This window comes from Amycolatopsis nivea (genome assembly GCF_004522235.1).
GTDB classification, from domain to species: Bacteria; Actinomycetota; Actinomycetes; order Mycobacteriales; family Pseudonocardiaceae; genus Amycolatopsis; species Amycolatopsis nivea.
Map to the genome: position 1 here is coordinate 1 of NZ_SDLT01000026.1, position 57,671 is coordinate 57,671.

A 57,671-nucleotide genomic window follows, 5' to 3' on the forward strand; every position below is an offset into this window, starting at 1 on the left:
GTCACCGCGGCGGCTTGACAACTTCATTGAGAAGCTCCTTCGTCGGTCAGCGCGGCCGGAGTGCCGCACTGACCTCACCACGAACGGCGCCCGCCCGGATGGACAGCGCCCGGAAGACATTTTTCCGGACAATCCGCTCAGGAGGCGGCAGGCGCGGTGCGGAAGTTCTGATCGGCGAAGGCGAGCATGTACGGGAGCGTCGCGCGGGCGGTGTGCCAGGTGTGGTTGAACCCGCGCTCGGCGTGCACCACGACCTCCTGGCCCCGCCGTTCCAGCGACCCGGCGATGCGGTGCGCGGTCGCGACGTCGGTCGGCGCACCGGTGCCGACGGTCAGCATCACGGCGACCTTCTGCGGGAACGGCATCGTCGGGATGTAGCGGCGCGGGGTGTTCGCCGCGATCGCCGCCTGGTTGCCGCCGAGGACGCCGACCGAGTCGTTCAGGTCGTCGTACGGCAGCGAGATCAGCAGCGTGCCGAACTCGTCGAGGTGGTGCAGCCCGATGTTGAGCGCGCCGAAGCCGCCGCCGGACATGCCGCCGAGCGCGCGGTGGCCGCGGTCGGCGAAGGTGCGGTAGTGCTGGTCGACCGACGGGACGATGCTGCTGGCGAGGTACGTCTCCAGCTGCGGTCCGCCCGGGACGTTGAGGCATTCCCAGTCGGTGCTCGGCCGGTTGGCGGTGAGGTCGACGCTCACGATGATCATCGGCTGGATCACGTTGGCGTCTTCGAGGCTTTTCAGCGTCTGCGGCGCAGAGCCTGAGGTGAGCCAGTCGCGCGGCCCGCCGTAGGGGTAGCCGTGGATCAGGTAGACGACCGGGTAGCGCTTGGCCGCGTTCGCCGGATCGTGGTAGCCGGCCGGCAGGATGACGTAGTTCTCGCCGTTCTGCACGCCGTGCGCCGGGTCGGGGACGTTGAGGACCTCGGTGCTGCCGTTGGCGTTCGCCGGAGCCGCCGGGCGGCCGGCGGCGGGGGAGCTGCCGCTGCTCCCGCCGGTGGAGCTGTCCGGCGTGCTGGGGTCCGAATCCTCGGCCGGATCGTCGCTGGTGCTGCGCAGCAGGGTGCCCGCGACGTTCATCGCTCCGGAACCGCGCTGCAGCAGCCTGCCGAGGTCGCTGGGCGTGCGGACGTAGCCGACGTAGCTGTTCACCGCGGTGACCGCGGCGATCAGGAACAGCGCGATCGACCCGCTGACGCCCCAGCGGCGCACGCGGCGGCGGTGCGCGAGCGCGACGGTGACGGCGAGGACCGCCGCGGCGGCCCCGGCGAACGCCAGCCACAGCAAGGGGGATTCGAGCGGCCCGAGGTCGCGCGCCTGCGACGTGACCGACGGGGGCAGGACCGGGTCGACAGCCTGCGGGAGCAGCTGGGTCATCCGCGGCCTGCCGGAGACGGGCAGCTGCGACCGCGGGAGGAAAAACGCACTGAGAAGACCCCTGCCGTGAACTGGTGCGGACAGGGCAGTCCGCACCTCGAAGATCACGCTATTGAGGGCTCGCTGTGGATTCGTTGAGAAAAGGTAAAGAAACGATCAAGACCCGCCCCCAGTGCGGCGAGCCGACGGCAAAAGCGCAGGTCAGCGCGGGGCCGGCCGGGCACTGCGGCGAAGAACACGGTGCCCGGCCGAACGCCGGCGAAGGGACCTTAGGGCATCGCGCGGTCAGGCGTCGCTGTCCGGATTCCGGTAGACGGTCAGCGCGCTCGGCCGCGACCGGAACCGGAACTCCCGCCCGAGCGGCCCGACCTCCCCGTCGGTGGCGACCCGGCGGTTCCCGTCGAGCAGCCGCACGTGCAGCTCCGGCAGGTCCCGCTGCCGGTAGACGTGGCTCGCGTGCAGGCTGTTGGTGAGGCTCGCGGCCACGAACCGGATCCGCGACCAGCGCACGTCCGCCCGCACGTACCGGACGTCGAGCAGGCCGGTGTCGAGCGCCGGGCGCCGCGACGGCGCGAACCCCTTCGGCGCGTACGTGCCGTTGCCGACGAAGATCAGCCACACCTGCGTCGGCTTCCCGTTCAGCTGCACCCGCAGCGGTTTCGCCCGCCGCATCGCCCGTACCAGCGCGATCGCCGCGGACGGCCACTTCGGGAACCGGGTCTGCAGCTTTTCCCGCAGCCGCACCATTTCCGGATACCCGCCGAGGCTCGCGGTGTTGACGAACCAGCGGTGCCCGGCCTCGCCGGAGCCGTCGATCTCGACCTCGGCCAGGTCGATGCCGACCGCGTGCCCGCCCTCGGTCGCCTCGTCCGCGTCCGGCATCGACCGGACCCCGACGTCGCGGGCGAAGTGGTTGAGCGTCCCGGCCGGGATGAGCGCCAGCGGCAGCCCGCGTTCGGCGGCGACCGACGCCACGGCCGCGACCGTGCCGTCCCCGCCCGCCACGCCGAGCGCGCGGACCGAACCGTGCGCTTCGATCTCGTCGGCGAGCTGCTCGCGCAGATCCCGCGACGGGTCCGGGTAAATCAGCGACGCCTTCGGCCACGCGTAGCGGACGTCCTCCGTCGGGTCCTGGCCGTTGACGCCCGAATGCGGGTTGACCAGCGCCAGCATGTCCTCGCCGTCGCGCATCTCCGGCGCTTCCGCCGCGTGCGCGGTGCGGGCGCGGACATCCGGGTGCAGCGGCCACCAGTGCCGGGTCAGCACGGCGATCCCGGTCCCGATCGCGAGCCCCGCGGCGACGTCGCTCGGCCAGTGCACGCCGGTGTGCACCCGCGAGTAGGCGACCGCGCCGGCGAGCGGCACGATCGCCAGCCCGGCCCGCGGCGACTCCATCGCGACCGCGGTCGCGAACGCGGCGGCGGAAGCCGAATGCCCGGACGGGAACGACGACGACGTCGGCCGTTTCCGCAGCTGACGGTGCGCCGGAACCTCTTCCTCGGCCGGACGGCGGCGCGGGAACAACGGCTTCGCGACCAGGTTCGCCGCCGCGCTCGCCCCCGCGATGGCGGCGATCCCGCGCAGCGCGCCGCGGCGCGCCGGGCCCTTCCGGACCGCCAGCACGGCCGCCACGCCCCACCAGAGCCGCGATTTGTCCGCACTTCGGGACAACGCGGTCACGATGTCGTCCGCCCGGGTGCGGGGGAGCGCCGCACTGCGCCTCATCAGGGCCCGATCCCTCCGCCCTACCTGCCGGAACGCCCGGCCGACCTGCTGGAACACTCTCGTCCACCTCCGCTGGCCGCGCCGGATCGCCCACCGGTCCCGGCGACCGGTTTCCGCCGCAATGTCACCACTTGCAACGTACCGACCGCGTGTCGCCGCCCGAACGGCGCACCTTCCGCGGGGGTCCAGCGCCTACTCTGGTGGGATGCAGCGGCGGATCTTTGGCATCGAGACCGAGTTCGGGGTCACGTGCACCTTTCACGGCCAGCGCAGGCTCTCGCCCGACGAGGTCGCGCGCTACCTCTTCCGGCGGGTCGTCTCGTGGGGACGCTCGTCCAACGTGTTCCTGTCCAACGGCTCCAGGCTCTACCTCGACGTGGGCTCGCACCCGGAGTACGCGACAGCGGAGTGCGACGACCTGACCCAGCTCGTCACGCACGACAAGGCAGGCGAGCGGATCCTCGAGGACCTCCTCGTGGACGCCGAGCGCAGGCTGGCCGACGAGGGCATCGGCGGCGACATCTTCCTGTTCAAGAACAACACCGACTCCGCGGGCAACTCCTACGGCTGCCACGAGAACTACCTGGTGACCCGTGCCGGGGAGTTCTCCCGGATCGCCGACGTGCTGCTGCCCTTCCTCGTCACCCGCCAGCTCATCTGCGGCGCGGGCAAGGTGCTGCAGACCCCGCGCGGCGCGGTGTACTGCCTCTCCCAGCGCGCCGAGCACATCTGGGAGGGCGTCTCCAGCGCCACCACCCGGTCCCGGCCGATCATCAACACCCGCGACGAACCGCACGCCGACGCCGAGCGCTACCGGCGCCTGCACGTCATCGTCGGCGACTCCAACATGGCCGAGCCGACGACGATGCTGAAGGTCGGGTCGGCGCACCTCGTGCTCGAGATGATCGAGGCCGGGGTCCAGTTCCGCGACTTCACCCTCGACAACCCGATCCGCGCGATCCGGGAGATCAGCCACGACCTCACCGGACGCCGCCAGGTCCGCCTCGCCGGCGGGCGCGAGGCGTCCGCGCTGGACATCCAGCGGGAGTACCACGCCCGCGCCGTCCAGCACCTGAAGGAGAACGGGTCCACGCCCGCCAACGAACGCGTGGTGGAGCTGTGGGGCCGCGCGCTCGAGGCGGTCGAGGAGCAGGACTTCAGCAAGATCGACACCGAGATCGACTGGGCGATCAAGCACCGCCTGGTCGAGCGCTACCGGGCCAAGCACGACCTGGACCTGTCCAGCCCGCGCGTGGCCCAGCTCGACCTCGCCTACCACGACATCCGCCGCGGCCGGGGCATCTTCGACCTGCTGCAGCGCAAGGGACTCGTCCGGCGCGTCACCGACGACGGCGAGATCGAGGCGGCCAAGGACACCCCGCCGCAGACCACCCGGGCGAAACTCCGCGGCGACTTCATCGCGGCGGCCCAGGCGGCCGGACGGGACTTCACCGTCGACTGGGTGCACCTGAAGCTGAACGACCAGGCGCAGCGGACCGTGCTGTGCAAGGACCCGTTCCGGTCGGTCGACGAGCGCGTGGAACGGCTGATCGGCTCGCTGTAATTTCCGCGCCGGAACACCGGCTCAATGGTCGCGAGGGGCCCTGACGGAATCAGATTCCGTCAGGGCCCCTCACGAACCTCCCTCGGCGTTCCCGCGTCGGGGTTGCGCGAGCGGTCCGGGCGCGGGAAAACGTTGCTGCGCGCGCATAAACCGACGAAAGTTGTCACCCGAGTGCGGCAGGATCTCCGCATGCGTGCGTTCCGGAGAGTCCTCGTCCTCATAGCGGTGCTGTCGGTGTCCCTGGGCGGAGTCGCCGCGGCCTCTTCGCTGCCGTCGTGGCGGCTGCTGCCCACCGGCACCGCCGCGCAATTCCGCGGGCTGTCCGCGGTGAGCGAGCGGGTGGCGTGGGTCAGCGGGACCCAGGGCACCGTGCTGCGGACGGTCGACGGCGGGCACAGCTGGCGGCCGGTCGGCCCGCCGGACACCGGGAAGCTCGAGTTCCGCGACATCGAGGCCTTCGACGCCGACCACGCCGTCGTGCTGTCGATCGGGTCCGGTGCGGATTCCCGGATCTACCGCACCGACGACGCCGGGAAGCACTGGCGGCAGACGTTCAGCAATCCCGATTCCGCCGCCTTCTACGACTGCCTCGCCTTCTTCGACCCGTGGCGCGGCCTCGCGATGAGCGACCCGGTCGACGGGAAGTTCCGCGTCCAGGCCACCTTCGACGGCGGCCGCAGCTGGAAGCAGATCCCCGACGACGCGTTCCCGCCCGCCGAACCCGGCGAAGCCGGATTCGCCGCCAGCGGCCAGTGCATCACCACGTCCGGACCGTTCGACGCCTGGCTCGCCACCGGCGGGGGTGCGCACGCCCGCGTCCTGCACTCCGGAGACGGCGGGCGGCACTGGACCGCGGCTGAAACCCCGTTGCCCAGCAGCGCGTCGGCCGGAGTGTTCGCGGTGGCGTTCCGTACGCCGTGGCAAGGCGTCGCGATCGGCGGCGACTACGCGAACCCGACCGCGCCCGGTCCGGCGGTCGCGCTCAGCCATGATCGAGGAAGCAACTGGCGCACGCCGCCGGAGCATCCCGCCGGTTACCGTTCCGGGCTCGCCTGGCGCGGCGGCACGGTGCTGGCCGTCGGGCCGGGCGGGAGCGATCTGAGCCGCGACGGGGGACGGCACTGGACCTCCTTCGACAGCGGCAGTTTCGACACCGTCGACTGCACGTGGTCCGGCGCGTGCTGGGCCAGCGGAGCCAAGGGCCGCGTCGCGAAGCTGGTTCCGTAAGAGGGAACCCGTTCCGGGCAGGGAAGCCGCCCGGAACGGCGGTGCGTGACGGGACGCGCACGGCGGGTCCGTTCGGTCGCACGCGGGCTGACCAGGCGCGACGCGCGAGGGCTGGACCTGACGATCGCGCGCGGCCGGGAGAGCTAGAGTCGTCTGGTGTCCACCGCACGCGCCGAACGGCTGGTCAACCTCGTGCTGGCCCTGCTCTCCACCCGGCAGTACCTGACCGCGGAGCGGATCCGCGGGATCGTGCCCGGGTACGCCGACGCGGCCAGCGACGACGCCTTCTTCCGCACCTTCGAGCGGGACAAGACCGAACTGCGCGAACTCGGCATCCCGCTCGAAACCGGCCGCAACTCCGTCTTCGACCCGGTCGAGGGCTACCGCATCGCGCGCCGCGACTACGAACTCGGCGAGATCGACCTCGCGCCGGACGAGGCCGCGGCGGTCGGGCTCGCCGTCCGGCTCTGGGATTCGCCCGAGCTCACCGGACAGGCCCAGGGCGCGCTGGTGAAACTGCGCGCGGCCGGCGTCGAGGTCGACGACCAGGCCCCGACCGTGATCGAACCGCGGGTGCGCGCGGAACCGGCGTTCGCGCCGATGCTCGCCGCCGTCCAGGCCGGGCAGGCGGTCCGGTTCGAGTACCGGCGCAGCGGCTCGCCCGAACGCCGCATCCGCACGCTCGAACCGTGGGGCGTCGTGTCCTGGCGCGCCCGCTGGTACGTCGTCGGGCACGACCGCGACCGCGACGCGCCCCGCTGCTTCCGGCTCTCCCGCGTCACCGGAAAGGTCGCCGCGATCGGGAAACCGGGCGCGGTCGCGCGCCCCGAGGGCGTCAACCTCATGCAGCTCGTGTCGGTGACCGGCGGCAGCGAAGACCCGGCCCCGGTCACGACCGCCCGGCTGTGGGTCGCCGACGGCCGCGCCGCCGGAGTCCGCCGCCGCGGCGACATCGTCGGCCGCGAAACCGTCGCGGGCGAGGAAGGCGACGTCATCGAGATCGGCCTGTACTTCCCGGAATCGGCCGCCGACTGGATCGCCGCGCAAGGCCCGGACGTGCTCGTCCTCGAACCGGACGTGCTCGCCAAATCCGTGCAGCACCGGCTCGAGGCCGTGCTCGCCCGCACCGGGCAGGGGAGCGCCCGATGAGCGCCTCCGGCGAACGCATGCCGAGACTCCTCGCGCTCGTGCCCTACCTGCTGGCCCGCCCCGGCATCCGGATCGACGAGGCCGCGCAGGACTTCGACGTCACCCCGCGCCAGCTGCGCAAAGACCTCGAACTGCTGTGGATGTGCGGCCTGCCCGGCTACGGCCCCGGCGACCTCATCGACCTGTCTTTCGAAGGCGACACCATCGTCGTCACCCACGACGCCGGGATGAGCCGCCCGCTGCGCCTCACCGGCGGCGAGGCCACCGCGCTGCTGGTCGCGCTCCGCGCGCTCGCCGAAACCCCGGGCGTGGCCGACGGCGACGCGGTCCGCCGCGCCATCGCCAAGATCGAGGACGCCGCCGGGCAGGCCCGCCCGGCCGGAGTCGTCGTCGGGGGAGGAGTGCGCGAAGGAGCCCGCGCCGCCCGCACCCGCGAGACCGTCTCCGGCGCCCTGCAGGACGGCCGCGCGCTGCGGATGCGCTACTACACCGCCTCGCGCGACCAGATCACCGAACGCACCGTCGACCCGATGCGGCTCGTCATCGTCCAAGGCGTCGGCTACCTCGAAGCGTGGTGCCGCCGGGTCGAAGGCGTCCGGCTCTTCCGCCTCGATCGGGTGGACGCGCTCACCGTATTGGACGAACCCGCAGCTCCGCCCGCCCACGCGCGGCCCACCGACCTGTCCGACGGGGTCTTCTCCGCCCGTCCCGATCAGCGGGTCGCCCATCTCGTGCTCGACCCCGACGCGCGCTGGGTCGCCGAGTACTACCCGTGCGAGGAACTCGACGAGCTCGACGGCGGGCGGCTGCGCATCGCGATGCGCTACAGCGACGAGCCCTGGATGGTCCGCCTCGTGCTCAGCCTCGGCGGGGAAGCCCAGGTGGAGAGCCCCGCCACACTCGCCGAGGCTGTCGGTCGCCGGGCCGCCGACGCGGTGGCGCGTGCCCGTCACCTCATGTCCATCTCCGACCGATAAGGTGGTTTCAGTGCCGTACCTGCCCGTCTATGTGCTGCTCGCGGCCGGCCTGCTCGTCCTGGCCCTGCTGCTGGTACGGACCGCCGGAGTCTTGCGCCGCTTCCGCCGCACCATGAGCATGGTCAGTGCGGACACCCACGACCGGACCGGACTCCTCCGGGCCCGGTCCGCGGCACTCCGTGTGGCCGTGGCCGAACGCCGCCCGGCGACCGGCAACAAGTAACATCAGCACAGACCCCAGACAAGGAGGGCAGACGACCATGAACGCGCTGCAGCCGTGGCACATCATCGTTCTGGTGCTCGTGGTGGTTCTGCTGTTCGGAGCGAAGCGGCTCCCGGACGCGGCCCGGTCCATCGGCAAGTCCATGAAGATCTTCAAGGCCGAGACCAAGGACCTGACCGGCGAACAGAAGGCCGAAGCCGAGGCCGAGCCCGCCGACACCCGGCACATCGCCCCTCCCGCGCCCGCGCAGACCGCGCAGGACAAGCAGGTCGCCGACCTCCAGCGCCAGCTCGACGAACTGAAGAAGCAGCAGGCGGCATCGGCCGACCAGCCGCAGAAGAACGCGAGCTGACCCTCCGCGCGCACCACCCGGTCCCCGGTCCACGGCGGCGCGCCGGTGCGGCGCGCCCCGGCGGGCTCTGACGAGAACGGAACGACCAGTGGCGGAAGCCGCCAACGGCAACGGCAGCCGGTCCAGCAAGCGGAGCCGGCGCAGCCGTCGGAAAAACCCCGACGGCACGATGACGCTCATCGAGCACATCTACGAGTTCCGCCGCCGCCTCGGCTGGGCGGTCGTTTTCGTCGTCATCGGCGCGATCTTCGGGTTCATCTGGTTCGGCCAGCGGTTCGGGCCGATCCCGTCGCTCGGCGACATCATGACGCACCCGTACTGCGCCATCCCGAAGGAACAGCGGTTCGGCGGCGAAACCGGCTGCCGCCTGCTGCAGACGGTCCCGTTCGAAGTCTTCATGCTCCGCCTGAAAGTCGGCGTCGCCGCGGGCGCGGTCCTGCTGTCCCCGGCCTGGCTGTACCAGCTGTGGGCGTTCATCGCCCCCGGCCTCTACGCCAAGGAACGCAAGTACGCGCTCACCTTCGTCGGCTTCGCCTCCGTGCTCTTCGCCGCCGGCGCGGTACTGGCCTACCTGCTCGTCCCGCACGCCCTCGCGCTGCTCGCCGGGTTCGGCCAGGACCAGTTCGTCACCGCCCTCACCGGCGACAAGTACATCTCGTTCATCCTCTCGCTGCTGGTGATCTTCGGCGTCAGCTTCGAACTGCCGCTGCTCGTCGTGATGCTCAACCGCGTCGGCGTGCTCAAGTACCAGCAGCTCAAGAAGTGGCGCCGCGGCATCGTGTTCGCGCTGTTCGTCTTCGCCGCGTTCGCCACCCCCGGCTCGGACCCGTTCTCGATGCTCGGCCTCGCCGCCGCGCTCACCCTGCTGTTCGAGATCTCGATCCAGATCGCCCGCTTCCACGACCGCAAGCTTGACCGCGTCCGCCAGGACGAGGGCTGGGACCAGCTCGCCGACGACGAGGCCGCGCCGTTCCACTACACGCCGAGCACCGCCGACGGCGAGGAACCGGCCGCGCAGAAACCGGCGTCCGGCCGCTCCGGCTCGACCGACGACATCACCTGACCGTGGGCCTGAACGCAGCACTGGCCGTGCACCCGGCCTCCGGCCGCGGCGCCGCGGCCCGCCTCGCCGAAGCGGTCGCGGCACGGCTCCGGCCCGCCGTCGACCGGCTCGACCTCCTCACCGCCACCAGCGTCGAGGAATCCCGCGCGCTCATGCGGTCCTCGCACGCCGAAGGCCTCGACGTGCTGATCGTCCTCGGCGGCGACGGAGCGGCCCACCAGGGCGTCCAGTTCTGCGCCGACCACGGCGTCGCGCTCGGCCTCGTCCCCTCCGGCACCGGCAACGACTTCGCCCGCGCCCTCGGCGTCCCGGCCGACCCGCGCGCCGCCACCGACGCCCTCGCCAAAGCCCTGCAGGCCGGGCACCGCCGCAGCGTCGACCTCGGCCGCGTCGGCGACACCTGGTTCGCCACCGTGCTGTGCGCCGGATTCGACGCCGCCGTCAACGCCCGCGCGAACGCGATGCGCTGGCCCGCCGGACCCCGCCGCTACGACCTCGCGATCCTCGCCGAACTCGCCGCGTTCAAGCCCAGCCCGATCGTCGTGCACACCGACGAAGGCACCTTCTCCGGGGACACGAGCCTGATCGCCGTCGGCAACACCCCGTTCTACGGCGGCGGCATCCCGATCTGCCCGGACGCCGACCCCGGCGACGGCCTCTTCGACGTCACCGTCATCGGCGCCCCCGGCCGCGCCCGCCTGCTCCGGATGCTGCCGCAGCTGCGCACCGGCGAACACGTGCACAAGCCCAGCGTCGAAACCTTCCGCACCCGCACGCTGCGCATCGAAGCACCCGGCTGGCCGGTCTACGCCGACGGCGAAGACCAAGGCCAGGCGCCGGTCGAAGCGACCTGCGTGCCCTCCGCGCTCACGGTCGTCGCGCCCCCGCGGTGACCGGCGGCACGCCGCGTGCGGAATGTCGGGGGCATGTGGAACCCTGACGGGGTGGCCACTAGCCCTTCACCATCGCCGGCCGAGGCCTACGCTGCCTCCCGTCGCCGCGCCAAGCACCCCCAGCTGACCCGGTTTTCCGCCGAATCGGCCTTCGAATTCGACGATTTCCAGATCCGCGGCTGCGAAGCGCTCGAAGAGGGCCACGGCGTCCTGGTCTGCGCCCCCACCGGGGCGGGCAAGACCGTGGTCGGCGAGTTCGCCGTCCACCTCGCCCTCGCCGAGGGCCGCAAATGCTTCTACACCACCCCGATCAAGGCGCTGTCCAACCAGAAGTACGCCGACCTCGTCGAACGCTACGGCAACGACGCCGTCGGCCTGCTCACCGGCGACACCTCGATCAACGGGAACGCCCAGGTGGTCGTCATGACCACCGAGGTGCTGCGCAACATGCTCTACGCGGGCAGCTCCGCCATCCCCGAACTCGGCTACGTCGTCATGGACGAGGTCCACTACCTCGCCGACCGCTTCCGCGGCGCGGTCTGGGAGGAAGTGATCCTCCACCTGCCCGAGCACGTCCGCGTCGTCGGGCTGTCCGCCACCGTCAGCAACGCCGAGGAATTCGGCGAATGGCTCGTCGAGGTCCGCGGCGACACCACCGTCGTCGTCGACGAGCACCGCCCGGTCCCGCTGTGGCAGCACATGCTCGTCGGCAACCAGCTGCTCGACCTGTTCGCCGGCCAGAACGAGGCCGACCCGGGGGAGCAGCTGCGGATCAACCCCACGCTGCTGCGCAAAACCGACGACATGGGCCGCTTCGCCCCCAACTTCCGCGGCCCGCGCGGAGGCCGCCGCGGAGGACCGCCGCGCGGGCCGAGGTTCCGGCCGCCGTCACGCGTCGACGTGGTCGAACGGCTCGACCACGCCGGGCTGCTGCCCGCGATCGTGTTCATCTTCTCCCGCGCCGGCTGCGACGCGGCGGTCGCCCAGTGCGTCCGCTCCGGCCTGCGGCTCAACGGCCCCGAACAGGTCGAGGAGATCCGCCGGATCGTCGACGAGCGCACCGCTGAGCTGCCCGAGGGCGACCTCGGCGTCCTCGGCTACTGGGAATGGCGCGAGGCGCTGGAGCGCGGCTTCGCGGGCCACCACGCCGGGCTGCTGCCCGCGTTCAAGGAAACCGTCGAGGAACTGTTCGTCCGCGGCCTGGTCAAGGTCGTGTTCGCGACCGAAACCCTCGCGCTCGGCATCAACATGCCCGCCCGCACCGTCGTGCTCGAACGGCTCGTGAAATACAACGGCGAGGCGCACGTCGACCTCACCCCGGGCGAATACACCCAGCTCACCGGCCGCGCCGGCCGTCGCGGCATCGACATCGAAGGCCACGCCGTCGTCGCCTGGCAGCCCGGCGTCGACCCGAAGGCCGTCGCCGGTCTCGCGTCCACCCGCACGTACCCGCTGCGCTCGTCGTTCCGCCCCGGCTACAACATGGCGGTCAACCTCGTCGCCCAGGTCGGCGCGGACGCCGCCCGCGACCTGCTGGAACAGTCGTTCGCGCAGTTCCAGGCCGACCGGTCGGTCGTCGGCACCGCACGGCGGATCGAACGCAACAAGGAAGCCCTCAAGGGCTACACGGCCGCGATCTCCGGCGACTTCGACCAGATGCTCGAGTACGTCGAACTCCGGGCGCAGATCTCCGCGCGCGAGAAGACCCTGTCGCGGCAGAACACCTCCTCCCGCCGCGCCGAGACCGCCCAATCGCTGGAGAAACTGCGCAAGGGCGACGTCATCCCGGTCCCGGCGGGTCGCCGGGCCGGGCTCGCCGTGGTCGTCGACCCCGGCCTCGACCCGATCCGCGAACCCCGGCCGGTCGTCGTCACCGAGGACCGCTGGTCCGGGCCGCTGTCGGTCGCCGACTTCCCGGCCCCGGTCGAAGCGCTCGGCCGGATCAAGCTGCCCAAGCACATCGAACTGCGCTCGCCCAAGACCCGCCGCGACATCGCCTCGTCGCTGCGCAACGCCGGCATCGCGCTGCCCGGCCGCCAGCGCCGCCGCACCGCGGCCGCCGACGACGCCGAACTCGCCTCGCTGCGCCGCGCCCTGCGCGCCCACCCGTGCCACGGCCTCGCCGAACGCGAGGCCAACCTCCGCTGGGTCGAGCGCTACCAGCGGCTGTCGGCCGAAACCGAACAGCTCGAACGGAAGGTCGCGGCCACCACGCACTCGCTGGCCCGCGCGTTCGACCGGATCCTGCGGCTGCTCGGCGAACGCGGCTACGTCCGCCCCGGCGACGGCGAGGACCGCGTCACCGAACACGGCCGCCGCCTCACCCGCCTCTACAGCGAATCCGACCTGCTCGCGGCCGAATGCATCCGGCACGGTGTCTGGAACGGCCTCGGCCCGGCCGAGCTCGCCGCCGTCGTGTCCACCCTCGTGTTCGAAGCCCGCCGCGACACCGCGGGCGAACCCCGCCTGCCCGGCGGCGCGGTCCCCGGCGCGTGGCAGGAAACCAGCAGGCTGTGGGTCGAACTCACCGAGGACGAACGCCGCCACCGCCTCGACCGCACCCGCGAACCCGACGCCGGGTTCGCGTGGCCGGTCTACCGCTGGGCGCGCGGCGAATCCCTGGAGAAGGTCCTCACCGCGGCCGAGACCAACGGACAGGAACTGTCCGCGGGCGACTTCGTCCGCTGGTGCCGCCAGGTCATCGACCTGCTCGACCAGGTCCGCGACGTCCTCGGCAAGGAGGACCCGGTCGGCGCGGCGGCGGCACAGGCGGTCCGGGCATTGCGCCGCGGCGTCGTGGCGGCGGGCGCGGCGTGAGCGCGAGGGCACACCTTGGTAGCGACTGCGCGCGGACACGTGTGCCAGGTCCAGACCTGTGGTTGGATCGCGCACGACACCCGCGGCCCGGCCTGCGGATGCGGACAGACGAAGGCGGAGGCTAACGATGAGCACGCCGTATGGCGGCAACGACCCGCGGCAGCAGCCCCAGTACGGGCAACAGCCCTACGGCCAGGACCCCGGCTACGGGCAGCAGCCGGGCGGCGCGTACCCGCAGAGCGGGCCGCAGCAGCAGCCGTACCCGCCCCAGCAGTACGGCCAGCAGCCCTACGGTCAGGACCCGAACTACGGCCAGCAGCCCGGCGGCTACCCGCAGCAACAGCAGCCGCAGCAGCCCCAGTGGGGACAGCAGCCGCCGCAGTACGGGCAGCAGCCGCCCTCCTACGGCCAGCAGCAGCCCTACGGCGATCCGCAGCAGCAACAGCAGTACGGCGGCCAGCAGCCCGGCCAGTACGACTACGGCCAGCCCGGCGGGGCCGCGCCGGAATCCTCCGGCGGGTCGAAGAAGGGCCTGTTCATCGGGATCGGCGCGCTCGTCGTCGTGGTGGCCGTCGTGGCGATCCTCGGCTTCGTCGCGCCCGGCTTCTTCAAGACCCAGGTCTTCAACAACAACCAGATGCAGACCGACGTCGCGAAGCTGCTCACTGACACCTACAAGATCCAGGGCGTCAGCGGGGTCACCTGCCCGGCCGAGCAGAAGGTGGAGGACGGCGCGAAATTCGAGTGCACCGCCACCATCAACGGCAAACCCCAGCAGGTCCCGATCACGGTCAAGGGCAACGACGGCAACTACGAGGTCTCGCCGCCCGCGGCCAAGTGACGCCCCGCAATTCAGTGGCGGGCAAGCCGCCGCTCCCGCAATGATCGGGGCATGAGCGACCGCACCGTCCGCATCCTCCGTCCCGACGAGCAGCGCGCGGCCTGGGACCTGTTCCGGGCCGCGCTGCACGTCCAGCCCGGCACCGACGAGGAATGGGACCGCGTCTCCGCGGCCTACGAGGCCGAACGCAGCTGGGGCGTCTTCGAACCGGACCTGGTCGGCACCGCCCGGGCCTTCGAATCGGAGATGGTCGTCCCCGGCGGAAAACGGCTCCCGCTGGCCGCGGTCACCGGCGTCGGAGTCCGCGCCGGACGCACCCGCCGCGGCGTGCTCAGCGCGCTGCAGGCCGCGCAACTGGGCGACCTCGCCGAACGAGGCGTTTCGCTCGCGCTGCTGCACGCGTCCGAGGGCGCGATCTACGGCCGCTACGGCTACGGCGTCACGACCCTCGCGAACCAGGTCGTGGTGAAGAAGCACCGGGCGCAATTGCGCCCCGACGTGCCCGCCGGGGGAGAAGTCACCGTGCTCGGCATCGACGAGGCCGCCCCGCGATGGCCGGAACTCTATGCCGCGACCGCAACCGGCCACGTCGGCGCTATGACCCGGCCGGAGATCTACTGGCCGGGGTTCGAAGGGCACCTGCGCCGCCGCGCGAAGCTCGTCCAGACCGCCGTGCACCGCGGCCAGGACGGCACCGACGGCTACGTGATCTACCACGTCGAAGAAGGCGCCGCGCACGACAACGGCAAGCTGCAGGTGGTGGAGTTCAGCTACGCCAACCCGGCCGCGTTCGCCGGGCTGTGGCGGTTCCTGCTTTCGGTCGACCTGGTCGACGAGATCGTGCTCCCGATGCGCCCGCTCGACGAACCGCACGCGCTGCTGTTCACCGACCCCCGAATGGCGAAAACCGAAAGCATCGACGACGAGAGCTGGCTCCGGCTGGTCGACGTGCCCGCCGCGCTCGCCGCCCGCACCTACGGACCGGCCGAACCCGTCGTCATCGAGGTGGCCGACCGGTCGCTGCCCGCCAACGACGGCCGCTACCTCGTCGGACCCGACGGCGCCTCCCGCACCGACGCGGAACCCGCGCTGCGGCTCTCCGCGGACACCCTCGCCATGCTCTACTTCGGAACGTGGCGGGCCTCAGCGCTTGCGGACACCGGCCGGATCGAGGTGCTCGACCCGGCCGCGCCCGAAGCCGCCGACGTTCTCTTCGGCACGCGCGAATCGGTGTGGTGCGGTACGTTCTTCTGACCGTTGACCAGACGTTTCGCGCAGAGGAGCGGGTTTGATGCGCGCCGTGCGGGTGCTGTTGTTGTGCGGCCTGGGAATGCTCGCCGCCGCGGGCTGCGACAGCGGCACACCCCCGCCCCCGGCCCGCACCGTCACCGTCACGCCGGACAGCCCCGCCGAGCCGGGCGTCGCGTCGTCCTCGGCGGCGGCGCCCAGCTCTTCCTCGGCGATGCGCGTGTTCGACTCCCGGGTGATGGCCACGGCCGTCACCCGGCTCCTCACCACCGACTACAAACTCGCGAACGTCGGCGCGGTGTCCTGCCCGGACCGGCAGCCCGTCGCCGACGGCTCGCGCTTCCAGTGCACTGTGGACATCGCGGGCACGACGAAACACGTCCCCATCACGGTGACCGGCGCGGACGGCAAGTACCGCGTCGACCCGCCCCAGTGACTCCGCCGCGTTAAATCCGATAGCCGCGCGGCCGCGGGAATTGGTTGAATCGGGACATGAGCGACTACGTGGTACGCCAGATCACCGACGACGAAAGCCGCGCGACTTTCGACCTCCTGGTGCGGTCCCTGCACGGAAACCCGCCCTCGGACGAGCGCTGGGCCCGGGTCGGCGATTCCTGGAAGGCCGACGGCCGCACCGGGGCGTTCCACGACGGCGAACCCATCGGCATCGCCAGCTCCTTCGCCACCGAGCTCGCCGTCCCCGGCGGCGCCACCGTGCCGATGGCCGCGGTCGACGGCGTCGGCGTCCGCGCCGACTGGACCCGCCGCGGCGTGCTCACCGCGATGATGGACCGGCAACTGCACGACTTCGTCCAGCGCGGCCACGTCGTCGCCGCGCTGCACGCGAGCGAAGCGCTGATCTACGGCCGCTTCGGCTACGGCGTCGCGACCCGCATGGCCACCCTGCAGCTCAAGCAACCGGCCCCGCTGCGCGAAACCGTCGCCGCCCCCGGCCGCGTCCGGCTGCTCTCCGCCGACGACGCGATCGCGACGATTCCCTCGCTGTACCAACGGATCGACACCGGCCGCCCCGGCCGGATCGCCCGCCCGGAACTCTGGTGGCCGATCGCGTTCAACTGGCACCTCCACCCCGACGGCGGCAACCACCGCGTCGCTGTCCACAGTGGACCGGACGGCGACGACGGCTTCGCCGTCTTCCACGTCGTGCCGCAGAACAGCTACCTCGACCCGGAACGCGGCGCCGCGCTCGAAGTCCACGAACTGCACGCGGCGTCGCCGGAAGCACTGGCCGGACTGTGGCGGTTCCTGCTGTCGGTCGACCTGATCGAGGTCGTGCACGCGCGCTGCCGTCCGGTGGACGACCCGGTGGGCCTGCTGCTGGTCGACCCGCGCCGGGCGCACACCGTCGCCGTCGACGACGAACTGTGGCTGCGGTTGATCGACGTCCAGGCGGCGCTCGCGGCCCGCGCGTACGGCTCCGCGGAACCCGTTGTGCTGGAAGTGAACGACCGGATGCTGCCGGACAACCGCGGCCGGTACCGGGTCAGCAGCAACGGGGTCGAGCGCACCGACGCCGACGCCGATCTGCAGCTGGACGTGGACACCCTGGCGATGCTGTACCTCGGTGCCTGGGAAGCCGCGCCGCTCGCGTTGTCCGGCCGGATCACCGGCGCGAGCGCGGAAACCCTCGCCCGGGTGGACGCGCTGTTCCGGACCGGCACACAACCCTGGACCGGCACGCACTTCTGATCCACAGGGAGGGTTCCGGGCGCGCCGGAACCCTCCCTCGCGATCAAGCTCCGGGCAGTGCCGCCAGCAGACGCTCCACCGAACGGCCCAGGTTCCACCGCTCGGCCAGCTCCGCCACCCGCTCCGGATCGGCGGGCGCGGACGGCACCGTGTCCGGCCCGGACTGCACCACCGGTGCGTCCACCGCGACCCGCACCACGGTCGGTGCGACAGCGAGGTAATCCGCGGCGTCGGACAGCCGCAGCCGGGTCTTCAACGGCACCCGCGAATCCCCGGCCGAGGCCGCGGCGACGAGTTCCTCCAGCGAACCGAACTGGGTGATCAGCTTCGCCGCGGTCTTCTCGCCGATCCCCGCCACGCCCGGCAGCCCGTCCGACGGGTCGCCGCGCAACGCGGCCATGTCCGCGTAAGCAGGGCCGGCGTGCTCGGCCGGAACGCCGTACTTCTCGGCGATTTCCCGCTGCCCCAGCACTTCCGCCTTCGCCCAGCCCTTCCCGACGTACACCACCGACGTCGGCGTCGGCTGCTCGCGCACCAGCTGGAACAGGTCCCGGTCGCCGGTGATCACCTCGACCGGCGCGTCCTTCTCCCGCGTCGCGAGCGCGCCGATCACGTCGTCCGCCTCATAGCCGTCCGCCTCGGCGACGGCGAACCCGAACGCCTCCAGCACTTCCAGGATGATCGGCACCTGCGGAGTCAGCGTGTCGGGCACCTCCTCGACGTCCGCCCCGCCGTCCCCGGGCTCCGCGACCCGGTGCGCCTTGTAGCTCGGCAGCAGATCGGTGCGGAACTTCGGCCGCCAGTCCGCGTCGAGACAGGCGACCAGCCGCGACGGACGGCGGTCGGTGAGGATGCGCGCGATCGTGTCGGTGAACCCGCGCACGGCGTTGACCGGCGTCCCGTCGGGCGCGGTCATCGAATCGGGCAGCGCGTAGAACGAGCGGAAGTAGAGGCTCGCGGAATCGAGGAGGGCGAGTGGTCCGGTCACCCGCACAGCCTGCCACGTCCGGCCCGGATCGCCCCGAAAGCGGCGCCGGGCGCGTCCGCTCCCGCGAAGGCCGAAGCCCGTGAAGGACTCCTTGAGGGAATCAGATTCCCCCAAGGAGTCCTTCACGGACGGCCGCCCGCACGGGGCTTCGGCGAGGTGGCCGGGGCGGCACGCCGGTTCGGGAGGACGGGCGGGCCGCGCCGCGACGCCGGTACTAGGCTCGGCGTCATGTCGAGCCGATCCCTCCACACGCCCGCTCCCGACGCCGCCGCGCTCCGCGCCCGTCTCGACCGCGCCGCGAAAGCGGCCGCCGCCGCGAACACCGACGCCCTGCTCGTCGCGCCCGGATCGGACCTGCGGTACCTGCTCGGCCAGGCAGGCGGTTCGTTCGAGCGGCTGACCACTCTCGTCGTGCCCGCCGACGGCACCCCCGCGCTCGTCGTGCCGAAGCTCGAGGCCCCCGGCTACGCCGGCGTACCCACCGACGACCTCGGCGTCGACGTCCTCACCTGGGTCGACGGCGACGACCCCTACCGGCTCGTCGCCGACCGGCTCGGCAAGCCCGGCCGGATCGCGGTCAGCGACTTCACCCCGGCGCTGCACGTGCTCGCCCTGCGCGCCGCGTTCGGCGACGCCGAGCAGACCCTCGCCGGCCCGATCGTGCGCGAACTGCGGATGCGCAAGGACGCCGCCGAGATCGACGCCCTCCGCAAGGCGGGCGCGGCGATCGACCGCGTGCACGCGCGGATGGGCGAATGGCTGCGCGCCGGCCGCACCGAAGCCGAGGTCGGCGCGGACATCACCGCCGCCATCGTCGAAGAGGGCCACACGCACGCCGACTTCGTCATCGTCGGCTCCGGCCCCAACGGCGCCAGCCCGCACCACGACGTGTCCGAACGCGTCATCGAACGCGGCGACGTCGTCGTGATCGACATCGGCGGACCCGTGCCCGAGGGCTACAACTCCGACTCCACCCGCACCTACTCGATCGGCGAACCCCGCGACGCCGACGTCGCCGAGACCTACGCCGTGCTGCAGCGCGCCCAGCAGGCCGCCGTCGACGCGGTCCGCCCCGGCGCCACCGCCGAGAGCATCGACCAGGCCGCGCGCGACGTCATCGACGCCGCCGGATTCGGCGAGTACTTCATCCACCGCACCGGCCACGGCATCGGCCTCGACGTGCACGAAGAGCCCTACATCATCAAGGGCAACGCGCTGCCGCTCGAGGCGGGCATGGCCTTCAGCGTCGAGCCCGGCATCTACCAGCCCGGCCGCTGGGGCGCCCGGATCGAGGACATCGTGCTCGTCACCGACTCGGGCGTCGAGCCGGTGAACACCCGGCCGCACGAACTGGTCGTGCTGGACGCATGAGCGCAGCCCCCCGGCGAATCATCGCCGCCGCCTCCCGACCGGCCCGTGCGCGACTCCTCGCGGAGGTGGCGGCATGAGCGGACCGCTGGAACCGCTCGACCAGGCGATCGTCCAGGAGCTCGCCGCCGACGGGCGGCGCAGCTTCACCGACCTCGCCGAACGGGTCGGGCTGTCGGTCTCGGCGGTGCACCAGCGGGTGCGCCGCCTCGAACAGCGCGGCGTCATCCTCGGCTACACCGCCCGGCTCGACGGCGAGCAGATCGGCCTCCCGCTCACCGCGCTGATCTCGCTCACCCCGAACGACCCGGCCGCGCCCGACGACTACCCGCAGCGGATCCAGCACATCACCGAGATCGAGTCCTGCTACTCGGTGGCCGGCGACGAGTCCTACATCCTGCTGGTGCGCGTCGCTTCGCCGCTCGGCCTCGAAGACCTGCTCCGGCGGATCCGCGAGGCCGCGAAGGTGTCCACGCGGACGACGGTCGTGCTGTCCACCCCGTTCGAGGGCCGGTCGCCGACGTTGTGAGAGCTTCCGGAGCGGTGGGAGTGGTACGGTAAAAGGTATGGCAACACGTAAGGTGACACTCTCGCTCGACACCGGTGCGCTCGAGTACGCCGAGCGGGCCGCGAAAGCACATGGGATCTCGGTCTCGTCCTGGCTGTCCAAGGCGGCCCGGCGCGAGGCGGTCCGGACTGGGTATACCCCGCAGCGGGCTCCGGTCGCCCCTGCCGCTTCGTCGGCGGAAGCGGATGAGGCGGAGCGGGCGGCTGCGGAGAAGGAGATGCGTGCGCAGGGGTGAGGTTTGGACTTACCACCCGCCTACTGATCCTGCTCGGCAGCGGACTGTCGTTCTGCTGTCTTCGGACGGGGTGAACGAGTCGGAGCGGCCTTGGCTGCTCGGGACTGAGTTGCTGGATCGGGATCCGCAGGACATTCTCGGGGTTGCGGTGGATGCTCGGTATTGGGTGTCCACGTTGAATCTCACGCGGTTGTATCGGCCTTGGCTGGCGGAGCGGATCGCGGAGGTTGACGGGGAGGTTCAGGAGCAGATCGATGTGGCTTTGAGGGCTGCGTTGGATTTGTGAGTCTCTTTTGTTTCGGCTCGTCGCCTGGCGGCGACATTGCGCCCACATGGTTGCGTGGGGCACCCCGAAGCTTGATTGTGATGACGGACGGCGGGTGCTTGTCAAGGCGGGAAAGATGCCTTGACAAGCACCCGCCGTCCGCATTTTGGCTTCGTACCGGGGTGCGGGGGAGGGGCTGGGTGCCTCGATGCGTTGGGTGCTTTGGCTGCGGTTTAAGGCGCACGGGTTGGGTGCGTGGTTGCGATGGGGTGTGCGGGCGGCGGTTGGGGTTGGGGTTAGCGCCCCAATGTGGCATTGGGTGCGTGGGACGCAACGAATGCCACATTGGGTGCGTGAGATGCACCCGATGCCGCATTGGGGCGCATCCCCGGCGGGGCGGCGGTGCGGGGCGGGCCGTGAAGGGCTCCTTGAGGGAATCTAGGTCCGTGAAGGGGTCCCTCACGTACGGCGGCGGGCGGGTCGTGAGGGGAACCCTGGGGGAATCAGAGTCAATGAGGGTGGCCCTCACGCAAACGCAGGTGGGGGAGGGTCAGCTCACGGGTTCTGGGATGGCGTGGAGTTTTCCGTCTGGGCCTGCCAGGCAGGAGGCGTTTCCTCGTTGGGTCGTGAGGAAGTCCGTGAGGCAGTCGGCGATGGCGGCGTGGCCGGCGGCGTTGGGGTGGAAGGATTCCTGCAGTGCGTGCGTCGCCCGGTCGACTTGGGTCAGGTCGTTCAGGTGCAAAGTCAGGCGGGTGAACCATTCCGTGGCCGGGTTCGGGCCGCCGGAGCAGGCTTCGTGGTTTTCGCCTGCTCGGGCCAGATCCAGGAAACGGGCGCCGGATTGGGTGGCTGCTTGTTTGATTCCGGCGGACAGGGTGCTGATTCCCGTGGTCGAAATCCACTGCAGGTCGTCGGTGCGGAAGGGGCAGCCGTTGAGGCTTTGCAGGTCTGCTGGGATGTCCGGGCCGACCGGGGTGGCGTAGGACTGGAGCACCAGCTGGTAGTCCGCGGGGACGTAACCGGCGTTGGCCAATACCTTTTTCACGTCGCCTACTGCGTTCGCCACCTTCGGGACCATCGCGTCCACTTTGGACTTCCAGCTTTGCTTCAATGCGACGTTGCAGGACGGGCCGTCGGCGGAGAACCAGGCCTTGAAGCATTCGCTGACTTGGGCGGAGAACTTCGGGTCGTCGTTCGCGCCCACTGCGATGACCACCGCGGCTACCCGGTGGTCTTTCACCACGTCGGCCAGTTGGGCGGCTTGCGAGCGTTCGCCCCACTGTTTGGCGTCGCCCAGGGCGACTTGGGCGGCGGGGGCGCCGGAGCAGGCCAGGTTGACCCGGGCGGTGATGCCGGGGATGCGGACCTTCTGCACGAAGGCCGCCGACGAGCGGTGGCACCAGTCGCCGTTTCTGCCGTCGGTGTCGGGGCTGTAGGCGCCGGCGCCTTCGCCCGACACGGTGCTGTCGCCCATCGACACGATGGTCAGCGGGCCGCGGCCGGGCGGGCCCTGGCGCGGAAAAGGCTGTCCTGGCCTGCTCTCGGTGCCGAAAAAGACGAAGAAGCCCACGAGCACAGCTACGCAGGCGAGGACCAGCGCCCCCCACCACCACCGGAATCGTCGCATCGCTCGCCAAGTCTAGCGAGAACCCGGACGGCCTCGTCAGGGTCGGCAGGGGGTGCGACGCGGGTCACCGGGCGGTGAGTGTCCACTGTGGACTTCAAGGGGCTATTCGCCCGCCCAGAGCGGGGGCTTGCGGTGGGTCCACGGGGCGGCCTGTTCCAGCTGTCCGGCCAGGCGGAACAGCAGGTCTTCGCGGCCGAAGGCGGCGGTGAACTGCATGCCGATCGGGAGTCCTTCGTCCTCGGACAGCGGGACGGACATCGACGGAACCCCTGAAACGTTCGCGGCCGCGGTGTAGGGGGAGCGGTCCAGGAGGCGGTCCAGCCAGCCGAGGCCGTCCAGTTTGTCCGCGTCTTCGCCGTACACGCCCAGCGGGACCGGCGGCTCGGGCAGCGTGGGGGACAGGAGCAGGTCGTAGCGGGCGAAGTGGCGGGCGAAGGTTCGCGACACCTGGTTGCGGATCGCCAGGGCGCGGACGAACTCGTCGGCGGTGACCCGGCGGCCGTAGCGGTAGCTGGCGAGGGTGACCGGTTCCAGGGTGGTTTCGTCGACCGGGCGGCCGGTCGCGGCGGCGATGCCGTCGATCCACGGGGTCAGGTTCGCGGTCCACATCCGGGCGTTGCCGAGGACGAATTCCTCCCAGGAGACGCCTAGGGCCAGTTGCGTCTCTTCGACTTCGTGGCCCAGGGATTCCAGCAGGCGCATCGTCGCGGACAGGGCGGCGGAGACCGGTTCGGTCGGCTGGCGGCCGCCCCAGGGCTGGCGCAGGACTGCGATCCGGAGGCGGCCTGGATCCGTCGCGACCTCCGCGGCGTAGGGGCGCTCGGGGCGCGGGGCGAAGTACGGGTCGCCGGGTTCGGGGCCTTCGATCAGGTCCAGCAGGACGGCGCTGTCGCGGACGCTCCGGCTCAGGCTGCCTTGCACGGCCAGGCCGCTGAACACCTCGTCGGCGCCGGGGCCGTGCGAAATCCGGCCGCGGGTCGGCTTCAGGCCGAACAATCCGTTGCTGGAAGCGGGAACTCGGATGGAACCCGCGGCGTCGGTGGCGTGGGCGAGAGGGACGATTCCGGCGGCGACCGCCGCGCCGGAACCGCCGCTGGAGCCGCCTGCGCTTCGGTCAGGGGACCACGGGTTGCGGGTCGCGCCGTAGAACTCCGGTTCGGTGGTGGTGCTGTAGGCCATTTCCGGCGTGGTGGTGCGGCCGATGGTCACCAGACCGGCTTCGCGGAAGCGGCGCATCAGGAACGAGTCTTCGGGCGACACGGCACCGGCGGCCAGGCGGCTGCCCAGTTCGCTGCGTTTGCCTGCCATGGTGACGCCGAGGTCCTTGATCAGGAACGGCACGCCTGCCAAGGGTGCGGAGCCGGGGGCGTCCTCGGGCGGCCAGGTTTCCACTACGGCGTTGATCTGCGGGTTCACCGCTTCGACCGCCCGGGCGGCCGTGTCGGCGACCTCGGCCGCGGTCACCTCGCCGCGGGCGATCAGCTCTGCCAGGCCGACCGCGTCGCAGCTCGTGTATTCGGAGATTTTCACCAGCACGTCCTTCGTGAGACTCATCCGTATTTAGTGATACCGAGCGGTATCACCGGAGACGGTTGTGTACCGTAGCCGGGACGAACCGGATTGCCAACCCCCGTGGGAAGAACCGATGACGAGCACCTCCGCCCGGCGGCCGACGCGGGTCGCGACCTTGCCGCCTCGCGAGCGGATCCTCGACGCGGCCGAGGAGCTGTTCCTCAACGAGGGCGTCGTGCGGGTCGGGGTCCAGGCGATCGCGGACCGCGCCGGGACCACGAAGATGGCGATCTACCGGCACTTCGGCACCAAGGACGCGCTGATCGCGGAATGGCTGCGGATCGTCGTGCACGACTACTCGGCCGCCTTCGACGCGGCAGAACAGGCGCATCCGGACGATTACGCGGAGCAGATCCGCGCGGTGGCGCGGTTCATCGTCGACGGGCTGCCCGATTTTTCCCATCGCGGCTGCCCGTTCACGAACTCGGTCGCCGAACTGCCCGATCCGGACCATCCTGCGCGGCGGCTGATCAGCGAGCACAAGACCCGCCAGTTCGGCCGGCTCCGGGCGATGTGCGCGGGGCTCGGGCTGCCCGACCCGGAACTGGGCGCGGCGGAGCTGACGTTCGCGATGGAGGGGGCGCAGATCGCGGTGCAGAACGGCGGCGTCGAGAACGTCGGCGCGCACCTGACGAAGATCGTCGAGGGCGTGATCAGTCGCGGGAAGCCGGGCTGAGAGCGGCGCGTTTTCGGTGCAGCAGAAGGCGTTCCGCCTCGTTCGAGACCAGCCGGAGAGCGGCGTCGTAGGACTCGACGGCTTCGCCGGTCCGGCCCAGGCGGGCCAGCAGATCGGCTCGGACGGCGTGGAAAAGGTGCCGGTCGCCGAGGTCCAGACCGTCCACAATGGTCAGTGCGGCGGCCGGGCCTTCGACCTCGGCGACGGCGACGGCGCGGTTCAGCGCGACGACGGGGGTCGGCGTCAGGGCGAGCAGCTGGTCGTAGAGGGCGAGGATCTGCACCCAGTCGGTGCCGTCGCTGTGCACGGCGTTGATCGCGGCCTGGATCTGGTACGGGCCCGGGCGGTCGAGCCGCAGGCAGCGGCGGACGAGGTCCTGGCCTTCGGCGATCAGCGTCCAGTCCCAGCGAGCGCGGTCCTGCTCGGGCAGCAGCACCGGGATTCCGTCGGCGTCGAGCCGGGCCAGGCGGCGTGATTCGGTGAGCAGCTGCAACGCGAGCAGGCCGAGCACCTCGGGTTCGTCGGGCAGCAGGGCGGCCAGGACCCGGGTCAGGCGGATCGCTTCGGACGCCAGGTCCGGGCGGGTGAGGTCGGTGCCGCTGCTGGCGGTGTGGCCTTCGGTGAAGATCAGGTAGATCACGGCGAGGACGGCGTCGAGCCGGGCCGGGAGGTCGGCCGCGTCGGGTACGCGGTAGGGGATTCGGGCGGCGCGGATTTTGGCTTTCGCGCGCACAAGCCGTTGCGCCAGCGTCGATTCCGGGACCAGGAAGGCGTGCGCGATCTCCGGGGTGGTGAGGCCGCCCAGCAGACGCAGGGTGAGCGCGACCCGGGCGGCCGTGCCGAGAGCGGGGTGGCAGCAGGTGAAGATCAGCCGCAGCCGTTCGTCGGGCACCGCGCCTTCGTCGAACGGTTCGCTCGCGTGCAGGAGCGCGGCCTGCGCGTGGCGGTCGGCGCGGGTGGATTCGCGGCGGAGGCGGTCGATGCCGCGGTTGCGGGCGGTGGTGACGAGCCAGCCGGCGGGACTCGGCGGCAGGCCTTCCGCGCGCCATTTCACGGTGGCGATCGCGCAGGCCTCCTGGACGGCGTCCTCGGCGAGGTCCAGGTCGCCGAAGACCCGGGCCAGCACGGCGACCGCGCGGCCGTGCTCGGCGCGGAAGACCCGCTCGAGCACGGCCGCCGGGATCACTGGAACTCCCGGACTTCCACCGGCAGCGTGGTGATCTCCGAGATCCGCCGCGCCCACTCGGTCGCGGCCTCCGGGCCGGGCGCGGTCACGACGGTGAAGCCGCCGAGGTGTTCCTTGCCTTCGGCGAACGGGCCGTCGGTGCACAGGACGTCGCCGCCGGACGCCCGGACCACCTTCGCGGCGGCCGCCGGACGCAGCCCGCCCGAGAAGACCCAGACGCCTTTCGCCTTCATCTCGTCGGTCACCGCTTCGAGGCGCGCCGCGATGTCCGCCAGCACCTCGGGATCCGGGGTTCCGCCGTCGGGCTGGCAGATCCCGAGCAGGTACTGCGGCACGGCTCCTCCTCGGCTCAGCGTTGCCGGGCCGGCCGCACGATCATCTCGCTGACGTCCACGTCGGCCGGCTGGTCGAGAGCGTAGGCGATGGCGTCGCCGATCGCTTTCGGATCGATGGCGTCCTTGCGGTAGATCCGCATGAACTCCTGCGTTTCCGGGTCGCTGATCGTGTCCGCCAGCTCCGAGGTCACGACGCCGGGGGAGACCGTGGTGACGCGGATCGACGGGTCGCATTCCAGCCGCAGGCCCTCGGTGATCGCCCGCGCCGCGTATTTCGTGCCGCAGTACACCGCGGCGGTCGGCGTGACCTGGTATGCGCCGATCGACGCGATCGTGACGAAGTGGCCGCGGCGCTGGCGGGTGAAGTGCGGCAATGCCGCGGCGATGCTGTGCAGCAGGCCCCGGACGTTGACGTCGATCATCCGGTCCCACTCCTCGACCAGCCCGGCGTCCAGCCGCGACAACGGCATCACCCCGGCGTTCGCGACGAACGCGTCGATCTCGCCGTGGTCGCGCACCGCGCGGTCGACGAACTCGGCGACGTCGGCCCGGTCGGTCACGTCGAGGCGGTGGACCTCGATCCCGTCCGCGCTGGCCGCGAGCCGCGCGAGCCGGTCTTCGCGGCGCGCGCCGGCGATCACGCGCCAGCCGTCCGCGGCGAGCCTGCGGGCGGTGGCCTCGCCGATTCCGCTGCTGGCACCGGTGATCAGGACAGTCTTGCTCATGCGGATTCCTTCGGGAAGTCGGCGGACAGGGTGACGTCGCGCCAGTCGTCGAACGTCTTGCGGAGGGTGTCGAGGCGCGCGGTGGCGATGTCGTAGGCGGCTTGGCCGAGCAGCAGGCGGAGCGGCGGTTCGGCGGAGGCGACGGCGTCGATGACGGCCGTCGCGGCTCGGTCCGGGTCGCCGGGCTGCTTGCCGTAGGTGGCGAGCGTCGAGGTGCGGCGCGCGCCCGCGGTGCCGGCGTAGTCGTCGATGCGGATCGCGGATTCCCGCATGGACGGGCCCGACCAGTTGGTGCGGAACGCGGCCGGTTCGACGATCGTGACGCCGATGCCGAGCGGACCGACCTCGGCGGCGAGCGATTCGCTGAAGCCTTCGACGGCGAACTTGGTCGCGTGGTAGTAGCCGGTCGCGCCGAAGGCGGCCAGCCCGCCGAGCGACGAGACCGAGACGATGTGCCCGCTGCGCCGGGCCCGCATTCCGGGCAGGACGGCGCGGGTGAGCGCCATCAGGCCGAATACGTTCGCCTCGAACAACGCGCGGATCTCGGCGTCTTCGCCCTCTTCGACGGCGGCGAGGTAGCCGTAGCCGGCGTTGTTGACGAGGACGTCGATCTGGCCGAAGACACGGTGTGCCTCGGCGACCGCTTCGGTGATCTGCTGCTGATCGGTCACGTCGAGCGCGACCGACAGCGCACGTCCCGGATGCGCGGCGACGAGGTCCGCGACACGTTCGGGATCGCGGGCCGTGACGACCGCGCGCAGGCCGCGTTCGAGAACGGCGGTCGCGAGTGCGCGGCCGAGGCCGGTGGAACACCCGGTGATCAACCAGACGGGTGCATTGTTTTCAGACATGGCTCTGCCCCTGGAGGAATTCGATAATTGCGGAAAATGCGTCAGCGGTGCGGGCGGTCCCCGGCGGCGAGACTGCCTAGCAGCCCCAGCGCGGCCTCCGACGGACTGCCCGGATCCGCTTGGTACACCACGAGTTGCTGGCCGGGAGCGCTGTTCACGGTCATCGATTCGTAGTGCAGGGTGAGCATTCCGACCAGCGGATGCCGGAACCGTTTCGATTCGTGCGTTTTCTGCCGGAGCTCGTGGCGCGCCCACAGTCGGCGGAAATCGGCGCTCTTGAGCGACAGTTCGCCGACCGCCTCGATCAAGAGCGGATCGTCCAGATCGGTGCCCGCCGCCGACCGCAGCCCGCCGACCGTGTTCACCGCGACCCGCTCCCAATCCGGGTAGAAATCGCGGGCGTCGGGGTCGAGGAACGCCAGCCGCAGCAGGTCGCCGCTGTGCTCGTGCCCGGCGAACAGCGCTTCGCCGAGCAGATTCGACGCGAGCACGGTCATGCACCGCCCGAGCACGACCGCGGGCGTCTGCGGCCACGCGTCCATCAGCTGCACCAGCCGAGGACTGACGCGTTCCTTGGCGGGCCGTCGCTTAGGCCGCTTCGGCCGGGCCAGCGAGTGCAGGTGGGCGAGCGCCTCGTCGTCGAGTTGCAGCGCCCGGCCGAGCGCGTCGACGACCTGTGCGGACGGGGTGCGCTCGCGGCCCTGCTCGAGCCGCACGTAGTAATCGGTGCTCACCCCGGCCAGCTGCGCGACCTCCTCCCGGCGCAGGCCGCTGACCCGGCGCCGGGTGTCGGCGAGCAGATCCGCGTCCGCCGGGACGGTGGTGCCGCGCCGGGCCCGCAGGAACTCGCCGAGGAGGTTGCTGTCGCTCATGCACCCAGGCTAGATCGCGCGCGGCGGCCGCGGGGCACGGAAAGGGGGTGTGGTTCTCCCACCCTGTGCGGTACCCCTCGGCGCAATGGTTCAAACCTTTCCGGCTGCGCTCTGTCCGCGCGCACCGCCGCCGCGGAACCGGCAGGCAGACTGTTTTGACTGGTCAACGGCGCGAGCGGAGCCTGCTGGGACCACCCCCTCCACCGGAAAGGCGAACCCATGCGCCGAACCCCGCTGATCCTCGCCGCCGTCGCCGCCGTGTCGATGGCCGCCGCGCCCGCGCAGGCAGCCGAAACCTGGACCACGGTGTTCGAGGACACCTTCGACGGCCCGGCAGGCACCGGTCTCGACCCGCAGAACTGGCTCTACGACAAGGGAACCGGCTACCCCGGCGGCGCGGCGAACTGGGGCACCGGCGAGATCGAAACGTCCACCGACTCGACGGACAACGTCTACCACGACGGAGCCGGGCACCTGGTGATCAAGCCGCTGCGCGACGCGAACGGCGCGTGGACGTCCGGCCGGATCGAAACCCAGCGCACCGACTTCGGCGCGCCGGCGGGCGGGCAGATGGAAATGAGCGCGAAGATCCAGCAGCCGAATCCGGAGCACGGTCTCGGCTACTGGCCCGCGTTCTGGGCGATGGGCGCGGACGCGCGGCCGGTCGGCGCGACGAACTGGCCGAGCATCGGCGAACTGGACATCATGGAGAACGTGAACGCGCTGGGCAAGCATTCCAGCACGTTCCACTGTGGACAATGGGCGGGGGAGTGCCACGACCCGGACGGGATCAGCAGCGACCTGCAGGACTGCGCCGGCTGCAAGACCGGGTACCACACGTACTCGGTGGTGGTGGACCGCCGGGACGCGGCCGCGGAGGAACTGCGGTTTTCCTTGGACGGCAAGGAAACTTTCGCGGTGAAGCAGAACCAGGTGTCCGACGCCACCTGGAAGGCCGCGGTGGACCACGGGTTCTTCGCGATCTTCGACGTGGCGATCGGCGGGTCCTATCCGAACAAGGTGTGCGGATGCACCAGCCCGGGAGCGGACATCACGCCAGGGGCGGGGATGAGCATCGACGCGTTCTCGGTGAAGGTCAGCGAAAGCTGATTTTCGGCCACGGATCGGAGAACACCAGGACCGGCTCGTCGAGCGGGTGAACCACAGACCCTGTCGTGCTCCATCAGCTCGCCCGCGACCATCCGCAGCGGTCGGCCGCCGTCGCGCCGACCGACTTCGGCGAAGAAGACGACGTCCTCGCCGAAGTCGGTCGGCAGGTCGGTCAGCGCTGTCCAGCGGTAGATCCCCGACTCGCGGTCCTTCAGCCGGGAGTCAGGGCGGCGGTGCGGCCGCGGCCCGAAGAGGTTGTCGGCCGGGTATGCCTGCGTTCCCCGCTGCTGCAGGCAGGGCGCCGCTGGGTCGGTGAATCGGAATCCTGCGCCCGCTCGACCAGCCACTCGGTGTGCGTCACGGCACAAGTATCCCGAAGAAAGTCCGTGCTCAGTGCCTCTCCGGACTACCGCTCTTGCCCTCCCGGCCAGGCCGCCGCGTGCCGCGGGCGGTCGCGGGTGCGGATAGGTACCGTGATCACCGCAGCAGCGGGAAGAGGGGAACTAAGTGAGCAATCCATTGGTCGCGCCGGTGAAGGAGACCTCGGCGGTGGCCGGGGTCCCGTTGCTGGAGGACGCCACCGGGCTCAAGGAGGCGATCGAGAGCAAGAACTGGGCCGCGGTCGCGATCGGGGCCGTCGGCACCGCGATCGACGTGCTCACCGCGGTCATGGACCCGTTCGGCGCGATCTTCGCCGCGGGCGTCGGCTGGCTGATGGAGCACGTCGGCCCGCTCAAGGAAGCTCTCGACGCGCTCACCGGCAACGCCGACCAGATCAGTTCCCAGGCCCAGACCTGGAACAACGTCGCCAAGGAACTCGAAGGCGTCTCCGCCGAACTCGGCGAGCTGGTCAAGAAAGACCTCGAGAGCTGGCAGGGCGACGCCGCCGACAGCTACCGCAAGCGGGCCGAGGACACCTCCGCGCTGATCGCCAGCGCCCAGAAAGGGTCCGAGGGCGCGGCGAGCGGGGTCAAAACCGCGGGCGAGATCGTCGCGGCGGTCCGGTCTCTCGTGCGCGACACCATCGCCGACCTCGTCGGGCACCTCATCTCGTGGGCGCTGCAGGTCCTGCTCACCGCGGGGATCGGGATGGCCTGGGTCGGCCCGCAGGTCGCCGCGGCCGTCGCGAAGACCGCGTCCCGGATCACCCAGATCACCACCAAGCTGGTCAAGGCTCTCAAGGCGCTCATCCCGCTGCTGAAGAAGGCCGGGACGCTGTTCGAGGACGCGGGCAAGGCGCTGAAGGGGCTCAAGGGCGGCAAGAACGCCCCGGCGCCGAAGCCCAAGGACATCAACGTCAAATCCGAGGGCGGCGGCACCCGGTCGCATCCGGGCGGCGACGACAGCACGCACATGTCCGGAGCCGGAGGCGGCGGAGGACACCAAGGCAACAGCGGCAACACCCACCCCAGCGGCTCGGAAGGCGGCGGCCAGGGCGGCGGGCACGAAGGCGGCCAAGGCGGTGGCGGGTCGCACGAGTCCGGCGGCAATGAGGTGCACCCCTCCTCGACGCAGCAGCCCAGGGGCAACCAGAGCCAGAACCCGGCCGAACACCACACGGACCCCAACGAGATCAAGGGCTGCGGCGACCCGATCGACGTCGCCACCGGCGCGGTGTACCTGGTCCAGGAAGACCTGAACCTGCCCGGAGTGCTGCCCCTGACCGTCGAACGCACCCACCGCTCGACCTACCGCTCCGGCGGATTCTTCGGCCCCACCTGGTCCTCGACGCTGGACGAACGCCTGGAGGTCGGCGACGACGGCCTGCACTACGCCGCCCCGAACGGCGTGCTCGTGCGCTTCCCCTTCCCGCAAGGCATCGAGGCCGTCGCCACCGACGACGGGCCTTACCTCGCGCTGCGCCGGGTGACCACCGGGTTCATCGTCGGCGACCCGCAGAGCAGCGTCATCCGCCACTTCACCGGCGAACCCGGCGACCGCGTCCTGCGGCTGCACGCCCTGGCCGACAGCTCGGGCAACCGGATCGACTTCCGCTACGAGGGCGGCGTGCCGGTCGCCATGGAGCACTCCGGCGGCTACCGCGTGACGGTCGAATCGGCGGACGGCCTGGTCACCGCGCTGCGCGTGCCGGACGCGCCGGTGGCGGTCCGGGAGTACCGCTACGACTCCGCCCGGCGGCTGACCGAGGTCGTCGACGCGGTCGGCACCTCGCACAAATTCCGCTACGACGCCGACGGCCGGATGGTGCGCTGGGACGACGTCAACGGCCGCTGGTACAGCTACCACTACGACAGCGACGGCCGGTGCGTGCGCGCCCAGGGCGACGGCGGCTATCTCGACACCGAACTGTCTTACGAAAACCTCGCCACCACGGTCACCGACTCGCTCGGCGCGGTCACCCGCTACCAGCTCAACGAGCAGCTGAAGGTCGTCGCCGAAACCGATCCGCTCGGCAACACCTCGACCACCGAGTACGACGAGTTCGGCCGGGTCATCGCCAGGACCGACGCGCTCGGCCACGTCACCCGCTGGGAGTTCGACGAGGTCGGCAATGTCGCCGCAGTGACGCGCCCGGACGGTTCGCGGCTGGTCAACGAGTACGACGAGCGGGGCCTGCCGGTCTCCACCACCGGTCCCGCGGGCGACGTCTGGCGCTACGAGTACGACGAACAAGGCAGCCTGGTCAAGGAAACCGACCCGGCGGGCGGGGTCACCGCCTACACCTACCACCCGGACACCGGCGCGATCGCGACGCGGACCGACGCCCTCGGCGGCATCACCCGGTTCGAGTCCGACGCGGCCGGCCTGCCCACGAAGATCACCGCCCCCGACGGCGCGGTGACCCGATACTCCTACGACGCGCTCGGCGCGATCACCTCGATCACCGGCCCGACCGGCGCGTCCGTGGAACGAGTGCGCGACGCGGCGGGCAACCTGGTGCAGCAGCGCAACGCCGACGGCACGGTCAGCAAGTTCGGCTTCAAAGCCGCGGGCAACGTCGAGGAGTCGGTCGACCCGCGCGGCGGCGTGCACCGTGTCGAGTACGGCGCGTTCGGCCTGCCGCTGTCCGCGCAGGACCCCGACGGCGGCGTCCGGCGGTTCGGCTACGACACCGAACTGCGGCTGACCACGGTGACAAACGAACGCGGCCTGGTCTGGCGCTACGAGTACGACCAGGCGGGTCGCGTCGTGGCGGAAACCGACTACAACGGCCGGGTTTTGCGCTATGGCTACGACGCGGCGGGCCGCCTCGTGCGCCGGGTCAACGCGGCCGGGCAGGCGATCGACATCGAGTACGACGCGCTCGGCCGGCTCGTGCGGCGCACCGCCGCCGACGACGTGGCCGAATTCGCCTACGACCACGACGGCCGGATGGTGCTGGCGCGCAACGGCGAGACCGAGGTCCGCTTCGAGTACGACGCGCTCGGACAGCTGGTGTCCGAGTCGATCAACGGCCGCGTCGTGCGGTCGGAATTCGACGCGCTCGGCAGGCGAGTCGGCCGCCGCACGCCCACCGGCGCGGAATCGTCGTTCGGCTACGACTCCGCGGACCGCCCGACCGCGGTCACCACCGCGGGCCGCACCCTGCGGTTCGAATACGACGCCGCCGGACAGGAAACGGTGCGCCGCCTCTTCGCCGGGACCGCGCCGGTGGCGGAGCTGCGGCAGGACTGGACCTCGACCGGGCGGCTGCGCGGGCAGACCGTGCTGCGCGGCGCGGCCACCGTGCAGCAGCGCGACTACCGCTACCTGCCGGACGGAAACCTGTACACGACCGGAGACCTGCTGTCCGGGCCGCGCGCGTTCGAGGTCGGCGCGGGCGGACGGGTCACCGCGGTCCGCGGCCCGAAATGGCAGGAGAGCTACCGCTACGACGCGGCCGGCGCGGTCGCCGAAGCCGGCTGGCCCGGCGACCCGGCCGCGGCGGGCCCCCGCGCCTACCGCGGCACGCTCATCGAGTCCGCCGGCGAAACCCGCTACACCCACGACGCCGAGGGCCGCGTCGTGACACGGGAACGCCGCGGGCAGCGGTGGGAATACCAGTGGAATTCGGCGAGCAGGCTGACCGGCGTGCGCACCCCGGACGGCACGGTCTGGCGCTACCGCTACGACGCGCTCGGCAGGCGCGTCGCCAAGCAGCGCCTCGACCCGGCGGGCGCGGTGGCCGAGCAGATCGAATTCGCCTGGGACCACTACCGGCCCGCCGAGCAGGTGCACAGCGCGCCCGGCCGCCCGCAGGTCGCGACCGTGTGGGACTGGCTGCCCGACTCCGACCGGGTGCTCGCGCAGACCGAGCGGAAGCTCGGCGAACGCGTCGACGAACGCTTCCACGCCATCGTCACCGACCTGGTCGGCGCGCCCGCCGAACTGGTCGACAGCGCCGGCGCGCTCGCCGGGCACCAGCGCACCTCGCTGTGGGGCGCGGTCGTGTCCGAAGGCGGGAACGCGCGCACCCCGCTGCGTTTCCCCGGCCAGTACTACGACCCGGAAACCGGGCTGCACTACAACATGCACCGCTACTACGACCCGGAAACCGGCCGCTACCTCTCGCACGACCCGCTCGGCCTCAACCCGTCCCCGGACTCGCAGGCCTACGTGGACAACCCGACCGCGATGATCGACCCGCTCGGCCTCAACCCGCTGCCGACCGGGCCGTGCCCCAAGAAGCTGAAGGAAATGGAGGAGCAGCAGGCCGGCAACAAGCGCAAACGCGACGACGACGCCGCGCCCGACGCGCCCCCGGCCAAGAAGGCGTCCACCGAACCGTCGAATCCGCCCGGCACCTACGGCGACCGCAATCCCGAGGCGGCCCGCGTGGGGAAGAACCACGGCTACCAGTTCGACGGGCACCGGACCAACCAGCACGAGCACGTCGGCGTCCATCAGGCCGCCGCGGACAACGGCAGCGGCCTCCCGCGGAAGCGTTCCGACGAAACGGACCTCGAGCACGCGGCCTACAGCTACACCGAAACCCACGACCTGCACCGCAAGCACCCGGGCACCGGGAGCGGCAACCGGATGCACACATCTGGTTTCACCAGCGGGAAAGCGCACGACGAACACCAGCTGAGCTACGCCTACGCGCAGCGGCGGGCTTACGAGCGCAAGGACACGTCGGACCTGCTGCAGCTCAACCAGATGGGCTATGCGCACATGGACGGCAAGTACACCCGGCCGACCTATCAGGTGCCGGGCCGCCAGCCGCACAACACCTATCTGAGCCCGCAGGAAAAGGTCTACCACGGCGACGACCCGAACCACGTCCACCATCCGGATTTCCACGACCCGAAACACGGCATCCACACCTACGGGAACAAAACCAAACCGGTCCCCGGCGAGCATTACCCGGACGGTTCGGAAGTGCGGCACCGGATCGAGAACACCGACAAGCAACGGGAGGATTCGGCCGCCGCCTACAAACAGCGGGCCGAGGACGCGAAGGCCGAACAGGAACGCCGCGACTACCTCACCGAGCACCGCAGCGAAATCGAAAACGGCAACGACGCCAAGCTCAAAAAGGACCTCAGCGACTTCGACGAGGAGCAGAAGTACCTGCGCGGGTCCAAGGACTCCTACCAGCACATGGTCGACGAGATGTACGGCACCGGCAAGGGCATGCCGTACAACCCCGCTCCGGGCACCAAGGAGTACGACGACATGGTCAAGAACGGGGAATCCTTCGCGCGCACCGACCCGCTCACCGCGGGCGGCCGGGCCGAGGCGCATCTGGCCTACGAACAGCGCCAGACCGGCCAATACCCCCAGGGAACCGCCGACGAACTGCTCGACAAATGGGGATTCCAAGCTCCGAAGGACAAGAACGACCCGACGTGGCAGCGGTGGCAGAACGGCGATTACGACCCGCCGGAGCTGCGCAAATACGACGGTGAGACACCCATTTCCGCCGAGAAGCGCGCGGAGATGAAGGAAATGGAGGAAAGGGCGATCGCGCAGCGGATGCGGACCCTGGACCTGGACCGGAGCGAGGGCAGGAGCTGACGCGTTTTCCGGCGCGGGAATCAGCCCGCGCCGGAAAGATCCGTCGTCTCGGCCAGCCGGGTCGCCACGTCCAGCAGCGCGGCCGGGCGCGGGCCGTCCGCGCGCCACACCACGACCGTGTGCGCGGTTTCGCCCTCCAGCGGCACGAACACCACCCCGGTGCGGCGCAGGCTGTGCGCTGAGCCCGCCAGCCGCGTCACGCCGACCCCGGCCGCGACCAGCCCCAGCAGGCCCTGCACGGTCGCGGTGCGCTGCACGACGTCCGGAGTGAATCCGGCCGCGGCGAAATCGGCGTCGTACTTGCGGTGCCAGGGGCCCCACGACGCGCGCGGCGTCAGCACCCACGGCTCGTCCGCGAGGTCGGCCAGGCGCAGCGTCGGACGGTCGGCCAGGCGATGGCCCGAGGGCAGGACCGCGCAGACCTGCTCGGTCAGCAGGACGTGCGTCGCCAGACCGTCGACCAGCGGCGGACGGGTGAAACCGGCGTCGAAGCGGCCGTCGCGGACCCCGTCGACGAGCTCCGCGATCGAGACTTCCGCGGTCGTGACGGTCAGCTCCGGGAGTTGCTCCCGCACCGCGCGCACGACTGGCGGGAGCAGGTAATTCGCCGTGCTGGCGAGGAAAGCCAGCCGCAGTGCGCCGATCTCGCCGCGGACCGCGCGGGCGACCGTCGCGACCGCGGCGTCGGCGCGGGCGAGCACCGCGCGCGCTTCGGGCAGGAAGAGCTCGCCGACCGGGGTGAGCCGGGTGCCGCGGGCGTCGCGGTCGAAGAGCTGCGCGCCGAGTTGGCGTTCCATCACGGAAATCTGCTGCGACAGCGACTGCTGCGCGATGTGCAGAGCCGCGGCCGCACGCGTGAAGCTCGTCGTCTCGGCGACGGCGACGAAGTAGCGCAGCTGCCGCAGCTCAGGGGTCACAGGCTGAGACTGTAGCCCGCCAGCGAACCGGTGTTGGCGGACCCCGGCAGGCACGCGCCACGATCGGAGGCGGAAGAACCACTGGAGGGACTGCTCAATGACCGAGGAAACCGACGGCCGCGTCTGGCTGATCACCGGGTGCTCGAGCGGCTTCGGCCGCGAACTCGCCCAGGCCGCGCTGGCCGCGGGGGACCGGGTCCTCGCGACCGCACGCGACCCGGAGACGCTCGCCGACCTCGCCGAAGCGGGCGGGGACCGGGTGCGCACCGCCGCGCTGGACGTCACCGACCCGGCCCGGATCGACGCCGCCGTGCGGACCGCGCTGGACGAGTTCGGCCGGATCGACGTGCTGGTCAACAACGCCGGCCACGGTTCGGTCGGCGCCGTCGAGGAACTGACGATGCCCGAACTGCGCGCGGTGCTGGAGGTGATGTTCTTCGGCGCGGTCGCGATGACCAAGGCTGTCGTCCCGCTGCTGCGGGAACAGGGGAGCGGCACGATCGTGCAGATGAGTTCGATGGGCGGACTGCTCGCGCCGCCCGCGTTCGGGGCCTACTGCGCGGCGAAATTCGCCCTGGAGGGCCTGTCCGAGGCGCTCGCGGCGGAGGTCGAACCGCTCGGGGTCAAGGTGCTGATCGTGGAGCCGGGCGCGTTCCGGACGTCGTTCGGCGGCGCGGCGATGCACCGCTCCCGCAAGATCGACGCCTACGCCGAATCGACCGCGGCCACCCGCGCCGCGATCGAGGGGATGGACGGGACGCAGCCCGGTGATCCGGCGAAGGCGGCAGCAGCGATCTTGCAGGCGGTGGACGCGCCCGACGCGCCGCTGCGGCTCGCGCTCGGCGGCGATGCGGTGGACGCGATCCGCGGCAAAATCGGTGCGCTGACTCAGGATCTCGACTCCTGGGAGAAGGCCAGCCGAGCCACCGCGCTGGACTGAGACGCGGGGTTTCGGTCCGTGAAGGACTCCTTGGGGGAATCAGATTCCCGCAAGGAGCCCTTCACGGACGCAGGGACCCGGTCGAGTCACGGATAATTCGGGACGTTGACCGGCTTGGTGCCGTCCGGGGTCACGTCGCCCGTGTCGTTCACGACGTGGGTGATCGTGCCGCGGTGGTTCAGCGACACCGTGAGCAGGCTGTGCAGCTTCACCCCACCGTTCTGCGGCACCTCGAACGCGTGATAGCTCGCAACCGCCGGGTTGGTGTCGAAGAAGCAGTAACTGCCCAAGCCCCACGCCTCGTGCGACGTCACGTCCGGGCCGACCTTGTACGCGGCGTACCCGGCGGTGCCGGGCGCGGAGTTCCACGAGGCCTGATCCGGGACGTCGTAAGGCATTTCGTTCTGGAAGAAGATCGTCTTTCCGTTCTGGCCGTTCCACACCACCTGGAACTTCTGGTAATGCTCCACGAACAGCCCGGTCGCGGTCACGTTGTCGCCGTTGACGAGCACGCCGGTGTCGGCGGTGTTCGTGGTCCAGCCGACCGTGCCGCTATTGCCGTGGTCGGCGCGCCATGCCCAGACGTGGTCGACGATGGTGTTGTCGCTGTTCACCACGAGACTGTTGGTCGCCTTGCCGGCCAGATCGCCGCCGACGCGGAAGAACACGTCCTGCAGCGACGTCGGATTCGCCGCGTGGCTCGTGTGCTTCCCGCTTTCGCCGACGGTCAGCAGCGCCTGCGAATTCTGCGTGCCCGCGTCGAACAGCAGGCCCTTCACCCGCACACCGTCCACATCGGACACGTGCATCGCGTCGACGCCGTTGTCCGGGATCAGCGTCGGGTAACCGATGCCGAGCACCGTCGTGCCCGGCCGGGTCACGTTCAGCGTCTGGTCGAGGTGGTACGCGCCGGGCGTGAAGAACAGGTTGCAGCCGGCGTCGAGGGAGCTGTTGATGCTCTCCGCCGTGTCGCCGGGCTTGACGACGCGGAACTGGCTCATCGGGACGGAATCGCCGGGCGTGCCGCCGTTTGCCCAGCTCGGCCCGGACGCGTTCGTGCGCAGGGACGGCAGGAAGACGCGGTAGTTGCCGCCGTTGTCCACGTACAGGTACGGCACGTCGCGCGAGACCGGCGTGGTGTCGAGCGTGGTTTCCGGCGGGTTCGGGAACGAGTTGGCGGGCGCGCCGGTGGTCCCGGAGAAGACCATGTTCCACACGCCGCCGTCCCAGCTGCCCAGCGCCGAATCCCGCGTGTACCACTGCTGTTGCGACACCGACGCGGCCTGCCCGGACACGCGGGTGTCGGCGACGTAACCGCCGCTCGCGTACCCGTAGCTGGCCGGGAACAGCTGCAGCCCGCCCTTGATGTCCATCCGGCGGAACGGCGCGGCCTGCGACACCGCCCACCGGTCGCTGCCGCTGGAAGGCGTGACGGCCATGTTCTCCGCCGAGCGCCAGAAGTTCTGCAGCGCGGAGCCCTGGTCGGATTCGTTGAAGGCGTCCACGGTGATGTCGCCGTTGATCTGGACGTCGTCCGGGTTCTGCCCGAGCCCGGCGACGGAGGTGTAGAAGCCGACGTTGTCGTGCACCGCGTAGGCGCCCGGCTTGAACAGGTGCGCGACGCGGCCCGAGCCGAACTGCGCGGTCTGGGTGTCCTTCTGCGCCTCGAAGTCCTTGTCCAGCTGGGCCTGGATCGTCGCGGAGGGCATTCCCGGGTCGAAAATGTGCACGTTCGGCCCGAAGTCCGGCTGATCGGACTGGCCGGTGCAGCCCGCCTGCCCGGACGCTGGGGCCGCGGCGGCGGGGACGGCGATCCCGGCCGCGGCGAGCAGCGCCAGCGCGATCAGTGCTGGTCCGCGGGATCGGGACGGCCGCCCGGGTGGTCGATGAGTCCGGTTCACGTGGGGACACCTCCGCCGGTAGGGAAATTGCCAACCAGTTTGTGGTCGGCCACAACAAATTAAACGCCCAGCTCGGCGCCGCCGGTCACAACTCGGTCACAGTTGTCTGGGCCACTGGCGGGATTCCGGCTATCGGAAACTCGTTCACGTCCGGGTGACGCAGCCAGCCTCGCGCCGCGTTGTGCCCCACGATGGGCCGTGGACCTGCCGCCGTGAAGATCGGAGTCTCGGTGACCCGGACAGCAACGGACAACCCCTGGCGGCTCGGCTTGGCCGCCGTCGTGTCGGTCTTGGCGCTGGCGTGCGGCGTCGCGACTGCCGGACCGGCCGCTGCCGCGGACTACTCGAAGGCCGGCGAGAACGTTGCCGGTTCACAAATTCTGCGGCACGAGGGCGTGCAGAGCGGGAGCCCGCGGTTCGACCCGGCGACCGGACAGACCCTCGGCCACGACGTGAGCGGGCACCAGGGCGCGGTCGACTGGGGCCAGGCCGCCGGCGCGGGCGCGCGGTTCGCCTACGTCAAGGCGACCGAAGGCACCGGGTTCGTGAGCCCGCAGTTCGACCAGCAATACCACGGCGCGCACAACGCGGGCCTGATCCGCGGCGCGTACCACTTCGCCCGCCCGGACGTCTCCAGCGGCGCACAGCAAGCCGACTACTTCATCGCCCACGGCGGCGCGTGGCGCGGCGACGGCACGACGCTGCCGGGCGCGCTGGACATCGAATACAACCCCTACGGCGACGCCTGCTACGGCAAAAGCCAGGCCGACATGACCGCGTGGATCGCCGACTTCACCCACCGGTACCTGGCGAAACAGCGCCGCAGCGCGATCATCTACACCTCGACGTCGTGGTGGAAGCTCTGCACCGGCAACGCGGGCGGGTTCGGCGACACGAATCCGCTGTGGCTCGCCCGGTACGCCCCGCAGATCGGCGAACTCCCGGCGGGCTGGGACAAGCAGAGCATCTGGCAGTTCTCGCGCACCGGCAGCCTGCCCGGCGACCAGAACTACTACAACGGCCCGATGAACCGGGTGCAGGCGCTCGCCAGGGGCGGCGGTTCGTCGGCGTGATCGCCTGAAAAGCCGTACCGGCGGGGGTGCGGCCGGTGTTGGATCACCGGGTGACTTTCGCGATCGGACTCTTCGACCTCTTCGCCTACGCGATCCCGGGCGCCCTGCACCTGGCGGTCCTGGCCTACCTCGCCGGACGGCTGCACTGGATCGACCTCGCCGCCGTCTCGCGCGGACCGGGCGTGGTGCTGGTGATCGGGATCGCGGTGGCCAGCTACCTGCTCGGATACCTGGCGTACCCGCTCGGCGCACGGGCCGGACGGTGGCTGCCGCGGCGGCGGAAGCGGAACCCACGGGAGGAGTTCCTGCGCCGCAACCCTTCCGCGCGCGGCCAAGCATTCGTCGAGGCGGATCCGTTCCTGCTGCTTTCGGCCCTGCAACTGCACGACGCCGACGCGGCACTGGAGGCGACCCGGCTGCGCACCGCCGGGCTGATGCTGCGCAATTCCAGCCCGGCGATGGCCTTCGGGTTCGTGGCCGCGGTGGTCGAGCTGATCGTCGGGCCGCATCCGGTGTTCGCGGCGTGCGCGGCGGTCCTGTTCGCGGCGGCGTTTCCGGCGCTGGTCGCGCAGGGGAGATTGCTGTCGTATTGGGCGAGTGTGAAGACGCTGGAGCTGAGTTTCTGGGTGCCGGAGGTGGAGGAGACCCTGGCGGCTAGGCAGAAGGCGGAGTGACGACGGCTTCGTGCCAGGCGACGTTGGCGCCGAGCGCAGCAGTGAGCCGGGAGATGGTCTCGCGGGTGCTCTGGTCGTTGGCGTGCTCGGGAAGCCAGGCGCAGGCGAGGTAAGCGCCAACGACGTCGGCGGACGCGCACGCAGCGGCGAGGCATTCTTCGATCCGGGCGACGGAAGGGCCGGGACCGGACGGGAAGCGCGCCCCGGGGAGTTCGGCGCTGTCGATCACGTCGATGTCGAGGTGGACGTAGACGGGAATCGGGCCCAGCTCGGCGAGGGCGGTGGTGATGGCGGCGGGGTCGGCAGGCACGCGGCGGACGCGGCTGGCGGCGAGCGCGTTGCGTTCGGCGGGGTCGAGGTCGCGGGCGTCGGCGAGCACGACACTGGTGTCGGGGACGGGGCGCAGGCCGAGCGGGTCGTCGAACAGGCCCTCGGTGCGGCCGGTGAGCATCGCCAGTGCCATGCCGCCGACGTAGCCGCTGGTGGAGATCTCGGGGGTGTTGAAGTCGCCGTGCGCGTCGAGCCACAGGACGGCGAGGTCGTGGTGGCGTCGCTGCAGCGCGGCCACCGCGGCGCGGCTCGTGGGGCAGTCACCGGAGAGCACCAGGGGTTTGGCGGCCCGGGCCACTGCGTCGGCTGTCGCCTGGTGCAGCAGGTTCATTCGGGCGGGTACGGACTCCGCGGGCAGGACCGGCGGTACGACCTGGGTCGCGGAGGCGGGCACGGGGAAGTCCGGGAGGTGCTGGTCGAGGTGCCAGGGCGTGACGATCAGGTCCCACAGGCCGTCGGGGTCAGCCACGAGGTTTCTCGCTTTCGTCGTGGTGGGCGAGCAAGTCGAGCAACCGCCCCAATTCGGCGGCGCCTGCTTGCAGATGTGCGGTGATTCCGGCTCTGGCTTCGCTCCGGGTGCCGTGCAGGGCGTCCAGCAGCTGGCGGTGGTCGTCGGTGGCGCGGCCGAGTTCGCGGCGCGAGCGTTCGGCCAGTGCGAGGGCGAGGCGTTGTTCTTGCTGGAGCTGCGCGTGGAAGCGGCACAGCCGGGGACTGCCGGTGGCGCTGACAAGGGTGGCGTGGAAGAGCCGGTCGCTGTCGAGCGCGGTGGCGGTGTCGTCCTGGTCGAAGGCTTGCTCGATCCGGTCCACTAGGTCGGCCAGCTGCCGGTAGATCTCCGGGTCGCGGTGGTCGGTGAGAGCGTCGGCCGCGGTGAGTTCGACGGACTTGCGGGCGGCGTAGATGTCGGCGACGTCCGGACCGGTGACGTCCGCGACGACGATGCCGCGGTTCATCCGGTACCGGACCAGTCCCTCGCTTTCGAGAGTCCGCGCGGCCTCGCGGAGGGTGCTGCGGGAGACCCCGAGTTCGGCGGCGAGCGCGGCCTCGCGCAGCGGAGTGCCGGGCGGCAGCCGGAGGGACAGGATCGCCTGCCGGACGGCTTCGGCCGCCTGCTCGGCGGTGCTGCGCCGCTGGATGTTCGCACCCAGGCCTTCGATCGTCATCAGTCCCCCTGCCTGGCTCGGCGTGAGCACTAGATTGCCAGATTGTCCGACAATTGGGCAAGACTCGACGCATACGAAAAGTCCCGGCCGCGAACTGCGGCCGGGACTTCCGGGACGAACTGGGTCAGCGACCCCTGAACCGCGCCGCCAGCACGGCGATCGGCGATCGGCGGCCCCGCAGCGGAACCTCGCCGGAGGTGATGTCCGCCAGCAGCGTCGCCACGGTTTCCTTCGCGCACGTGCGGTTCGCGCCGATTCCGCCCGACGGGCCGCGCTTGATCCAGCCGACCACGTACGTACCGGTTCGGCCCTCGACGCGGCCCGCGGTGTTCGGGATCGTGCCGGTGGCGTCGTCGAACGGGAGACCGGGCACCGGGCGGCCGCGGTAGCCCACGGCGCGCACCACCTGGCCGGCGGCGATCTCGACCGGTTCGGAAGGTCCCTCGACGCGCAGCCCGCGCACCTGCCGGTCGCCGGTGATCTCGACCGGGGCCGAGTGGAAGCGCAGCACGATCCGGCGCGGACCGTCCGAGGGAGGGGCGGTCCAGTCGACGGTTTCGCGCGCCAAGTCCTTTAGCAGCGCGGCTTTTCCGGTGCCCGCGTCGATCGCAGCCGCGGTGCGTGGGTCTTCGGTGTCGACGACGAGCGGCACGTTCTCCCGCTGCGCCAACGCGATCAGCTCGGGCGAGGTGTACGCGGCGTCTTCCGGGCCGCGCCGCGCGAGCAGCACTACCTCGCGGACCTTGCTGGAGCGCAACCGTTCCAGCGCGTGCGGGGCGATGGTCGTGCCGTCGAGATCGTCCGGGTCGGCGGTGAGGATCCGGGCCACGTCGAGCGCGACGTTGCCGGTGCCGATCAGCACGACCCGCTCCGCGGAGAGGTCGACCGCGTGCGCGGGGACGTCCGGGTGGCCGTTGTACCAGGCGACGACCGTCGTCGCTGCGAGGCTGCCGGGCAGGTCCTCGCCGGAGAGGCCGAGGGCGCGCGCGGAAGAAGCGCCGACCGCGTAGATCACCGCGTCGTGCCGCTCGGCCAATTCGTCCGCCGTCACGTGACGGCCGACCTCGACGCCGAGCTTCAGCTTCAGCCGCGGGTGGTCGTGGAACCGGGAGAACGTCTCGCCGATCCGCTTGGTGTCCGGGTGGTCCGGGGCGACGCCGAAGCGCACGAGACCGCCCGCGACCGGCAGCCGGTCGATCAGCGTGACGCGCGCGTTGGTGTGCAGCAACAGGTCTTCCACCGCGTACATCCCGGCCGGGCCGGTGCCGACGACGGCCACGTCCGCGGGCTCGAGGTCGCTCGGGATCTCCCGGTCGAACGTCGGCGGGCCCCAGCGGTGGAAGTTCGGCGCCGGGTTCGCGGCGACCGGCGGGCGGTCGGCGAAGAAGTCCGCGTTGATCCCCGCGTAGACCTTCATCGAATCGGTCAGCAGGTCCACCGGGAAGATCGCGTCGACCGGGCACGCGTCGGCGCACGCACCGCAGTCGATGCACGTGGCCGGGTCGACGTAGAGCATCTCGGTGGTGCCGAAGTCCGGCTCGTCCGGCGTCGGGTGGATGCAGTTGACCGGGCAGACCGACACGCACGTCGCGTCGTTGCAGCAGGTCTGGGTGATCGCGAAGGCCATGTCAGATCAGATTCGCCCGCTTGTAGAACACCAGCGCCGGCTTCGTGAGCAGCCCGCACGAGCCGAGGAACTCCATCAGCCCGGCACAGCTCGAGCGCATCATCGACTTGTGGTGCTCGTTGTTCTTCGCCTCGCGCAGCGCGCGCTCGGCGTCCAGCCCGGCGTTCTTGTACACGTCGCGGTTGACCATGCTGCTGACGATGAAGTACGACGCGATCGCGATGACCAGCGCGTTGATCTGGCGGCGCACGGCTCCCGCGCCCTCCAGTTGCTCGCGCGTCTCCTCGCGGGCGAACTTCATGTGCCGCGACTCTTCCACGACGTGGATGTTGTTGATGGTGCGCACGAACGGGACCACGCGCTCGTCGCGCATCCAGTCGCGCTGCATCACGTCGAGGACCTCTTCGGCGACCAGGATCGCCGCGTACGCCGCTTCGCCGCCGGCGACCGCTTTGAAGACGCGGCCCAGTTCGACGGCGAGCTTGCGCGGCCGGTACGGGGGAGCGCCCAGCTTCTGCGCGCCGCGGGCGAACATGATCGAGTGGCGGCATTCGTCGGCGATCTCGGTGAGCGCCCACTGGAACGCCGGGTCGGTCGGGTCCTTGGCGTAGAAGTCGCGCAGCACCATCTGCTGCAGGATCATCTCGAACCAGATCCCGGTGCTCGCGACCGACGCCGCCTCCTGGCGGGTCAGCTCCTTCTGCTGCTCCGGGGTCATCTCGGCCCAGTAGCTCGTGCCGTAGAGCGTGCTCCACTCCGGGCTGGCCCCGTGGAAGTCCTTGTCCAGCGGGGTTTCCCAGTCGACCTCGGTGGCCGGGTCGTACGACAGGGTCGCGGAGGAGTCGAGCAGCCGCTGCGCGGTCTCGTGCCGGCCGGACGGGGCTGCTTCCGGTGCTCGTCGCACGTCTGCGCTGGTCATTCGGTCCTCCCTGAGCGACATTGATTAGGCGTTACCGCGATTCACTGTTACCTAAGGTAACACCTATCTGGCCGTATCGCGAGAGGCGCCGGCGAACCGCGTGTCGCCCGTTCGGGCAATCGGGCCGGGGAAAGGCCGCTGACCTGGCAGGATGAGCCGATAATGTCTTCCTGACCTCGGAGGAACCGCCGTCGTGACCCCAGGGCCTTATCCCGGCATGGAGCCGCAGCCGTACTCGCCGCTGCCGCCCGCTTACGGCGCGCAGCTCCCGCCGCAGCAGCCGCCGACCGCGCACTTCGGGGCTACTGCGGTCGCCGCGGCGACCTTGGCCTCGGTGATCGGACTGGTGGGCACGATCGGCTTCGTCGTGGCGGTGCTCCGGACGGTCGGCCATGCCTCCTCGAGCAGGCTGCTTTCCGGCGGCATCGTCGGCGCCGCGGACCTGGCGATCGCGGCACTGAGCGTCGCCGGCGCGATCGGGCTGTTCAAGCGTTCCCCGGCGGGCCGGGTCTGCGTGCTCGTCGGCAGCAGCCTCGCGGTGCTGGACATCGTCGTCTTCATGATCGTCGGCCTCGGTTCCAGCTTCGTCCGGAAGAGCGCGCCGCCGACCCTGCAGATGACCTTCCCGAGCGGGTTCCTGTGGCTGATCGTCCCGGTCGCCGCGCTCGTGCTGGCGGCACACCGGGCGACCGGCGCGTGGCTGCTGCCGAAAACCCCGCCGATGCCGTACCACCCCGGCTGGTGACCGGCCGGGAGGAAATCCTCCGCACGGCTCGGCTGCGCCTGACCACCTGGTTGCCCGAGGACGTGGACGATCTCGCCGCCCTGCACGCCGACCGCCAGGTCATGCAGCACATGACGAGCGGCCCGCAGACCCGCAAGGCGACCCGGGAACGGCTGGAGCGGTTCATCGCCGAACACCGGGCACGCGGCTGGTCGAAGTGGCGGGTCGAAGGCGCTTCGGGCTTTCTCGGCCGGGCCGGGTTCGGCGTCGCCCATCGCAGCGGGCACCGGGAAGTCGGCTACCTGCTGGCCCGAGCGGCGTGGGGCGCTGGTCTGGCCACCGAGCTGACGCGGGCGCTGCGGCAGTGGCACGAGGACCACCCGGAGCCCGCTCTCGCGCCCGAGCTACGGGCGTATGTGCTGCCCGGCAACGCGGCCAGCTGCCGGGTGCTTGAGAAGGCGGGCTTCCGGGCGGTCGGCGAGGAGGACGGCCAGCTCGTGTTCGAGTCAGGCTGATCGGCGCAGCCTGGGCAGCACCGCCAGCCACAGCAGCACGGTCGCGACGCCGTACGCCACCGTCACGGTCAGGCTCATCGACAACGGTGTCGTCCCGCCCAGCGACACCAGCGGCGCGACGATCGGCCCGACCGCGAACGACGACGTCCCGAGCAGCGCCGCCGCGGTCCCGGCCCGCCGGCCGTGGTCGGCGAGGGCGAGCGCGTTGCCGTTCGCCTGCGTGGTCCCGCCCGCGAACATCAGCAGCGCCAACGGGATCAGCAACGCCGCCAGCCCCGCCCCGAACACCACCGCGCCCAGCATCGCCACGGCCGCCGCCGCGGTGAAGGTCGTGCCCAGCACGTACATCCGGACCGGTCCCGCGCGCCGCACCGCCGCGCGGTTCACCTGCGCGCCGAGCACCGACATCACCGCGTTCGCCGCGAAACACGCGCTGAACAGCTGCGGCGACAACGAGAATCCGTCCTGCAGCACGAAACTGATCGACGCCAGATAGGTGAAGAACGCCGCTCCGCCGCAGGTGCTCACCAGCAGGAAACCCAAGAACAGCGGGTCTTTCAGCAGGATCCGGAACTCGCCGCGGCCCTTGCGCGGATGTCGCGCCTCCGGCGGCAGGCTCTCCGGCAGCGCGGTCGCGGCGACGAGCAGCAACGCCGCCCCGATCCCGGCCAGGACGCCGAAGATGCCGCGCCATCCGATGACAGCCGCCAGCTGGCCGCCGATCACCGGAGCGACGATCGGCGCCAGCGCCCCGACGGTGGTCAGCAACGCCAGCAGCCGCACCAGTTCGACGCCCTCGGCGAGATCCCGCGCGACGGCCAGCGACAACACGATTCCGGCCGAACCGCACAGCCCTTGGAGGAACCTCGCCGCGAGCAGCACCTCGATCGACGGCGCGAACGCGCACACCACCGACAGCACGGTGAACAACCCGATCCCGGCCAGCAGCGGACGCCGCCTGCCGAACCGGTCGCTCAGCGGGCCCACGACCAGCTGACCGAAGGCGAGACCGAGCATGCACACCGACATGGTCGCCTGCGCGAGGCTCTGCCCAGCCCGGAGATCGTCGGCGAGCTGAGGGAGTGCCGGCAGGTAAAGGTCCATGGAGATCGGGCCGAAGACCTCCAGCAACCCCAGCACGACGGCCATCCGGAGCGCGCCTGGCCGTTTTTTCGGCAACACCGCGTCGACCAGGCTCGCTTCGGTGTGGAGCGGCTTCATCCGGCACGCAGGATCCGGCGCAGCCACGAAAGCCGGGTCGCGACCGCGGAGCGGGAGACTTCCGCGTCCGGGGAGAAACCGGCGAAGCCGTGGTAGCCGCCCGCCCAGACGTGCAGTTCCGCCTGCCCTCCGGTAGCCCAGATCCGCAGCGCGTACTCGGTCGTCTCGTCGCGGAAGATCTCCGCGGCGCCGACGTCCAGGTACGCGGGCGGGAGACCGGACAGATCGGTCATCCGGGCCGGGACCGCGTACGGGGAAGCTGCGTCGGTGCCGCGCGCCGGGCCGAGCAGTGCGCCCCAGCCGGTGTCGTTGTTGTTGCGGTCCCAGGCGCCGATTCCGTTGTACTGCCGGGTGGACACGGACTCATTGCGGTCGTCGAGCATCGGGCACGCCAGCAGCTGTCCGGCAATGGCCGGGCCGTTGCGGTCCCGCGCCAGCAGGGCGACGCCCGCCGCCAGGCCGCCGCCCGCGCTGGCACCGGTGACGACGATGCGCGACGGGTCGATGCCGAGTTCGTCGGCGTGCTCGACTGTCCACAAGAGACCGGCGTAGCAGTCCTCGACGGCGGCGGGTGCCGGGTTTTCCGGAGCCAGCCGGTATTCCACCGAGATGCCGACCGCGCCGAACCGCAGGACGTCGTCGATCAGGCCGTCGAGACCGAAGAATCGGTTGCCCAGCACCATTCCGCCGCCGTGGATGCTGTACAGGGCGGGTGCGTTGACGACGCCCGGGGCGGGACGGGCGACGGTGAGCACGATGTCCGGCGCGCCCTCGGGGCCGGGAACGGTGTGCTCGGTCAGCTCGACCGGGCGGTCGCCGACGATCTGCTCGGCGGGCGGGATGATCGTCGCGAAATGCGCGCGGTTGGCCAGGATCGTGTCCGCGCGCAGCGGGATCCTCTCGACCAGATCGAGGAACGCGGCGAGACCGGGCTCCAGTTCCGGGTCGTAGGGCACCGGAGGGACGCTCATTTCCCGGCCTTCCCGAAGATCCGGCGCAGCCACGAGTTCCGGGTTTCGAGAGCGGCCTTGCTGATCGGCCAATCCGGGACGTACATGTCGAACCCGTGGAAGGCGCCCGCCCACACGTGCAGTTCGGCCTGTCCGCCGGTCGCCCAGATGCGCAGCGCGTACTCGGTGTCCTCGTCGCGGAACGGTTCCGCGCTGCCGACCTCGATGAACGCCGGGGGCAGCCCGGACAGGTCGGTCGCGCGGGCCGGGGCGGCGTAGGGGGAGACGTCGTCGGTGCCGACCGCGTCGCCCAGCAGCGACTGCCAGCCGGCGAGGTTGGATTCCCTCGTCCACGTGCCCAAGCCGGGGTACTGCTGGCTCGCGACAGTGGTGTTGCGGTCGTCGATCATCGGGCACAGCAGCAGCTGGCCCGCGATGGCGGGGCCCTTCCGGTCGCGCGCGAGCAGCGAGACCGCCGCGGCTAGACCGCCGCCCGCGCTGCCGCCCATCACCACGACGCGCGACGGGTCGATGCCGAGCTCGTCGGCGTGCTCGACTGTCCACACCAGACCGGCGTAGCAGTCCTCGACCGGCGCGGGGTGCGGGTGCTCGGGGGCGAGCCGGTACTCGACGTTCACCGCGACGACGTTCAATTCCAGCACCAGTGCCAGCAACCGCCCGACGTCCATGTTGCGGTGGCCGACCATCATGCCGCCGCCGTGGATGTTGTAGAGGACGGGAAGCGCGCCGTCGCTCTGGTGCGGGGACAGGATGGTGATTTCCAGGTCCGGCGCGCCGTCCGGGCCGGGGATGGTCTGCTCGACGACGGTCACCGGGGCGTCGCCGACGACCTCGGCGGCGGGCGGGAACATCTCGGCCATCGCGCGGCGCAGGCCGGGGATCGTCTCCGGGGTGAACGGCGACGCGTCGGCCGGGACGATCTCGGCGAGCGCGGGCTCGATCTCCGGGTCGAACGGGACAGGGGGATAGGTCAAGGCAGTCTCCTCGGCGAGGGCGGGGTTAGGGGCGGGTAGGTCGGCGGGCTCAGGGACCTTCGGGATCGACGGCGTCGCGGTCGGCCCAGAACGGCTCCACCAGCGCGCGGATCTGCTCGGCTCCGACCTGCTCGACCAGTTCGACCGCGGCCAGGTTGTCCTCCAGTTGCTCCATCCGGGTCGCGCCGAAAAGCGTCGTGACGTTCGCCGGATGCGTCAGCGTGAACGCGACCGCGAGCCGCGCCGCGCTCGTGCCGAGTTCTTCCGCGGCTTGCACGACCTTGGGGGCGTCGCGGGTGATCCGCTTGCGGACGTCGCCGGGGTCGCGGCCGATCTCGCGGGTCAGCTTGGTGCGCCCGGCGAGGATGCCGCCCTCAAGGACGTCCGACGCCTGCATGACGAACCCGTCGGCGAACAGCCGGGCGAACGGCTCGCCGTCCGGAATGGACCGGCGGCCGATGCTGTACTTCAGCTGCGCGATCTGCGGACCCGGAACCTGCAGCGCTTCGGCGATTTCGCGCAGCCGCGCGATGTTCCCGGCCGACCAGTTGTTGACGCCCCACGCCCGGATCAGTCCGGAGCGGGTGAGCCCGGCGAGGTCTTCGACCAGGTCTTCCAGCGCGACGTCGTCGCGGCGCAGGTCGCCGAGGATCACCAGGTCCGCGACGTCGAACCCGCCGCGCAGGAACGCGTTTTCCAGCTGCGGCCGGAATCCCTGGTCGCCGAAGCCTTCGATCCACAGCTTCGCCGAGACCAGGTAGTCGTCGCGCGGGATGCGGGCGGCGCGGATGATCGCGCTCCAGAGCACGTCGGTGAACACCGGCGGGTGGCCGGGCATGCCGTAGACGCCGACGTCGAACAGGTTCACGCCGGCCTCGACCGCGGCGCGGATCATCGCGACGGCGTCGGCGAAATCCATCCGGTCGTAGGTGTGCCACGAACCGAGCGACAGCAGCGAAACGTCCAAACCGGACGTGCCGATCTTGCGGCGGGGCAGGGGCGAGGATGCGGACACGAGACCTCCTTGGCTCGTAACGGAAAAGGGATCAGGGAAGACGGGGGTCGACGACGGCTTTCGTCTCGTCGAGGCGGTGCATGGCCTCGATCCGCTCGCTCGCACCGGAGAGCCCGACCGGGGCGCCGAACAGCCGGTCCCACGGCATCCGGGAGGCGAACGAACCGAAGAACTCGATCGCGTGGTGGTAATCGGCGATGTCGCCGTTGAGGGAGCCGACGACGGTCAGTTCCTTGCCCATCACCGTGCCGAGCGGGACCGGCGTCGGCTCCGGTCCGGTGCTCCCGACGATCACGACCCGCCCGCGCTGCGCCGCCATCGCGACCGCCTCGCGGCCGATCGACGGCGCACCGGCGAAGTCCAGCACGAGGTCGCCGCCGTGGCCGCTGGTCAGCTCGGTGACGCGCTCGACAATCGCGTCCGAACCGCCCGCGACCTCGACCACGTCGTCGGCCCCGAATTCCTTCGCCAGCTCCAGCCGCGACGCGGGCGCTCCGACGGTGATGACGCTGCCCGCCCCGCTCAGGTGTGCGACCGCGGTCGCGAAGAGGCCCAGCGCGCCGGATCCCTGCACCACCACGCGCGATCCGGGCCGGACGCCGCCGACGCGGTCGAACGCGCGCAGCACGGTTTTCGCCGCGCATCCGGCCATCGCGGCCCAGGTGTCGGGCACCTCGGCGGGCAGCAGCAGCTTCGCCGCGCCCGGGACGACGTAGGCGTATTCGCACAGTCCGGCGGTCGCGAACGGCGCGACGTCCGACCGCTGCAGGAAGCCGTAGCCGCGCCGCGAGCACGCGACCGGTTCGCGCAGCACCGTGCAGCCGTAACACTCGCCGCAGGTGGATTCCGACCAGCCGATCCGGGACCCGGCCCCGATCGCGCGGCCGAGCGCGTCGCGCGTGTCCGGTCCGGCCGCCACCACTTCGCCGACCATTTCGTGGCCCAGCACCATCGGCAGCATGCCCGGGAAACTCATCTTCCCGGACCAGATCTCCACGTCCGTGCCGCACAGCGTCGCGCACGAAACGCGGACCAGCGCCGCGCCCGCTTCGAGCCCGGCGGGCAGCGGGAGTTCGGTCAGCTTCAGCGGCGCGCCGTGCTCGGTCAGCACCGCGGCGCGGGTGGAAGTCGGGACGGTCATGGGAAACCTTTCCGGGGACTGGCGGGCCCTGCGGGGCCGGACGATGGGTTAGTCTACGGACGTCGACAAAAATGTCGAGTCCCCGAATCCCTCCAGGAGCGCCTGTGCCGACCTCAGTTGCGGACCTCGTCTTGCGGGCAGCGGCGGTGCACACCATGGCCGGTCCCGCGCCCGCGACCGCGCTGGCGGTGCGGGACGGACGCGTGCTGCGCGCCGGAACCGACGCCGACCTGCGGGAGCTGATCGGCCCCGGCACGAGAGTGCTCGACCTCGGCGACCGCGCGGTGCTGCCGGGCATCAACGACGCGCACCTGCACGGCGCCTGGCTCGGCGCGCTCTGGCCGGACACCCTGTTCGCCGACGACGGCGCGCCCGGACCCGGTCCGGAAAAGCCCCTGCGCACCGCCGCCGAACGCCGCGCGGCCATCCTGCGCGCGGGCGAAATCCTTGCCGCGCTGGGCATTACGAGCTACACCGAACCCGGCCTCGGCCCGGGGGAGGACGACGGGCACATCGGCGCGTTCGGCATGTCCGTCGTCGAGCAGTACCGGGGTCTGGCCGCCGAAGGACTGCTGCGGGCACGGGTGACCGCGCTCTGGCTGTACGGCGAACTCGACGGCCCGAGCACCTTCGACCGCTTCCGCGCCGGACTGGCCACAGTGGACGGACCGGGTGCCGACCCCCGCCGGCTGAACTTCCGCGGGGTCAAGATCTTCGCCGACGGCATCCCGCCGATGCGCTCGGCCTACACCCACCACTGCTACGCCGACGGCAGCCACGCCCACCTGCTCGTCGGCGGCGCGGACGACCCGGAGCGCGAGGAAAACTTCACCCGGATGGTCCGCACCGCGCACGAAGCCGGACTGCAGGTCGGCGTGCACGCGACCGGCGACCGGGCGATCGAGCTGATGCTGGACGCCGTCGAACAGGCCCGGGAGGAACGCGACGTCGACCTCGGCCACTACGTCATCCACGGCGACCTGGTGAACGCGGCGCAGCTGAAGCGGATGGCCCGGCTGGGGGTCGGGCTGTCCGCCCAGGCCGGGATCGCGGTGCGCACCGCCGGAGTGGTCGACGCGGCGCTCGGCGCGGGCAGTTCGGCCGCCGCGTGGCCGCTGCAGGAGGCGCTGGACGCCGGGGTCCCGCTGTGCCTGACGTCCGACGCGCCGGTGCTGCCGCCGGACTGGCGCAAGGAAATCGCCGCCGCGGACCAGTGGATGGGGCCCGCCGAGGACGTGCGGCAGCGGATGGAAACGCTGCTCCGTTGCTACACCGTGCACCCGGCCCAGCAGGACGGTGCGGCTTCGTGGAAGGGCACCCTCGAGCCGGGGATGGCGGCCGATCTGTGCGTGCTGTCCGCGGACCCGTTCACGGTGACCCCCGCCGAGCTGCCCGACGTCGAGGTGGACCTGACCGTCCTAGGCGGACAGATCGTCTTCGACCGCTCAGCCATCGCCTAACGGCCGTGAAGGACTCCTTGAGGGAATCAGATTCCCTCAAGGAGCCCTTCACGGACAGCTGGCTCAGGTGAGCAGCTGGCCGCCGTCCACCGGGAGGCTCGTGCCGGTGATGTGGGCGGCGGCCGGGCTCGCCAGGAACACCACCGCGGCGGCGACGTCCTCGACCGAAGCCATCCGGCCGTCCGGGATCCGCGCCACCCACGCGTCGTGCGCGGGCGATCCCGGCGGCATCGCGGCGGCGAGCATCGGCGTCGCGACCGGGCCGGGCGCGACCGCGTTCACCCGGATCTTGTGCTCCGCCAGTTCGATCGCCGCCCACCGGGTCAGCGCGTCGACCGCGGCTTTGCTGCTTTCGTAACCGCCCATTCCCGGGGTCGGCTGCCGCCCGCCGATCGACGACAGGTTCACCACGACGCCCGGCTCACCGCGCGCCACCATCCGGCGGGCGACCAGCTGCGTCATCAGGAACGTGCCGTGCACGTTGGTCGAGAGAATGCGCAGCAGGTCCGCGCCGGGCAGGTCCAGCAACCGGCCGTGGACGCTGAGCAGGCCGGCGTTGTTGACCAGGACGTCGACCGGGCCGATCTCGTCGAGCGCCGCGGAGATCGCGGTCTCGTCGGTGATGTCGAGCCGGATTCCGCGCCCGCCAAGCGGTTTGGCGGCTTCTTCGGTGCCGTCGAGGTCGGCGAGCACCACGGAATCGCCGGACTGGGCGAAGGCGGCGCCGATCGCGCGGCCGATGCCGCCGGCACCTCCGGTGATCAGCACGGTACGGGCAGCGGGCATCGTCGTTTCCTTTCGCCGGGAGCGAGGTTCGCGGGCTTATAGTATACAAGCGTAGAAAATAAATCCCTTGAACCGCAGGAGGAATCGTGGCGACGGATCGACCTGGACTGGGCCCGGCGTTCCCGCGCGTGCCGGCGTTGTCGCTCGGCTCGTGGAACACCTGGGACCGGATGGAGTTCGGCGACGCGGTGGCGCTGATCGCCCGCGCGGCCGAACTCGGGCTCGCCTTCTTCGACGTCGCGCACTACGACATGGGCCCGCACGCCGAGGGTTCCACGACCGACCGGATCTTCGGCCGCGCGGTGCGCGAGGCCGGTCTCGCCCGCGAAGACTGGCTCTACTGCGGGAAACTCTGGCTCTGGGACTACCCGAACGTCGGCTTCGCGCAGCAGATGAACACCGCCCTCGAACGCGTCGGAGTGGAGTCGGCCGATCTGGTCGTGGTCGGCGACTACTTCGGGGAAGTCGACCTCGAACGGGTCGTCGCGGACGTCGCGGAGCAGATGGAAGCTGGCCGGTTCCGCGCGTGGGGCGTGAACAATTGGCGCATTGACGATCTGCGCAAAGCTGTTGCCATTGCGCGCAAACGTGGTGTGGAGCCCCCGGTCTTCGCGCAGCTGAAGTACGGACTCGCGCGCCGTTCGATGGCCGAGGGCGAGTTTTACGCGCCGCTCTTCGCTTCCGGCGAGCTGACGCTGCAGGCGTCGGACATTTTCGAAGGCGGGCTGCTCGTGGGGAATCTGCAGCCGAATCGCAAGATCGGCGCGGATGTCGGCGGAATCCGGGAGAAGATCACCGCCGCTTGGCCTGCGGTGCAACGGATCGCCGAAGAGCTGGATGCGTCGCCCGCACAGCTGGGAATTGCCTTCTGCCTGGCCAATCCCGTGACCGCGAACGTCCTCGTGGGCGTATCGCGGCTGGCGCAGCTGGAGGACAACGCGGGCGCGCTGGCGTTGCTCGAGCGCGTCGGCGCGGACCGGATTCGCGAGCTGACCAAGGAGTTGTGGCTCGATCGCGCCGTCGCCGCCGACGGAACCTGGTGAAGGGGCTGGTGTTTTTTGTCGACGTGCGTAGACTAAAGCTCCCCGGGGTGCCCGGAGAGGCACCCCCGACGCCGTGAGGAGCCGCCACATGACGAAACCAGCGCCGGACCGCATCGTCGACATCGCCATCGGGTACATGGGCGCGAAACAGTTGTTCGCCGCCTCGCGGATCGGCTTGTTCCGCGCGCTCGCCGACGGTCCGCGCACGGCGCCGGAACTCGCCGCCGCCACCGGCAAGGGCGAGCAGCTGACCCGGATCCTCGCCGACGCGATGAACGCGCGCGGCCTGCTGGAGCGCACCGACGGCCGCTACGAGCTGGCCGCGGACGCGCGGGAGTACCTGGGCGGGGACGGCGCTACGGATCTGGCGCCGTTCCTGACCTTCCTCAACGAAATCAGCTACGGACACTGGCTCCAGTTCGACACCACTGTGGACAGTGGGAAACCGGGCGACCTCCAGATGGACGAGGGCCGCTGGGCGACGTTCATGGCGGGCGTGATGCGCTACAACGCGCTGCACGCGTCGATGCTCGCGCGCGCATTCGATTTCTCGCCCTACCGTTCGATGCTCGATCTGGGCGGATTGTCGCCGGAATTCGCGATCGGCGCGCTGCGGGCGAATCCCGCACTGACTGCTCGTTTCGTTTTCGGACCCGAGTCCACGCAAGGGATCACCGACGCGGTGAATGCGGCCGGCTGCGCGGATCGCACGACCATCGACCCCGCGCCCACGGAATCCGCGGAACCGGGCGGGGAGCACGATCTGGTGATGGTGAACCACGTGGTGCACCGGTTCACCGCGGAGCAGAACCGGAAGATCCTGGCCAACGCGCGCGCGGCCGCCGGGGACGGAGCGACGTTGCTGCTGCTGGACTTCTTCCTCGACGACGGCGAACGGCAGCGCCCGATCGACGCGCTGCACGCGGGGGAGTACTTCGTGATCGACGGGACCGTCGTCTATCCGGAGGCGGAAGTCCGCGAATGGCTGGACGGTGCAGGATGGCGCGTATGCGATGTTCTCGCACTGCCCGGAAGCCCTCGCGTTCTGGTCGCCGACGCCGTCTGAAAACGGCCGCCGGGCCGGGAGATAACAAACGCATCCGGCCCGTTGATTTTTTAGCCGACAATCGTAGACTATCCCGCACCACGGCGAGCCGGGCCGCACTCGCAGGCCCGCCGTTCCCGGCGGGGCGCCGAGCGACCCCGCCGGCGGTCCAGCACCCTGAGAGAGGGACTCAATGACGAGGACAAGGACAGCGGCGTTGTTCGCGGCGGCCGCCGCGGCGCTGCTCGGCATCGCCGGATGCACCGGCTCGGGCGCCGCCGGGGCGGGCGCGGGCACCGACGAGCTGAAGGCGGGCGTGTTCCTCGACGTGACGTCGTGGGACCCGGCCAACGCCGACATCGGCTTCGACGGCCCGTACCTGTCCGCGGTCTACGACCCGCTGGTCGCCTTGGACAAGGACGCCAAGCCGATCCCCGCGCTCGCGAAGTCGTGGGACTGGTCGGCCGACCGGCTGACCCTGACCATGCACCTGCGCGACGACGTCGCGTTCGACGACGGGCAGAAGTTCGACTCCGCCGCGGCGGTCGAGAACCTCAACCACCTCAAGGCGGGCACCCGTTCCGGACAGGCCTACATCGACGTGAAGAGCGTCGAGGCGAAGGACCCCTCGACCGTCGTGCTCCATCTGTCCGAACGCGACGACGCGCTGCTGTACTTCATGGGCCTCGGGCGCAGCTGGATGGCCTCGCCCAAGGCGATCAAGGCCAAGTCGCTCGCCAACGGCCCGGACGGCTCCGGCCCGTACACCTTCGACAAGGCGTCCTCGCAGCCGCAGTCGCAGTACGTCTTCAAGAAGCGCGCGAAGCACTGGGACAGCGCCACCTACCCGTTCCCGACGGTGCGGCTGTTCCCGATCACCGACCAGGCGGCGAGCTTCAACGCGATGCTGTCCGGTCAGCTGAACGTCCAGTTCGCCAACGCGGCGAACCTGCCGAAGGCGCAGCAGAACGGCTGGAATGTCGCGAAGAAGCCGGCTTCGTGGGTCGGCGTGCAGTTCGCCGACCGCACCGGCAGCCAGGTGAAGGCGCTCGGCGACCAGCGCGTGCGGCAGGCGATCTCCTACGCGTTCGACGCGGCGGGGATCCTCAAGGCGGTCGGCAACGACGCCGGAACGGTCACCGACCAGCTGTGGCCGAGCGGCAGCCAGGTCTACGACCCGGCGGGCAACGGCAAGTACAAGACGGACCTCGGCAAAGCCAAGCAACTGCTCGCTGAGGCGGGCTATGGCGGCGGCTTCAGCCTCAAGATGCCGATGTCCACGATCTTCCAGGCGTGGCAACCCGCCGCCGAGCAGACCTTCGGGCAGCTGGGCATCAAGGTCGACTGGCAGAACATGTCGATGCCGGACTACCAGAAGAACGCGCCGACGTACCCGATGTTCCTCGCGGTGATCGCGATGGACGGCAACGACATGGCCACGCTGACCGACCAGGTCACGTCGTCGCAGTGGTACAACCCGAAGCCGTCGGTGGACGCCTTCCCGGAGGTGAAGGCGCTCGTGCAGAAGGCGGAACAGGCCCAGCCGGGCGCGGACCAGACCGCAGCGCTCAAGGAGCTCAACACGAAGCTCGTGGACCTCGCCTGGTGGAACGTCTGGTACCAGGCCGACAACCTCTACTTCAGCGTCAAGGGCATCACCGTCACGCCGATCACCGGCATGATGTTCCCGACGCTGCGGTTCATCCAGCGCGGCTGACGCGCCCGTCGTCC

General features: G+C 70.9%; 51 protein-coding genes. 29 read left to right on the top strand and 22 right to left on the bottom strand.

Features of this window, described 5'->3' with window-relative positions; translation table 11 throughout:
* Positions 1-137: 137 nt before the first annotated feature.
* Complete coding sequence (locus EIZ44_RS27110; protein WP_134731979.1) at positions 138-1,373, bottom strand: alpha/beta hydrolase; 1,236 nt, start codon at positions 1,371-1,373, stop codon at positions 138-140.
* 285 nt (positions 1,374-1,658) lie between these two features.
* On the bottom strand, positions 1,659-3,098 hold the full coding sequence (locus tag EIZ44_RS27115) for a bifunctional phosphatase PAP2/diacylglycerol kinase family protein (RefSeq protein ID WP_439098624.1): 1,440 nt from the start codon (positions 3,096-3,098) through the stop codon (positions 1,659-1,661).
* A 205-nt stretch (positions 3,099-3,303) separates the two neighbouring features.
* Between EIZ44_RS27115 and pafA the strand changes: the two genes are divergently transcribed.
* The 13 genes from pafA (at position 3,304) to EIZ44_RS27180 (ending at position 17,162) form a co-directional block, all read left to right on the top strand.
* Positions 3,304-4,662 (top strand): Pup--protein ligase, encoded by a 1,359-nt coding sequence (gene pafA / locus EIZ44_RS27120; protein ID WP_037806466.1) that lies wholly within the window; start codon positions 3,304-3,306, stop codon positions 4,660-4,662.
* A 189-nt stretch (positions 4,663-4,851) separates the two neighbouring features.
* Positions 4,852-5,889 (top strand): WD40/YVTN/BNR-like repeat-containing protein, encoded by a 1,038-nt coding sequence (locus EIZ44_RS27125; RefSeq protein WP_134731983.1) that lies wholly within the window; start codon positions 4,852-4,854, stop codon positions 5,887-5,889.
* Between the two features lie 156 nt (positions 5,890-6,045).
* A complete protein-coding gene (locus tag EIZ44_RS27130; RefSeq protein ID WP_037806460.1) occupies positions 6,046-7,038 on the top strand; it encodes a helix-turn-helix transcriptional regulator in 993 nt (330 codons plus the stop codon).
* The gene (locus tag EIZ44_RS27135; RefSeq protein ID WP_134731985.1) at positions 7,035-8,015 is read left to right on the top strand and encodes a helix-turn-helix transcriptional regulator; all 981 of its coding nucleotides are present in this window, start codon (positions 7,035-7,037) and stop codon (positions 8,013-8,015) included. Before EIZ44_RS27130 ends, EIZ44_RS27135 begins: the two co-directional genes overlap by 4 nt.
* 10 nt (positions 8,016-8,025) lie before the next feature.
* On the top strand, positions 8,026-8,238 hold the full coding sequence (locus EIZ44_RS27140; protein WP_037806458.1) for a bacteriophage holin: 213 nt from the start codon (positions 8,026-8,028) through the stop codon (positions 8,236-8,238).
* A gap of 37 nt (positions 8,239-8,275) precedes the next feature.
* A complete protein-coding gene (tatA, locus tag EIZ44_RS27145) occupies positions 8,276-8,590 on the top strand; it encodes a Sec-independent protein translocase subunit TatA (protein WP_037806457.1) in 315 nt (104 codons plus the stop codon).
* An 88-nt stretch (positions 8,591-8,678) separates the two neighbouring features.
* The gene (gene tatC / locus EIZ44_RS27150; protein WP_037806456.1) at positions 8,679-9,653 is read left to right on the top strand and encodes a twin-arginine translocase subunit TatC; all 975 of its coding nucleotides are present in this window, start codon (positions 8,679-8,681) and stop codon (positions 9,651-9,653) included.
* A 2-nt stretch (positions 9,654-9,655) separates the two neighbouring features.
* A complete protein-coding gene (locus EIZ44_RS27155) occupies positions 9,656-10,546 on the top strand; it encodes a diacylglycerol/lipid kinase family protein (RefSeq protein WP_134731987.1) in 891 nt (296 codons plus the stop codon).
* A gap of 33 nt (positions 10,547-10,579) precedes the next feature.
* Complete coding sequence (locus EIZ44_RS27160) at positions 10,580-13,363, top strand: DEAD/DEAH box helicase (protein WP_199817167.1); 2,784 nt, start codon at positions 10,580-10,582, stop codon at positions 13,361-13,363.
* Positions 13,364-13,490: 127 nt separating this feature from the next.
* A complete protein-coding gene (locus EIZ44_RS27165) occupies positions 13,491-14,204 on the top strand; it encodes a DUF4333 domain-containing protein (RefSeq protein ID WP_037806454.1) in 714 nt (237 codons plus the stop codon).
* Positions 14,205-14,255: 51 nt separating this feature from the next.
* A complete protein-coding gene (locus tag EIZ44_RS27170; RefSeq protein WP_134731989.1) occupies positions 14,256-15,458 on the top strand; it encodes a GNAT family N-acetyltransferase in 1,203 nt (400 codons plus the stop codon).
* A gap of 37 nt (positions 15,459-15,495) precedes the next feature.
* A complete protein-coding gene (locus EIZ44_RS27175) occupies positions 15,496-15,888 on the top strand; it encodes a DUF4333 domain-containing protein (RefSeq protein WP_134731991.1) in 393 nt (130 codons plus the stop codon).
* Between the two features lie 56 nt (positions 15,889-15,944).
* Positions 15,945-17,162 (top strand): GNAT family N-acetyltransferase, encoded by a 1,218-nt coding sequence (locus EIZ44_RS27180; RefSeq protein WP_134731993.1) that lies wholly within the window; start codon positions 15,945-15,947, stop codon positions 17,160-17,162.
* A 43-nt stretch (positions 17,163-17,205) separates the two neighbouring features.
* Here the strand turns inward: EIZ44_RS27180 and EIZ44_RS27185 are convergent, their stop codons facing one another.
* Complete coding sequence (locus EIZ44_RS27185) at positions 17,206-18,150, bottom strand: 5'-3' exonuclease (RefSeq protein WP_134731995.1); 945 nt, start codon at positions 18,148-18,150, stop codon at positions 17,206-17,208.
* 228 nt (positions 18,151-18,378) lie between these two features.
* Between EIZ44_RS27185 and EIZ44_RS27190 the strand changes: the two genes are divergently transcribed.
* From EIZ44_RS27190 to EIZ44_RS45685, 4 genes are all read left to right on the top strand, one after another.
* Entirely contained in the window at positions 18,379-19,521 is a 1,143-nt protein-coding gene (locus tag EIZ44_RS27190; protein WP_037806449.1) for a M24 family metallopeptidase, read from the top strand.
* 73 nt (positions 19,522-19,594) lie between these two features.
* Entirely contained in the window at positions 19,595-20,047 is a 453-nt protein-coding gene (locus tag EIZ44_RS27195; protein WP_009078207.1) for an Lrp/AsnC family transcriptional regulator, read from the top strand.
* A 37-nt stretch (positions 20,048-20,084) separates the two neighbouring features.
* Entirely contained in the window at positions 20,085-20,321 is a 237-nt protein-coding gene (locus EIZ44_RS27200) for a hypothetical protein (protein WP_037806448.1), read from the top strand.
* Positions 20,308-20,607 carry a hypothetical protein gene (locus EIZ44_RS45685; protein ID WP_037806447.1) on the top strand — a complete coding sequence of 100 codons (300 nt, stop codon included), beginning with the start codon at positions 20,308-20,310 and terminating at the stop codon, positions 20,605-20,607. Before EIZ44_RS27200 ends, EIZ44_RS45685 begins: the two co-directional genes overlap by 14 nt.
* A gap of 529 nt (positions 20,608-21,136) precedes the next feature.
* Here EIZ44_RS45685 and EIZ44_RS27210 read toward each other — a convergent pair.
* Complete coding sequence (locus EIZ44_RS27210) at positions 21,137-22,213, bottom strand: GDSL-type esterase/lipase family protein (protein ID WP_051728554.1); 1,077 nt, start codon at positions 22,211-22,213, stop codon at positions 21,137-21,139.
* 102 nt (positions 22,214-22,315) lie between these two features.
* Complete coding sequence (locus EIZ44_RS27215) at positions 22,316-23,767, bottom strand: amidase (protein WP_205673322.1); 1,452 nt, start codon at positions 23,765-23,767, stop codon at positions 22,316-22,318.
* A gap of 91 nt (positions 23,768-23,858) precedes the next feature.
* Here EIZ44_RS27215 and EIZ44_RS27220 point away from each other — a divergent pair, with 91 nt between their 5' ends.
* Positions 23,859-24,461 (top strand): TetR/AcrR family transcriptional regulator, encoded by a 603-nt coding sequence (locus tag EIZ44_RS27220; protein WP_134731997.1) that lies wholly within the window; start codon positions 23,859-23,861, stop codon positions 24,459-24,461.
* Here EIZ44_RS27220 and EIZ44_RS27225 read toward each other — a convergent pair.
* From EIZ44_RS27225 to EIZ44_RS27245, 5 genes are read right to left on the bottom strand one after another with little or no spacing between them, the layout of a single operon-like run.
* Entirely contained in the window at positions 24,439-25,647 is a 1,209-nt protein-coding gene (locus EIZ44_RS27225) for an RNA polymerase sigma factor (RefSeq protein WP_134731999.1), read from the bottom strand. The two genes, EIZ44_RS27220 and EIZ44_RS27225, sit on opposite strands and share 23 nt — an antisense overlap.
* Entirely contained in the window at positions 25,644-25,982 is a 339-nt protein-coding gene (locus EIZ44_RS27230; RefSeq protein ID WP_134732001.1) for a YciI family protein, read from the bottom strand. The genes EIZ44_RS27225 and EIZ44_RS27230 overlap by 4 nt, the downstream gene beginning before the upstream one ends.
* Positions 25,983-25,996: 14 nt before the next feature.
* Positions 25,997-26,707 carry an SDR family oxidoreductase gene (locus tag EIZ44_RS27235; protein ID WP_037806440.1) on the bottom strand — a complete coding sequence of 237 codons (711 nt, stop codon included), beginning with the start codon at positions 26,705-26,707 and terminating at the stop codon, positions 25,997-25,999.
* A complete protein-coding gene (locus EIZ44_RS27240; protein WP_134732003.1) occupies positions 26,704-27,558 on the bottom strand; it encodes an oxidoreductase in 855 nt (284 codons plus the stop codon). The genes EIZ44_RS27235 and EIZ44_RS27240 overlap by 4 nt, the downstream gene beginning before the upstream one ends.
* A 41-nt stretch (positions 27,559-27,599) precedes the next feature.
* Positions 27,600-28,430, bottom strand: a complete 831-nt coding sequence (locus tag EIZ44_RS27245; protein ID WP_134662952.1) for a helix-turn-helix transcriptional regulator — start codon at positions 28,428-28,430, stop codon at positions 27,600-27,602.
* A 219-nt stretch (positions 28,431-28,649) separates the two neighbouring features.
* Here EIZ44_RS27245 and EIZ44_RS27250 point away from each other — a divergent pair, with 219 nt between their 5' ends.
* Positions 28,650-29,540, top strand: a complete 891-nt coding sequence (locus EIZ44_RS27250) for a glycoside hydrolase family 16 protein (protein WP_134732005.1) — start codon at positions 28,650-28,652, stop codon at positions 29,538-29,540.
* A gap of 507 nt (positions 29,541-30,047) precedes the next feature.
* Positions 30,048-35,501: an RHS repeat-associated core domain-containing protein gene (locus tag EIZ44_RS27255; protein ID WP_134732007.1), complete on the top strand. Its 5,454-nt coding sequence runs from the start codon at positions 30,048-30,050 to the stop codon at positions 35,499-35,501.
* Between the two features lie 20 nt (positions 35,502-35,521).
* Here the strand turns inward: EIZ44_RS27255 and EIZ44_RS27260 are convergent, their stop codons facing one another.
* Positions 35,522-36,418 (bottom strand): LysR family transcriptional regulator, encoded by an 897-nt coding sequence (locus EIZ44_RS27260; RefSeq protein WP_134732009.1) that lies wholly within the window; start codon positions 36,416-36,418, stop codon positions 35,522-35,524.
* A 97-nt stretch (positions 36,419-36,515) separates the two neighbouring features.
* Here EIZ44_RS27260 and EIZ44_RS27265 point away from each other — a divergent pair, with 97 nt between their 5' ends.
* The gene (locus tag EIZ44_RS27265) at positions 36,516-37,358 is read left to right on the top strand and encodes an oxidoreductase (RefSeq protein ID WP_134732011.1); all 843 of its coding nucleotides are present in this window, start codon (positions 36,516-36,518) and stop codon (positions 37,356-37,358) included.
* 86 nt (positions 37,359-37,444) lie between these two features.
* Here EIZ44_RS27265 and EIZ44_RS27270 read toward each other — a convergent pair whose 3' ends face one another.
* Positions 37,445-39,259 carry a pectate lyase-like domain-containing protein gene (locus EIZ44_RS27270; protein WP_134732013.1) on the bottom strand — a complete coding sequence of 605 codons (1,815 nt, stop codon included), beginning with the start codon at positions 39,257-39,259 and terminating at the stop codon, positions 37,445-37,447.
* Positions 39,260-39,489: 230 nt separating this feature from the next.
* Here EIZ44_RS27270 and EIZ44_RS27275 point away from each other — a divergent pair, with 230 nt between their 5' ends.
* Positions 39,490-40,332: a lysozyme gene (locus EIZ44_RS27275; protein WP_134732015.1), complete on the top strand. Its 843-nt coding sequence runs from the start codon at positions 39,490-39,492 to the stop codon at positions 40,330-40,332.
* Between the two features lie 50 nt (positions 40,333-40,382).
* Positions 40,383-41,006 carry a hypothetical protein gene (locus EIZ44_RS27280; protein WP_167754293.1) on the top strand — a complete coding sequence of 208 codons (624 nt, stop codon included), beginning with the start codon at positions 40,383-40,385 and terminating at the stop codon, positions 41,004-41,006.
* On the opposite strand, the gene EIZ44_RS27285 is transcribed toward EIZ44_RS27280, so the two are convergent.
* The 4 genes from EIZ44_RS27285 to EIZ44_RS27300 form a co-directional block, all read right to left on the bottom strand.
* Positions 40,987-41,805, bottom strand: a complete 819-nt coding sequence (locus EIZ44_RS27285; RefSeq protein ID WP_134662946.1) for an arginase family protein — start codon at positions 41,803-41,805, stop codon at positions 40,987-40,989. The two genes, EIZ44_RS27280 and EIZ44_RS27285, sit on opposite strands and share 20 nt — an antisense overlap.
* A complete protein-coding gene (locus tag EIZ44_RS27290; protein ID WP_134662945.1) occupies positions 41,798-42,499 on the bottom strand; it encodes a GntR family transcriptional regulator in 702 nt (233 codons plus the stop codon). The genes EIZ44_RS27285 and EIZ44_RS27290 overlap by 8 nt, the downstream gene beginning before the upstream one ends.
* A gap of 124 nt (positions 42,500-42,623) precedes the next feature.
* Positions 42,624-44,126, bottom strand: coding sequence for an FAD-dependent oxidoreductase (locus EIZ44_RS27295; protein ID WP_134732017.1), 1,503 nt, complete (start codon positions 44,124-44,126; stop codon positions 42,624-42,626).
* A gap of 1 nt (position 44,127) precedes the next feature.
* A complete protein-coding gene (locus EIZ44_RS27300; RefSeq protein WP_134732019.1) occupies positions 44,128-45,045 on the bottom strand; it encodes an AurF N-oxygenase family protein in 918 nt (305 codons plus the stop codon).
* Between the two features lie 193 nt (positions 45,046-45,238).
* On the opposite strand from EIZ44_RS27300, the gene EIZ44_RS27305 reads away from it, so the two are divergent.
* Together EIZ44_RS27305 and EIZ44_RS27310 are read left to right on the top strand one after the other, a co-directional pair.
* Complete coding sequence (locus EIZ44_RS27305) at positions 45,239-45,790, top strand: hypothetical protein (RefSeq protein ID WP_134732021.1); 552 nt, start codon at positions 45,239-45,241, stop codon at positions 45,788-45,790.
* On the top strand, positions 45,787-46,284 hold the full coding sequence (locus EIZ44_RS27310) for a GNAT family N-acetyltransferase (RefSeq protein WP_205673324.1): 498 nt from the start codon (positions 45,787-45,789) through the stop codon (positions 46,282-46,284). The genes EIZ44_RS27305 and EIZ44_RS27310 overlap by 4 nt, the downstream gene beginning before the upstream one ends.
* Here the strand turns inward: EIZ44_RS27310 and EIZ44_RS27315 are convergent.
* The 5 genes from EIZ44_RS27315 to EIZ44_RS27335 are packed head-to-tail and all read right to left on the bottom strand — an operon-like array spanning position 46,276 to position 51,606.
* Complete coding sequence (locus EIZ44_RS27315) at positions 46,276-47,505, bottom strand: multidrug effflux MFS transporter (protein ID WP_134732025.1); 1,230 nt, start codon at positions 47,503-47,505, stop codon at positions 46,276-46,278. The two genes, EIZ44_RS27310 and EIZ44_RS27315, sit on opposite strands and share 9 nt — an antisense overlap.
* On the bottom strand, positions 47,502-48,476 hold the full coding sequence (locus EIZ44_RS27320) for an alpha/beta hydrolase fold domain-containing protein (RefSeq protein WP_134732027.1): 975 nt from the start codon (positions 48,474-48,476) through the stop codon (positions 47,502-47,504). Before EIZ44_RS27320 ends, EIZ44_RS27315 begins: the two co-directional genes overlap by 4 nt.
* Positions 48,473-49,450 (bottom strand): alpha/beta hydrolase, encoded by a 978-nt coding sequence (locus EIZ44_RS27325; RefSeq protein WP_134732029.1) that lies wholly within the window; start codon positions 49,448-49,450, stop codon positions 48,473-48,475. The genes EIZ44_RS27320 and EIZ44_RS27325 overlap by 4 nt, the downstream gene beginning before the upstream one ends.
* A 49-nt stretch (positions 49,451-49,499) precedes the next feature.
* Positions 49,500-50,465 carry an aldo/keto reductase gene (locus EIZ44_RS27330; protein WP_043836999.1) on the bottom strand — a complete coding sequence of 322 codons (966 nt, stop codon included), beginning with the start codon at positions 50,463-50,465 and terminating at the stop codon, positions 49,500-49,502.
* Between the two features lie 31 nt (positions 50,466-50,496).
* Positions 50,497-51,606, bottom strand: a complete 1,110-nt coding sequence (locus EIZ44_RS27335; protein ID WP_134732031.1) for a zinc-binding dehydrogenase — start codon at positions 51,604-51,606, stop codon at positions 50,497-50,499.
* Between the two features lie 104 nt (positions 51,607-51,710).
* On the opposite strand from EIZ44_RS27335, the gene EIZ44_RS27340 reads away from it, so the two are divergent.
* A complete protein-coding gene (locus EIZ44_RS27340) occupies positions 51,711-53,066 on the top strand; it encodes an amidohydrolase (RefSeq protein ID WP_205673325.1) in 1,356 nt (451 codons plus the stop codon).
* Between the two features lie 63 nt (positions 53,067-53,129).
* Here the strand turns inward: EIZ44_RS27340 and EIZ44_RS27345 are convergent, their stop codons facing one another.
* Positions 53,130-53,852, bottom strand: coding sequence for an SDR family NAD(P)-dependent oxidoreductase (locus EIZ44_RS27345; protein ID WP_134732035.1), 723 nt, complete (start codon positions 53,850-53,852; stop codon positions 53,130-53,132).
* 86 nt (positions 53,853-53,938) lie between these two features.
* On the opposite strand from EIZ44_RS27345, the gene EIZ44_RS27350 reads away from it, so the two are divergent.
* The 3 genes from EIZ44_RS27350 to EIZ44_RS27360 all read left to right on the top strand — a co-directional run bounded on the left by EIZ44_RS27350 (position 53,939) and on the right by EIZ44_RS27360 (position 57,657).
* Positions 53,939-54,895: an aldo/keto reductase gene (locus tag EIZ44_RS27350; RefSeq protein WP_134732037.1), complete on the top strand. Its 957-nt coding sequence runs from the start codon at positions 53,939-53,941 to the stop codon at positions 54,893-54,895.
* An 88-nt stretch (positions 54,896-54,983) separates the two neighbouring features.
* Positions 54,984-55,961, top strand: a complete 978-nt coding sequence (locus EIZ44_RS27355; RefSeq protein ID WP_134732039.1) for a methyltransferase family protein — start codon at positions 54,984-54,986, stop codon at positions 55,959-55,961.
* Between the two features lie 172 nt (positions 55,962-56,133).
* Positions 56,134-57,657 carry an ABC transporter substrate-binding protein gene (locus EIZ44_RS27360; protein WP_134732041.1) on the top strand — a complete coding sequence of 508 codons (1,524 nt, stop codon included), beginning with the start codon at positions 56,134-56,136 and terminating at the stop codon, positions 57,655-57,657.
* The last annotated feature ends 14 nt before the right edge of the window (positions 57,658-57,671 follow it).

What these genes read in the sequence shown, in the direction of transcription:
- EIZ44_RS27110 (WP_134731979.1), bottom strand. Translation starts at nt 1,373, where the DNA reads ATGACCCAGCTGCTCCCGCAGGCTGTCGACCCGGTCCTGCCCCCGTCG.
- EIZ44_RS27115 (WP_439098624.1), bottom strand. Translation starts at nt 3,098, where the DNA reads ATGAGGCGCAGTGCGGCGCTCCCCCGCACCCGGGCGGACGACATCGTG.
- pafA (WP_037806466.1), top strand. Translation starts at nt 3,304, where the DNA reads ATGCAGCGGCGGATCTTTGGCATCGAGACCGAGTTCGGGGTCACGTGC.
- EIZ44_RS27125 (WP_134731983.1), top strand. Translation starts at nt 4,852, where the DNA reads ATGCGTGCGTTCCGGAGAGTCCTCGTCCTCATAGCGGTGCTGTCGGTG.
- EIZ44_RS27135 (WP_134731985.1), top strand. Translation starts at nt 7,035, where the DNA reads ATGAGCGCCTCCGGCGAACGCATGCCGAGACTCCTCGCGCTCGTGCCC.
- tatA (WP_037806457.1), top strand. Translation starts at nt 8,276, where the DNA reads ATGAACGCGCTGCAGCCGTGGCACATCATCGTTCTGGTGCTCGTGGTG.
- EIZ44_RS27160 (WP_199817167.1), top strand. Translation starts at nt 10,580, where the DNA reads ATGTGGAACCCTGACGGGGTGGCCACTAGCCCTTCACCATCGCCGGCC.
- EIZ44_RS27165 (WP_037806454.1), top strand. Translation starts at nt 13,491, where the DNA reads ATGAGCACGCCGTATGGCGGCAACGACCCGCGGCAGCAGCCCCAGTAC.
- EIZ44_RS27170 (WP_134731989.1), top strand. Translation starts at nt 14,256, where the DNA reads ATGAGCGACCGCACCGTCCGCATCCTCCGTCCCGACGAGCAGCGCGCG.
- EIZ44_RS27175 (WP_134731991.1), top strand. Translation starts at nt 15,496, where the DNA reads ATGCGCGCCGTGCGGGTGCTGTTGTTGTGCGGCCTGGGAATGCTCGCC.
- EIZ44_RS27180 (WP_134731993.1), top strand. Translation starts at nt 15,945, where the DNA reads ATGAGCGACTACGTGGTACGCCAGATCACCGACGACGAAAGCCGCGCG.
- EIZ44_RS27190 (WP_037806449.1), top strand. Translation starts at nt 18,379, where the DNA reads ATGTCGAGCCGATCCCTCCACACGCCCGCTCCCGACGCCGCCGCGCTC.
- EIZ44_RS27195 (WP_009078207.1), top strand. Translation starts at nt 19,595, where the DNA reads ATGAGCGGACCGCTGGAACCGCTCGACCAGGCGATCGTCCAGGAGCTC.
- EIZ44_RS27200 (WP_037806448.1), top strand. Translation starts at nt 20,085, where the DNA reads ATGGCAACACGTAAGGTGACACTCTCGCTCGACACCGGTGCGCTCGAG.
- EIZ44_RS27210 (WP_051728554.1), bottom strand. Translation starts at nt 22,213, where the DNA reads ATGCGACGATTCCGGTGGTGGTGGGGGGCGCTGGTCCTCGCCTGCGTA.
- EIZ44_RS27215 (WP_205673322.1), bottom strand. Translation starts at nt 23,767, where the DNA reads ATGAGTCTCACGAAGGACGTGCTGGTGAAAATCTCCGAATACACGAGC.
- EIZ44_RS27220 (WP_134731997.1), top strand. Translation starts at nt 23,859, where the DNA reads ATGACGAGCACCTCCGCCCGGCGGCCGACGCGGGTCGCGACCTTGCCG.
- EIZ44_RS27235 (WP_037806440.1), bottom strand. Translation starts at nt 26,707, where the DNA reads ATGAGCAAGACTGTCCTGATCACCGGTGCCAGCAGCGGAATCGGCGAG.
- EIZ44_RS27240 (WP_134732003.1), bottom strand. Translation starts at nt 27,558, where the DNA reads ATGTCTGAAAACAATGCACCCGTCTGGTTGATCACCGGGTGTTCCACC.
- EIZ44_RS27245 (WP_134662952.1), bottom strand. Translation starts at nt 28,430, where the DNA reads ATGAGCGACAGCAACCTCCTCGGCGAGTTCCTGCGGGCCCGGCGCGGC.
- EIZ44_RS27250 (WP_134732005.1), top strand. Translation starts at nt 28,650, where the DNA reads ATGCGCCGAACCCCGCTGATCCTCGCCGCCGTCGCCGCCGTGTCGATG.
- EIZ44_RS27265 (WP_134732011.1), top strand. Translation starts at nt 36,516, where the DNA reads ATGACCGAGGAAACCGACGGCCGCGTCTGGCTGATCACCGGGTGCTCG.
- EIZ44_RS27290 (WP_134662945.1), bottom strand. Translation starts at nt 42,499, where the DNA reads ATGACGATCGAAGGCCTGGGTGCGAACATCCAGCGGCGCAGCACCGCC.
- EIZ44_RS27295 (WP_134732017.1), bottom strand. Translation starts at nt 44,126, where the DNA reads ATGGCCTTCGCGATCACCCAGACCTGCTGCAACGACGCGACGTGCGTG.
- EIZ44_RS27300 (WP_134732019.1), bottom strand. Translation starts at nt 45,045, where the DNA reads ATGACCAGCGCAGACGTGCGACGAGCACCGGAAGCAGCCCCGTCCGGC.
- EIZ44_RS27315 (WP_134732025.1), bottom strand. Translation starts at nt 47,505, where the DNA reads ATGAAGCCGCTCCACACCGAAGCGAGCCTGGTCGACGCGGTGTTGCCG.
- EIZ44_RS27320 (WP_134732027.1), bottom strand. Translation starts at nt 48,476, where the DNA reads ATGAGCGTCCCTCCGGTGCCCTACGACCCGGAACTGGAGCCCGGTCTC.
- EIZ44_RS27335 (WP_134732031.1), bottom strand. Translation starts at nt 51,606, where the DNA reads ATGACCGTCCCGACTTCCACCCGCGCCGCGGTGCTGACCGAGCACGGC.
- EIZ44_RS27345 (WP_134732035.1), bottom strand. Translation starts at nt 53,852, where the DNA reads ATGCCCGCTGCCCGTACCGTGCTGATCACCGGAGGTGCCGGCGGCATC.
- EIZ44_RS27355 (WP_134732039.1), top strand. Translation starts at nt 54,984, where the DNA reads ATGACGAAACCAGCGCCGGACCGCATCGTCGACATCGCCATCGGGTAC.
- EIZ44_RS27360 (WP_134732041.1), top strand. Translation starts at nt 56,134, where the DNA reads ATGACGAGGACAAGGACAGCGGCGTTGTTCGCGGCGGCCGCCGCGGCG.